Consider the following 56,489-nt stretch of genomic DNA (forward strand, 5'->3'; position numbering starts at 1 on the left):
CCTCGCCGCTCGGCCGGGGCACCCGAGTACGTCCAGTACGCGGGGGCCCCGGCAGCGCGGCGAGGCACGGCACCGGACGACGCGGGCCTGACCGGCAAGATCCGAAAGAGACGACCTAAGCCGGAGGGCGCAGCTCACCCGTCCGCGCCACGCGGGCGTACCAGCGCGCGCTCGATTTGGGTGTGCGCTTCAGGGTCTCGTAGTCGACGTGGATCGCACCGAACCGCTTGGCGTACCCGTACGACCACTCGAAGTTGTCGAGCAGCGACCAGAGGAAGTAGCCGCGCACGTCCGCCCCGTCGGCGATCGCCCGGTGCACGGCGTCGAGGTGGGCGTGGATGTAGGCGGCGCGGTGCGGATCGTGCACCGTGCCGTCCGGACCGACCTCGTCCTCGTACGCCGCGCCGTTCTCGCTGACCACGAGCGGCAGCCCGGGGTACCGGGCGGCGGTCCGGGTCAGCAGGTCGTACAGGGCGCTCGCGTCGACCGGCCAGCCCATGGCCGTCCGCTCACCCGGCGCCCGGTGGAACGCCACGCCCTCCGCGCCGGGCCACGGCGAGTGCTCGCTGTTGCCGTGCCCGTCGTCCTGCGGCACTCCCTCGCCCTCCACCGCCTGCGAGACGACCGTCGGGGTGTAGTAGTTCACGGCGAGCAGGTCCAGGGGCTGGTGGACCGTCGCGGTGTCGCCGTCCCGGACGAAGGACCAGTCGGTCAGGCGCGCGGTGTCCGCGAGCAGGTCCTCGGGGTAGGCGCCCTCCAGCATCGGGCCCAGCCAGATCCGGTTCCCGACGGCGTCGATGCGCCGGGCCGCCTCCCGGTCCTCGGCCGAGCGGGTCAGCGGGCGCACCTCGTGGAGGTTGAGGGAGACCGCGACCTGCCCGTCCCCGGGCAGCGCCGCCCGCAGGGCCTGTACGGCGAGGCCGTGCCCGAGGTTGAGGTGGTGGGCCGCGCGCAGGGCGGCGACCGGGTCGGTCCGGCCCGGGGCGTGCACGCCGGAGGCGTAGCCGAGGAACGCGCTGCACCAGGGTTCGTTGAGGGTGATCCAGTGCTTCACCCGGTCTCCGAGGGCGTCGGCCACCAGGCCCGCGTACGTGGCGAAGCGCTCGGCGGTGGAGCGCTCCGGCCAGCCCCCCGCGTCCTCCAGGTCCTGGGGGAGGTCCCAGTGGTAGAGGGTGAGGGCGGGGGTGACGTCGGCGGCGAGCAGCTCGTCGACCAGCTTGCGGTAGAAGTCGAGGCCCTTCTGCACGGCCGGTCCCCGGCCGGTCGGCTGGACGCGGGACCAGGAGACGGAGAACCGGTAGGCCCCCAGGCCGAGTTCGGACATCAGCCGAACGTCCTCGGGGAAGCGGTGGTAGTGGTCCACCGCCACGTCGCCGGTATGGCCTTCGAAGACCTTGCCCGGGGTGTGCGCGAAGGTGTCCCAGATGGACGGGGTCCGCCCGTCCTCGTGGGCGGCCCCCTCGATCTGGTACGCGGCGGTGGCCGTGCCCCACAGGAAGCCGGACGGGAAAGAGCGGACGGCGGTGAGTGGCCGGGTCTCGGACGCGGTCATAGGAGAGCGCTCCCAACGCAGGTGTGGATGAAGTGGTGCCGGATGACGAGTCAGTTCTTGACGGCGCCGGCGGTGATGCCGCCCACGATGTGCTTGCCGAGCACGGCGAAGACCAAGAGCAGCGGCAGCGTGGATATGAGCGCGCCGGTCAGCACGACGGCCTGGTCGACCGTGTGGTTGCCCGCGCCGAGGCCGGCCAGGGCGACCTGGAGGGTCGGATTCCCGTCCGGGGTCAGCGCGATGAACGGCCAGAAGAAGTCGTTCCAGGCCTGGACGAAGACGAGCATCCCGAGGACCGCCATGGCGGGCCGGGCCACCGGGAAGACCACGTGCCAGATGATGCGCAGGCTGTGCGCACCGTCCATCCTGGCCGCCTCCACCAGCTCCACCGGCAACGCCTCGATGAGGTACTGGCGCATGAAGAAGACGCCGAAGGCGGCGACCAGCGAGGGCAGGACGACCGACTGGAGCTGATCGACCCAGCCGAGATCGGTGATGATCTGATAGAGCGGGATCACGCTGAGCTGCGGCGGAATCGTCATGGTCGCCACCACCAGTGCCAGCAGGGCGCCCCGCCCCTTGAAGGGCAGCTTGGCGAAGGCGAAGCCGGCCAGGGTGGAGAACAAGACGGTGGACAGGGCCACGAGCCCGGCTACGACGGTCGTGTTGACCAGTGCTTCGCCCATGTCGACCTGGTTCCAGGCGAAGGCGAGGTTGTCGAAGAGCCGGGGGCCGGGCAGGAGCGGGGCCGGGGCCTCGACCACGCGCTCGCCCGTGTGGGAGGCGGCTACGAGGTTCCAGTACAGGGGGAAGAGGGAGACGAGGGCGGCCAGGCCGAGGAGGACGTACGTCAGCGGTCCCGCGTGGTGCTGACGGCCTGCCGACTGGCGCAGCAGCCTGGGGCGCGGCGCCGGGGTGGTGGGCGCGTCCCCGGGCGTGGTCGTGGCGGTGGGAACAGGCGTGGGTGTGGGCGTGGGCGTGTCGACCGTGCGGGCCATGAGCTCAGCTCCCCGACTTCTTGCGCTGGTGGTTCGAGCGGGTGATCAGCGTCCGGACGACGCCGATGAGCAGGAGGAGCAGCAGCATGACCCACGCGATGGCGGAGGCCTGGCCCAGCGCGCCGGTCACCCAGCCCTTCTCGTACATGAGCAGGCTCAGCGTCTGGAACTGGTTCCCGCTGCCCCCGCTGATGCCGACGCTGCCGCCGTAGAGCATCGGCTCGCCGAAGAGCTGGGTGGCACCGATGGTGGAGACGACGACCGTGAAGAGGATCGTCGGCCGGATGGAGGGGATGGTGACGCTGAGGAACTGGCGCAGGCGCGAGGCCCCGTCCAGCGCGGCGGCCTCGTAGAGGTCCTGCGGTACGGACTGCATCGCCGCGAGGTAGATGAGCGCGTTGTAGCCCGTCCACCGCCAGATCACGATCGTCGAAATCGCGATCTGCGCGGGCCACTTGGAGGACTCCCAGGCGACCGGGTCGAAGCCGGCCCAGCCCAGGGCCGTGTTGATCAGCCCGTAGTCGGTGTTGAAGAGCTGGGCGAAGACGAGCGTCGCCGCCGCGATCGAGGTGGCGTACGGGGCGAGGACCGCGACGCGGAAGAAACCCCGGCCGCGGAGCCGGTAGTTGAGCAGGTGCGCGAGGCCGAGGGCCATCAGCAGCTGGGGAACGGTGGAGATCACGCCGATGGTGAAGGTGTTGGCCAGCGCGTTCCAGAAGAACTCGCTGGTCGCCAGGGAACCGTAGTTCTCCAGCCCTTTCCACTGCGTGCTGCCGCCGAGTTCGACCCGGTGGAGCGAGAGCCAGCCGGTGTAGATCAGGGGGAAGAGCCCGAAGGCCGCGAAGGTGAGGAAGAAGGGGGCGACGAAGACGTAGGGGACCGCCTTCAGATCCAGGCGGTAGAGCGTGCTGCGCAGGCCGGCGGGCGGCGGGGAGCCGCCACTCGTCGCCCGTACGGAGGTGGCCACGGGGGCGTCCTTCCGGGTGGGTGCGTACGGGAGGTGCGTACGGGAGGGTGGGTACGGCTGGCTGGGTACGGGAGGTGTGGCCGGCGGCGGCCCGCCGCCCGCAGGCGGCGCGACGGGGCGCGCGCGGCTCCCGCTACTGATCGATCTTGTCGTCGACCAGCTTCTTGACGTTCTCCCAGGCCTCCGCCGGGTCGGTGCCGCGCTGCTCGATGTCGAGGATGCCGTTGTCGGTGAGGAACGTCTTCACCTGGCCGTCCCAGCGGCTGATGGGGGCGGGCGTGATGCCGGCCGCGGCCTCCGAGTAGATCCTGCCGACCGGGGTGTCACCGAAGTACGGCAACGTGGCGTTCTGGACGGCCGTGGAGGTGAGCGTGTCCTTGGTGGAGGGGATGTTGCCGTTCACGCCGAAGACCTTGGCGTGCTGCGCCGGTGCGGTGAGCCAGGCGGCGAGCTCGGCCGCCTCCTTGGCGTGCTTGCCCGACTTCGGCACGGCGAGGAACGAGCCGCCCCAGTTGCCGGCCACGGGCGGCGCGGCGATGTCCCACTTCCCCTGGTTCTCCGGGCCCGCCTGGTCCTTGATGATGCCCGTCATCCAGCTGGGGCAGGCGACGGTGGCGAACTTCGCATTCTTGAAAGCCGCGTTCCAGGTGCCCTTCTCGTCGAACTGGCGCAGCTTGCCCGTCAGTTCGCCATTAGCCGCCGCCACTGCGGTGTCCCACGCCTTCTTCACGCCGGGGCTGTTCTCGTAGTCCAGCTCGCCCTTGGTGCTGGCGTACTGCACGGGCTGGCTGGAGATCACCGCGTTGAACAGGCCGCTGGCGGAGTCGTGGAAGGAGGTTCCGGCCGGGGCGCTCTTCTTGTACGTCTCACCGGCCTGGATGAACTTCGCCCAGTCGCCCGCCCAGAGCTTGGCGACCTCGGTGCGATCGGTCGGGAGCTTGGCCTGGGCGAAGAGGTCCTTGTTGTAGCAGATGGCCATCGGGCCGATGTCCGTGCCGAGGCCGATCACCTTGCCATCGCCCGTGGTGGCCTGCTTGACCTTCCAGTCGAGGAACGCGCCGAGGTCCGCACCGCCCGTCTTGCCCAAGTCCGTCCACTTGTCCGCCATGGCCGGACCGGTCGCCTCCGCGATGTAGCCCACCTCCAGGGCCTGGATGTCCGCGAGACCGCTGTCGCGGGAGAGGCGCAGCTTGAGGGTGTCCCAGTACTTCTGGCCGTCGGCGACGTTCGACTCTTCGATCTTGATGTTGGGGTGGGCCTTCTCGTACTCGGCGTACAGCTTGGCCCCGGTGGCGTTGTCGTAGCCGAAGGAGCCGAAGGTTCCGATCCGCAGGGTGATCTGCTCGCCGCCGGCCGCGCCGTCGCCCTTGCCCTTGCCGTTGTCGCCGTTGCTGCCGCAGCCGGTGAGCAGGGCCGTACCGGTCGCCACGACGGCGATCGCGGCGACCGCGTTGATCGCGGTGCGGCGTCCGCGTCCGTGTCTGCTGCTGGAAGTGCGCATGCCACTCTCCTCGTCCAAGGTGGTGCTCGTTGTGCGCCAGGGGGTCCGGCGGGCTGTTCGCGGCTCGGCGAGGGCCCTGCCCGGACCTGATGTGAAGGCCGTTCTCGCATCGCAGAGTGGGAGCGCTCCCACGTCGTTGCCGGAAGGTTGCTGCTTGGCGGGTGCGGGTGTCAAGACGTGAACGCGATTTCGTGACGCGAAGGTGTTCGGCGCCGCTCGCGCCCCGCTTCCCGGCGCGGCCCGGTCGGGTTGTGAACGCGGTCGTGGCATCGAGGCGAGATCATGAGTAGTGTGGGAGCGCTCCCATCCGGTCTTCGGTACGTCGGACCGGCGTAACGTGTTCCGCGTGAGAATGGGGGCGGGATCCGCTTCTTACCTGATCAGCCGCGACCGGCCCGGCACGCACCGGCCCGGAGCGCGAGAGCGCACGAGGGGAGTTCGAGAATCGTGAGCGGACGGCAGAACGGCAGACCCACCCTGGAAGAGGTCGCGGCCCTGGCCGGTGTCGGCCGGGGCACGGTCTCCCGGGTGATCAACGGCTCGCCGCGGGTGAGCGAGCAGGCAAGGGACGCCGTCGCCCGTGCCGTCGCCGAGCTGGGGTACGTACCCAATCAGGCGGCCAGAGCGCTGGCCGGGAGCCGGACCGACGCGGTCGCCCTCGTCATCCCGGAGACCGAGGCCAGGCTGTTCTCGGAGCCGTACTTCCTCGACCTGATCCGCGGGGTCAGTGCCGAACTGTCCGAATCCGACAAGCAGTTGCTGCTCACCCTGGTGCGCACCGAGGCCGAGCGGCGGCGGTTCGAGCACTACCTGGCCGCCCAGCGGGTCGACGGCGTACTGCTGGCGTCCGTCCACGGCGACGACCCGCTGCCGGACCGGATCGCACGGATGGGGCTGCCGGTCGTCATGAACGGGCGGCGCACCGAGGCCGAACCCGTCGCCTACGTGGACTCCGACAACATCGGCGCGGGACGGGCGGCCGTCGCCCACCTGGTGGGGCGGGGCCGGAGCAGGATCGCGACCATCAGCGGGCCGCTCGACATGTACGTGGCCCGGGCGCGTCTGGGCGGCTACCGCGCGGGGCTCGCGGAGGCCGGGTTCCGGCCGGACGAGTCGCTGGTGGCGACCGCGGACTTCACCGAGGAGGGCGGCCGGCTGGCGATGCGCGAGCTCCTGGAGCGCGCCCCCGGCCTGGACGCGGTCTTCGCCGCCTCCGACGTGATGGCGGCCGGCGCGCGCGGGGTGCTGCGCGAGGCCGGACGGCGGATCCCCGAGGACGTGGCCCTCGTCGGGGTCGACGACTCCGCGGTGGCCCGCCTGATGGACCCGCCCCTGACGAGCGTGCGCCAGCCGATCGAGGAGATGGGCCGCACGATGACCCGGCTGCTGCTCCAGAAGATCGCGGAGGCGTCCGGAGCGGGATCCGCGCGGGCGGAGGAAAAGGTCGAGGAGCCGCGCAGGGTCCTCCCGACGGAACTGATCGTGCGGGATTCCTCCTGAGGCCGAAGCCGCCCGCGGCCGATTCCCCCGAGGCCGATTCCCGCTGAGCGCGCCGCGGCCGGGTCCGTACGGAAACCAGAGGTTTCCGTACGGCCCCGGCCCATGGGGCGGGGTGGCCGGCTCACCGGCGGTGCGTCACAGCGCCGGGTGGGCGTTCTTCAGGAGCTCCTGGAACTGGGCCGAGAACCACTGGCCCGACAGCGGCGCGTTCGGGAGGGACCCCGACATGCTGTTGCCGTTGCGCGCGTTGCCGGTGTACGTCGGGTCGCACATCCGGTCGAAGCCCTTGCCCTCGTCGTTCGGGATCTCCTTGCTCGCCCCGTCCGACTCGCCCGGCGGCTTGATCCACACGTAGGCGTCGATGCCCGCAGCCGGAGCGGCCTGCGGTCGTTCGCCGAGGCCGGCACCCGACTGGTTGCACCAGTTGCCGAGATGGATGCGCCGGTCGTAGCGGCCGCCGTTGACGTAGGTGTCCACGCTCGTCGACGCGCCGGGTCCGGTCGGCCGCGCCGTGCCGCCCCAGCCGTTGCGGGAGGTGTCGATCAGCATGCCGAGGTTGGCGTCGAAGCCCAGGGAGACCAGCTTGCTCCGCATGGCCTGGGCGTACGAGAGCTCGTCCGTGTACCGGTTCCAGTCGACCCACTTCGACTGGCGTACGGAGGTGCCGTTGACGGAGTCCTCGATCTTGAAGTAATCCTCCTTCAGGGCGCTGTAGTTGGCCGTGTTCACGATGAAGCCGTGCACCTTGGAGGGCGTGGAACCCTCGGCCGTCGCCGCCTGCCTGAACATGTCCGCGGAGGCGCCGAAGTTGTCGTCCCAGCCGAGCCAGCCGTGGTGGCCCGCGTCCACGTAGTTGTAGACGTTGGCGATCGAGCCCAGCTTGTTCAGCGCGTAGCCGACGCCCTTGACGTAGTTGCCGTTGGCCTTCATCACGTCGCAGTTGGCCGTGGCCGTCGGGCGTCCCGAGACGTTGGTGACCAGGTTGGGCAGCGAGTCGATCTCGACGGTGGTGACGATCCGCAGCCCCGCGTACTTGGTGTCGGCGAGGATGGCGGCGATCGGGTCGATGTACTGCGTCTTGTACCTGTCGATCTCGGTCGGGCCCAGTTCGCCGTTGGAGGCGAGCGCGGCGCAGTCCCGGCCGGGCAGGTTGTAGATCACGAGCTGGACGACGAGCTCGCCGCTGCCCTTCTGCGCCAGCGCCGCGTCCAGGTGGGCGCGCAGCCCCATCGAGCCGCCCGTACCGGCGATGGCGGCGGTGCGGTCCAGCCAGACACCGGTGGGCTGGTTCGACACCTTGGTGCCGCCGGGCTCGGCGGCGGCCTTGGCGGACCACTCGGGGTTCACGTACACCTTGGCGCCGGCGTACGGGTTGTCGGCCTTGCCGCCCGACGGCGGCGGGGTGGTGGGCGGTGTCGTCGGGGGAGTGGTCGGCGGCTGGGTCGGGTCGGTCGCGCCGTTGCAGGCGACGCCGTTGAGCTTGAACGTCGCGGGCACGGCGTTCGTGCCGCCGTGCGCACCGTTGAACCCGAAGGAGGTCGAACCGCCCGTGGCCAGATTCCCGTTGTACGAGAGGCTCTTGGCGGTCACGGCCGCCCCGGACTGGCTGATCGTGGCGTTCCAGCCCTGGGTGACCTGCTGACCGTTCGCGTAGGACCACTCCAGGGTCCAGGAGGCGACCGGGTCACCGGTGTTGGTGACGATCACGTTGGCGCCGAATCCGGTGTTCCACTGGTTCGTGATCTGGTACTCGACCTTGCAGCCCGCGGTGGCGGCGCCCGCCGAGGTGCCGAACACGGTGGCGGTCGCGCCGGCGGCGGTGACGAGGCTGAGGGCCGCCAGCAGGGCGGTGCGCCTGGTCGTACGGGAAGTGGTACGGGGAGCGGAACGGGGAGTCGTACGCAGTTCTGTGCGGCTCATCTTCGTGGATTTCCTTTCAGTTCAGGGCGCGCAGGTGGTCGCGCAACCCGGTGCCGAATGCGGTGGGGGTGCCGTCGTACGAGGTGATCAGGGCCGGACCGGAAGTGCAGTTCCAGGTGTTCCAGGTCCAGCCGAGGTACGAGAGGGAGCGGTCGTCGAACCACTTCATGACGCGGTCGATGAACGCGTGTGCGCAGGTGTTCTCGCCGATCTCGCCCGCCACGAGGGGGACCCGGGCGGCGACCGGGTCGAGAGTGGCGTCCCAACACGACTCGCTGGAACAGGTGTTGAAGTTGTAGACGTGCCAGGCCGCGGCCAGATTGCCGGTCGGGTCGGTGGGGGAGTGGGCGAGCCACTGGCTCAGGTCGTTGGAGTAGGCGATGCCGGGGACCAGTACGAGATTGCGGGCGCCGGTCGCGCGGACGGCGTCCACCAGGTCCTGCATGCCGGCGACCTCGTAGCCGATGCCCGGACAGGTCCCGCCGTCGCGCCAGCAGGTCCACGCCTGGGCGGTGGTGGAGGTGGCCCGGTCCGGATAGGGCTCGTTGAACAGGTCGAAGACGACCCGCCGGTCGCTCTTGAAGGTGTCTGCCACCGAGGTCCAGAACGCCGGGGTGTACTGGGCGTCCGGCATCGGCTTCTGGCAGGAGGCGTGGACGTCGGCACACCCGGAGGAGTTTCCGGTGTACTGGCCGTACGTCCAGTGCAGTTCGACGACCGGGGTCATGCCGTGCGCGAGGACCCGGCCGACCAGGCCCTTGACGGCGTTGACGTAATTCACGCCCCGGTACTCGGGCTTGATGTTGTCGAGGCCGAGCCAGCACTCCTCGTTGAGGGGAATGCGGACGGTGTTGGCCTTCCAGTCGGCTATGGCGCGCACCGAGGCGTCGTCGACGGGACCGTCGAAGATGCCGTGGCCCTGGACGCACATGTACTCGGCCCCGGAGCGGTTGACGCCGAGGAGGCGGCGGGTGGCACCGTTCCGGTCGGTGAGGCGGTTGCCGGTGACGCTCAGTTCGGGCGCCCCGGAGGTCGGGTCGGTGGGTGTGGGTGTCGGGCCCGTGGGCGTGGGCGTGGGTGTGGGGACGGTCGGAGTCGGAGTGGGAGTCGGAGTGGGTCCGGGTCCGGAGTCAGTGGTGCAGGCGGCTCCGTTGAGCGTGAAGGTGCTGGGCGCCGTATTGGCGCCCGACCACGAGGCGATGAAACCGGTCGTCAGGCTCGCGCCGGTGCCGAGCGCGGCGTTCCAGCTCTCGTTCACGGCGGTGACGGCCGATCCGGCCTGGGACCACTTGGCGCCCCAGCCCTGACCGACGGTCTGACCGGCCGGGAAGTCGAAGCCGAGGCTCCAGCCGTTCAGCGCGGAGCTGTTGTTGGTGACGGTGACCGAACCCTGGAATCCGCCGGCCCATTGGCCGGCGACCGAGTACGCCACCGTGCAGGAGGGGGAGGCCGCGGCTCCTGCGGCCGTACCCATGACGGCGAGCGCACAGCTCGCCATCGCGAGTGCTGCCGTTGTGAGCAGCACGGACGTACGTGGGGGGTGTCGCATGAGCGAGTCCTTGCAGCGAGGGCACGCTTCTGACGGCGCGCCGACTGACGGAGTCGCTCCCACTGGTTGGGGCCAGACCGTAGCTGCAACTGACTCCAAGCAAAAGAGGAGTTGACGAAATTGCCGTGGGAACGGCTTCGACTCTTCACGGACCTTGACGGCGTTCAGTCCCGTCTGCACAGTGGGAGCGCTCCCACTGGTTCATAGCTTGCGCCCGTCCGCCCTGTACGCCTTCATCACCGAGCCGAGAGGAGGCCCGTCCCCATGCCGGTCTAGGGCCTGTCGTCAACATCCCGTCGTCGCCCGAAGGGCGGCCACACGGCGTCTGGTGCGTGGCAGACGGGAGTTTGACGACAGGCCCTAGGGCCTCTTTCGGATCTTGCCTGGCCCCGTCAGCCCACTCGGGGCGCTTCGAGGCGGGCGACGAGTTCCTCGACGAACGTCTCCAGGTGGGGCGCGCGCGGGCCGGTCCGCGTCGCGCAGAACCAGGTCCGGGTCAGCGGCTTCGCGCCGATGCGGACCAGGGCGAGGCCGTGCGAGGTGACGTACGGGGCGGCGACCCAGTTCGGCAGTACCGTCACGCCTTGCCCGCCCGCCACCATCTCGACCACCAGGTCGGTCACCACCGGCATGGTGGTGATGCGGGCGGGCCGGGCGCCGGGCGGGATCGGCAGCGGCATCGACGGGATGCGCTTCTGATCGTAGAAGTCGTAGAGGACCAGGTCCGCGCCGTCGAAGTCGCGGGCGGTCAGGTGCGCGCGGGAGGCCCACGGGTGTCCGGCGGGCACCACCGCCATCATCTCGTCGTCGAACAGCCTGGTCAGGGACACCCGGTCCATCTGCAGGTCCGGCTTGGTCACCAGCGCCACGTCGACCAGGTCGGCCAGCAGCGCCGGGATCGGCGCGTCGTCGGCGACCGTCTCGATCCGTACGTCGATGTCCGGCTCCCGCTCGCGGAAAGCGCGCAGGACCGGCGGCAGCCAGGGGAAGGTGGTGCTGCACTGCGCGGTGAACCGGACGCGCCGATCGCGCCCGTCGCGCAGCTCGCGCAAGTCGCGGGAGGCCGATTCGAGTTCGCCGAGGACGTGGTGGGCGGCGACCAGCAGTCGGCGGCCCGCGGCGTTGGGGATCAGGCGGCGGCCCTTGCGGTCGAAGAGGGGCATGCCGAGCCGGGCCTCCAGGCGGGTCAGCCGCTGGCTGAGGGCGGGCTGGCTGACGTAGAGCCGCGCGGCGGCCGCGGTCAGGGAGCCGGCCTCCGCGGTGGCGTCGAGGAGTTCCAGGTCACGCAGATCCACATCCATAACCCTGGATTATCACACGCTCCAATTTCGGTCGTGGTGTTATGGGTTGCGGGCTCATAGCTTTCTGGTGTCGGCCGGTGGGACTCCCCGGCCGCCCTCCCCGAAAAAAGGCAAGAGCCAACATGACCGTCACCCGTACCGACACGACCACGACCGCGGCCACGACCACGGCCACGAGCACGGCCATCGTCACCGGATCCTCCAGCGGCATGGGTCTGGACATCGCCCGCGCCTTCCTGGCGGCCGGCTCGAACGTCGTCCTCAACGGACGCGACCCCGACCGCCTCGCCAAGGCCGCGGCCGGCCTCGGGCATCCCGAACGCACCGCCTGCGTCGCGGGCAGCACCGCCGCTCCGGAGACCGGCGAAGCGCTCGTCCGTACGGCGCTGGAGCGTTTCGGCCGGATCGACGTCCTGGTCAACAACGCCGGCACCTTCGAGCCGAAGCCCTTCACGGAGGTGACGGAAGAGGAGCTCGACGGCTACCTGACGGGGAACCTCAAGGGCACCTACCTCACCACGCAGGCGGTCGTGCGGGCCCTGCGCACCCAGGGCGAGGGCGGCAGCATCGTCAACATCGGCACCGTCCTGGTGGACCACGCGCTGGCAGGCTTCCCCGCGACCGCGCCCGTGGTGAGCAAGGCCGGTGTGCACGCGCTGACGACGAGCCTCGCGGCCGAGCTCGCGGTCGACGGGATCAGCGTCAACCTGGTCGCGCCGGGCATCATCCGCACCCCCCTGCACGCGGGCGCCGACGTGGACTCCTACGGCGGTCTCGCCCTGCAGGACCGGGTCGGCGAGGTCGCAGAGATCTCCGACGCCGTGCTCTACCTCGCGGGCGCCGGGTTCGTGACCGGCCACGCCCTGCGCGTGGACGGCGGCCACGTAACCGGCCGTCGCATCTGACGTTCCTGCTCCCTGCTCCCTGCTCCCTGCTCTTGCCCGTCCCCACCACGAGAAGAGGAATCCCCGTGCCGTACGTCAACGTCAAGATCACCCGCGAAGGCGCCACCGCGTCGCAGAAAGCCGAGCTTATCGCAGGCATCACCGACCTGCTGGTCAAGGTCCTGGACAAGGACCCGGCGACCACGTTCGTCCTCATCGACGAGGTCGCCCTCGAGGACTGGGGTGTGGGCGGCGTCCCGACGGACGAGTACCGCCGCCGCAACCGTCCCCGCGACTGACCCTCGGTTCAGGCCGTGCGCAGGTCCGCCGCGCACAGGTCCGGGCCGATGAAGGGCAGTAGCCGCACCGTGGTTCCGCCGGCCTCCAGCAGTCCGTCCAGGACGCCTTGGTGGACTGCGCACACGACCTCGGGCCGGGTCCGGGCCAGTTCCCGGTACGGGCACTCGTGCAGCAGTACCCGCCGGGTGTCGGGGTCGGGCCCCGGTGCGTCCCGGGGGGCGAAGCCCATCCGGGCGGCCGCGGCGAACACCTGCTCCGCCGCCGGTCCGCTCCCGGCCAGCCGGCGCCCCCAACCGAGGCCGGCTTCGCGGGAGGCGCCCGGGCCGCCCCCGACGGCCTCGACCAGGGCCTGGGCGAGCTCCCGGAAGGGGGTGTCGGACGGGTCCTCCCGGGGATCGGGCCGGGCTGCCGCGTACCGCAGTCGGGGGCGGCCCCGGCCCGGCCCGGCCGAGGCGGTGGCCGTGACCAGGCCCGCCTCGGCCAGAGCGGCCAGATGGTGGCGGACGGTGGCGACCGAGAGCCCCGTGGCGGCGGTCAGGTCGTCCACGCCCAGCAGGCCGTCCGCCTCCCGCAGCAGGGTCATCAGCCGTCGGCGGGACGGTACGGCCAAGGCCTGGTGGACGCGCTGGGCATCCACATCACGGGGCATTTCGGTCATGGCCCAAATGTAATCGATGCCCATCGGGTAAAAGGGAGGGAAGCCCCGACCGCCGTCGCCCAGGCCCTCCGCGGTCGTCCGGAATGCCGTACGGCCCGTACGTCCCCAGGCCCGGCCGGGGCCGGATTTCGCGGACTGTTATCGTCCGATCATGCCCGAGCTGATCACGCCCACCCCCCGTCTGTACGCCTCCTGGCTCGCCGCGCAGGAGGAGTGGGGGCCCGACGCCCACATGGACGGAGCGGGACTCGGTTCCGACGACGACGTGGACACGCCGGAGGGCTTCGCCGCCTGGACGGAGCGGCTGCGCCGGTACGGGGACCGCTCGGTGCCGCTCGAGCACGGGCGCGTCCACGCCACGTACTGGTGGATCGCCGAGGGGGACGAGTACCTGGGCGCCATCGACCTGAGGCACTACCTGAACGGATTCCTGCTCGATGCGGGAGGCCACATCGGCTACAGCGTGCGCCCCTCGGCCCGCCGCCTCGGCCTGGCCACCTGGGCGCTGGGCGAGGTCAAGCACGAGGCCCGGCTGCTGGGGATGGACCGGGTGCTGTTGACCTGCGACCCCGGCAACCAGGCCTCGATCCGGACGATCGAGGGCAACGGCGGCGTACTGGAAGACGTCCGCGAGACCCTGATCGGCCCGAAGCGGCGCTACTGGATCGACCTCTAGCGGGCGTCCGATCGATCATGTGATGACCGCGCGCCCACTTGTTAGGAGCGTCCGCCAGTAGGTCTTGGACATGGCGAGGCCGGCGGGATCCTCAGGCTCTGGGGGAGCCTGCAGCCCCGCGGGCGCGGGCGATGAGCCCGGCGGCGATCACCGACGCGAGCTCGTCGAGCAGGGTTTCGTCCACCGGTAGGTGGAAGGCGAACAGGGCGAGGAACAGCGGGCCGCCCAGCAGCAGATGAGCCACCGTCGGCTCCTGCGGCCCCGGCAGTTCCCCCCGCTTCTCGGCGCGCTCCAGTATCACCGTGAGGTCGCGCCGCTCCTGGACGATGAAGGTGTCCTGGAAGCGGGCGACCAGCGAGGGGTCGCGGGACATCTCGACCATGAGCGCGGGAGCCAGCATCCGGGCCGCGGGCGTCGAGAGGCGCTCAAGGATGAGGCCCGCCATCGCGCGGACATCGCCGCGCAGGGAGCCGGTGTCCGGCGGCGGCTCGATGTCCATGCCGTGCACGGCCGAGGCGAAGAGCAGCTCCGCCTTGGAGCCGAACCTGCGGTAGATGGCCGCCTTGCCCACACCTGCACGGGCGGCGAGCGCGTCCATGGTCACCCCGGCGTAGCCGGCCTCCGCGAGTAGTTCGCGCGCGGCTCGGAGCGCGGCGCTGTCGATCTGACTGTCCCTGGGGCGCCCCAGTCGCGGGTTCGGGTTCGGGTTCGGCATGACGCAAGTTTACGATACCCAAGTTCCGGAACTCGGGTATCGTAACTGTGGCCGGACGCCCTCCCGGTGCCCGCATACACCGCCACGTGGGACGAGAGAACACTTCGCCGAGTGCATTCGGAGCGGTCGAGCGCGGATCTCATCGAGGGAAGGAACGAGAGGCGACCTCATGCGCAGTCACAGGACAGATCCGAAGATGGCGAGTTGTGACAGCTGGCTGCCGCAGTACCAGTGGCGCACCCACCACGGCCGGAGCGTGCCGGCCGAACCCGGGGTGGTCGCGCGGGCGGTGCGCGAGGTGCAGCCCGCGGAGATGTACGCACTCAGGCCGCTGGTCTTCGTGCGCAGCATTCCGGCCCGCCTCACGTCCCCCGACAAGGAGCGGTACCTGCACCGCGACGCGCCCGTCGTCGACGGGCTGTACAAGGGGGTGGGCGCCTTCCGGCTCCAGGACGACCCGGGCGGGGACCTCGTCGTCGGCTTCGTGGGACAACCCTGGTCCCTGCGACAGAAGTGGCTCACGCTGACGCCCGACGCGTACCTGGAATTCGACGAGCCGGGGCACATCAAGGGACTGATGGCCTTCTCGGTCGCGCGCCAGGGCACCGGGACACACCTGCACACCGAAACCAGGGTCTACGGGACCGACCAGGCGTCCGCGCGCCGGTTCCGCCCCTACTGGCTGCTGATCGAACCCTTCAGCAGCCTGATCCGCCACGACTGGCTGGCCGCGTCGGCCCGCAGGGCGGGGAGCCGACCGTGGCAATGAGGCAGAGATCTGCTGCTGCGGTCATCGTTCGGCTTCGACATCCACCGGAAGCACTATGGCGATGGCTTCAGGCTCACCTCAGGTGCGCCGCTGGAAGTGATCGCCGGGGAGTCCGCTGGTGGGGCGTACTTCCTGTGCGCTGAGCAGAACGGCTGCCGGCCGGTGGTGTACGCGAGTTCCGAAGGGGAGGGCGGGCTGCTCGCCGATGACCTGGCGGGCATTGGAGATCATCATCGGGCTGGAGTGGCGGGACTGCCTCTCCTCCTCGGGCGGTGGCGATGTGGAGGTCATGCAGATCTCCGCTCAACACCTTGAACGGTCCCGTGACAAGCACAACCCGGACATCGACAACGAAGCTGCCCAGGTGGCCGCGGCACTGTCGCTACGCGTCGTCCCTGTCGCTGACCTCGTCATCCGGTTGCACGCAGCCGCCTCGAAGACCGAACCGGACTATGCCGTGATCGACGACGACGGGCAGGCGTTCGACCAACCGTTCGGCGAGCACGTTGAACCTCGCCACGGTGGCTGGCGCTGAACCCGACCGGCCGCTGACCCTAGTCGCATCGACACCGGCATCTCGGCCGGCATCTGACAATGCGTCGGGCAGACTCTCCTACGTGTCTGCGACCTTGTTCCCGACGATCTCTGGGAACGCATAGCTCCGCTCCTCGCAGCCCGGCCTCCCCGACGCCATCGCCCCCGGCCGACTGTCGATATCGGACCGCACCGCATTGGCCGGCATCGTCTCTACGTACTACGCAAGGGCGTGGCCTGGCGGGATGTGCCCATCCAGGTCGCCGGCTGTTCAGGGGTGACCGCCTGGCGTCGGTTCCGGGACTGGACTGAGGACGGCGTCTGGTCTGGCACCGCTTGCACGAGGTCCTTCTCGCCGAGCTGCGAGCCGTGGGTCTCCTGGAAATGGACGACTCGGCGATCGACGGCTCACACGTCCGGGCGCTCAGAGGGGGGCGCACACCAGACCTTCCCCGGTCGACCGGGGAAAGCCGGGCAGCAAGCACCACCTCATCGTCGACCGCCACGGAACCCCGCTCGCCGGCACGCTGACCGGCGGCAATCGACACGACGTCACACAGTTCCTACCGCTTCTGGACGCGATCCCACCGATCCGGGGCCTGCGCGGACGCCCACGCACACGGCCACGCCGACTGTTCGCCGACCGGGGCTACGACTTCGACAAGTACCGCCGCCTGCTGTGGAGCGCGGGATCAAGCCGGTCATCGCCCGTCGCGGCGTCGCCCACGGCTCAAGCCTGGGCAAGACCCGCTGGGTGGTCGAGCGGACCTTCGCCTGGCTCCACCAGTTCAAGCGCCTGCGTATCCGCTACGAGATACACGCTGACCTCCACCAAGGCCTGCTTCAACTCGCCTGCAGCATCATCTGCTTGAGGCGTCTCAGAGAGGACGGCTCATTTGGTGCTGGGTGTGCTTGTTGAGACGAGCACGGCGAGTTGGTGCAACCGCTGACAGTACTGGATTGCTGCGAGGTCGTCGAACTCTGGGATGACTCGGTGCAGGTCATCGATGCGGCTCTGCAGGAGGATGCTGTTCTTCGAGTCGAGAGTGCCGCCGTTGTCGAGCCAACGCAGAACGCAGCCGACGACGTCCAATTCGAGTAGCCACACGTGTGTATCCCCGAACGTGGCGCGTCGGAGGCTGTCGGGGAAGGGTTCGTGGCGGTGTTCCTCCCAGAGGCGTTCCGCGGTCTGCACCTGCTCAGTCGATTCGCTCATCTGAACCATCTTGCAACAGCCGTTGAACTGGTTTGACGTTCATCTTCAAGCGGCGGAAGCAGATGTGGACTGCAGCGATGCCTGCGAACGCCAGGAAGTGTTCGGCCTGGCGTTCGTAGCGCCGGTGTAAGCGACGGCAGCCTGCGAGCCAGGACACCGTCCGCTCCACGACCCATCGGTGCCGGCCGAGCCGGTTCGACGGCTCGATCCCCTTGCGGGCGATGCGATGGGTCGGCGGCGACGGGGTCCGCGGTGGGACCGGATCGGCGGGATACCGCGGACCAGAGGCTGGAGGTCTGGCTGTCGTGGAGGTTCGCCCCGGAGATTCCGATGGACAGGGTTCGCGCAGCGGGACCATGCCTCGGAGATGACGACTCACCTCGGCGGCCCCGAACCGGACACTGCCCTCCCCGCACGCCACCGCCGCTGGACAGCCATGGGCGGGAACGCTGCGTACGAGGGCCGGGTCTTCCGCGTGTACAACTGGCGCTTCACCCTCCCGTGAAACCCTTACCAACCTCAGTCGGCCGGTCAAGTTCGGAGCCAGATGGTGATGGCCCGCTCGACGGTGTCGCGCTTCTTGTACCGCTCTTCGTCGAAGCCCGGCGGCTGTCCGCCACGTGACCCTTTGTGGAGGCGGGCGGCTTTGCTGTCGATCTTCTCCGGGATCGTGTGCCGGATGCCCAGTCTGCCCGGTGACCTGGTGTGACGAGCGCTCAGGCAGGAACGGCCGCAACCGTTCCCACTCGGCGTCTGTCACATCTCCCCGCCCCATGTCCACATCAAGGACCTCGGTGCGGAGTAGTCACATGATCGGCCGGACAGGTTCCTGCCGCCTGCCGCCTGCCGCCTGCCGCCTGCCCCCGCCGCCGGCCCGCTACCGCGCGGCCGGACGGTGCGGGAACACCGGCACGCCGGGCGCGGGGCCCAGGGTGGTGGTGCCGGGAGCCGCCCGGTGGCCCAGGCCCGTGCGGTAGGCGTCCAGCGCCGCCTCGGTGCGGCCGGCCCGGCGCAGCAGATCACCCAGGAGCCGGCACAGGTCCGCGAGGTCGCCCGTCGCCCCGCTGCGCTCCAGCAGGGCCAGGGCCTGTACGTAGTGCTCCTCGGCGGATTCGTGCGCCCCGCGCTCCTCGGCCATGAGGCCGAGGAGCCGGTGCGCCCCGCCCGCGTGGACGGCGCCGTGGCTGTCTCCGAGGGCCAGCAGCGCCGAGAGGAGCCCGGCGGCCTCCTCGTACCGGCCGAGCCGGCGCAGTACGTCCGCCAGCTCGACCTCCACCTGGGCGGTGTACAGGGCCGCCCGCCCGGCCGAGAGCATGTCCCGGGCCGTCCGCAGTTCCCGCTCGGCGGAGGCGAGGTCCCCGTTCTGGGCCTGTACGTAGCCGCGCATCCAGTGGCAGTGCGCCAGATCGGTCCGCAGCTGTAGCTGCCCGTAGATAGCCTGGGCCTTGGCCAGGGAGGCGTCGGCGTCGGCCACGCGCCCCTCCGTCAGGAACGTCCGCGCGACCTGCCGGTGCATGCCCGCCACCAGGGCCGGGTCGGTGACCCGGGGGGCCAGCGCCAGGGCGAGTTCGGCGGCGTGCGCGGCCCGGGCGTGGGCGCCCATGTCGATGTACGGCCCGATGACCGCGGCGTAGAGCAGGAGCAGCGCCTCGGGGTCGGCCAGTCCGCTCGTGCCCAGCTCGTCGATGGTCGATTCGAGCAGGTAGCAGGCGTAGCGCAGTTCCCCGGCGAGCAGGTGCGCCACGGCGCGGCCGCGGATCGGGCGGGCGCGGCGGGGGAGCGGCTCGTCGGCCAGCAGCCGTTCGGCGGACTCGAAGTACCCGATGGCGTAAGGGAGTTCGCCCGTCTCCAGGGCGCAATCGCCGAGTCCGAGCAGCGCACCGACCCGCTCGTCGGTGAGCCCGAGGTCCTCCGCTTCCGCGAGCAGGCGCCGGTAGTGGACGGCGGCCTCGCCCGCCGCGCCGGAGGCCAGGATCTGCTGGGCGTCGGTGAGGGCGAGGCGCAGCTCGGTGGCCAGCCCGGCGGGGCGTCCGGTGGCCAGTTCCTCGTAGGAGGTGCCGAGCCGCCCGGCGAGGAAGCGGAGCGCGGCCTCCGAGGGGCGCACCTTGCCCGACTCCAGCGTCGAGATATAGGCCGGGGTGTACGAGGGTTCCGCCAACTTGCGCTGTGTCAGGCCGAGTTCGGTGCGCATGCGCTGAACCCTGCGGCCGATTTCAGCCGGTTCGTCCATGAGATCCCCCTGGTTGCTCGAACTCCCCAGTATTCAGGGGGAGCAGGGCATTGCGCACCCGTCGTGCGCCGCCTAATTTAAGCAACCGATTCAATGCGCTTACGCATCTACTTAACTCCCTTCACCGCAGGAGGACTTCATGCACCACGCCAGACACCCGGCCGCCCGGGCGGTCCTGCGGGCTGCCGTCGCGGCGGCCTGCGCGACCGCCGCGCTGCTCGCCGCCGGGCCCGTCCGCGCGGCCGACGCTCCGGTCGTGCCCCGGCTGGTGGTGGAGATCCCGGGGCCGGAGCGGGGAGGTGACGCCGGATCGGGCCACGCCCGCGTCCCCGCGCACGCCGGCCGGTCGGGCGGGACGGGCGCCCGGCTCTCCGAGGCGGAGCGGGCGGCGGACGGCGAGGTCGTCAAGCTCGTCGACAACGGCCCCACCGGGGACCGGCTGGACGTGGTCTTCATCGGCGACGGGTACACGGCGGCCGAACTGGCGAAGTTCCACACCGACGCCCAGGCGAAATGGGCCGAGGTGACGGCCGTGGAGCCGTACGCCACCTACCGGAACCTCTTCAACGTCTGGACGGTCGACGCCGTCTCCCAGGAGTCCGGCGTCTCCGGCGACCCCGACCGGACCGCCGTCCGCGACACGGCCCTCGGTGCGTACTTCTGGTGCGAGGAGATCGAGCGGCTCCTGTGCATAGACCAGCCGAAGGTCGACGCTTACGTGGCCAAGGCACCCGAAGCCGACCTGGTCGTGGTCCTGGCCAACAGCGCCAAGTACGGCGGCGCCGGCTACAACGAGCCCAGCGCCACCCTCGGCTACGAGGGCATCTCCACCGCCTCGGCGGACAACGCCAAGTCCGGCCAGGTCGCCATCCACGAGACCGGCCACTCGCTCGGCAAACTCGCCGACGAGTACTTCTACCCCGGAGTCCCGGACTACGAGAAGTACGCCGGGCCCGAGCCCGCCGACTCCAACACCTCCAAACTGTCCGCCGACCGGATGGCCCGGCAGCGGGCCAAGTGGCACCGCTGGCTGGGCGAACCCTCCCCGGACGGCGGCACCGTCGGCGCGTACGAGGGCGGCGGCTACTTCGTCACCGGGATCCACCGCCCCACCGACAACTCGCTGATGCGGGTCCTGGGTAAACCCTTCAACCTCCCCGGCGTCGAGGCGATGATCGCCGGCTTCTACCAGCACGCGAGGACCGTCACCCCGCTCACCCCGACGGACCGCACCCTGCGGACCCCGCAGACCGTGAAGGCTGCCGTGCCCCGGCTCACCGGCGGCGACGGCCGCCAGCTCCTGGTCCGCTGGTACCTCGACGGCCGCGAGGTGAAGCGGCTGGCGGGCCGGACCGACGTCACCGTCGCGGAGCTGCGGCTCCCCGACCTCCGCGCCCACACCCTGTCGGTCACCGCCGAGGACCGGACCCCCTCGGTCCGCGACCCGGAGATCGCCCGCACCCTGCGCTCCACCGTCGACTGGAACGTCCGCCGGTAGGGTCCTTCGTTTGGATCATGGCGGCGATGCTGCCAGCCGCCTCCGACAATGCGTGTGCCGGACCCACGTCCAGCTGACGCCAGGCAGCTTCCCAGGCCAGTAGCGGACCAGAGGAAGATGCCTGCGACATGGAGTCCGGCGAGGTAGACGGCCGCAGTCTTCTCGTAGCGGGTGGCGATGCCGCGCCTGCTCAGGTGGTCGCGGATTGCGCGGGAGGACCCGCCTGGCCGCCGGTCAGAACGAACGTAAGGGGACGACAGCGGCCGTCAGCAGCAAGATGGTTCCGGTCCGGAAGCAGCGGCTCGATCCGCGCCCACTGCACATCCGTCAACGACACACCCAGCCCAACGTCCCAATGATCCAAACGAAACTGCCTGGGCCGTCTCTCCCGGATCGTGCCCTGATCACGCCGGCCAGGTCGGACGGACGGGAGACCCGGCCGTTTAATTGACTGGCATACGGTGCGCGGGCCTGCCTAATGTGACGGCGCGACTGCGTCCCCCGATGCGCTCGGCTGCGGCTACTTCCTTCCGAAACCAAGTGACGCCGCGGCCACTTCTGATCTCGGGGCGGCGCGGGCGCCTGCGCCCCGCCCCGTCCCTCCGCCCTGCCGGACGTCTCGGACGGGGCTCCCCACTGCCCTTGGATCCGGGGGGATTCCCTGCCTCGCCATGCCCCGCGCACATCGAAGATCTGGTCCGAGATGCTCGTGGCCCCGAACATCTCCGCCGCGGCGGCCCGTACCGCGCCCGGTCCGTGGTCCCACCATCACCGCACCAGGGCGGACCCGCTCACCTACGAAGGCGGCCCCGGCTTCGTCCGGGAGCCGCGCGAGGAGCTCTTCCTCCTGGCCGTGGGGAACTTCGTCTCCCAGCAGGCCTTCTACGAGAGCGGCGCGGAACGCGACGAGCGGTACACCCGCCTCGTGGGTGAACTCGCCCTCCAGGACCCCGCATGGACGGCCGGCCTGCTGCGCTGGCTCCGAGGCGAAGGAAACATGCGTACGGCCTCCCTGATCGGCGCGGCCGCGTACGTCAGGGCACGGCTCGCCGCAGGGTCCTGCATGGGGCCGACCAACCGGTCCGTCATCGACTCCGTGCTCCAGCGCGCCGACGAGCCCGGTGAGTTGCTCGCCCACTGGACCTCGGCCTACGGGCGGAGCGTCCCACAGCCCGTGAAACGGGGCATCGCCGACGCCGTACGGCGGCTGTACTCCTCCCGCTCCCTGCTGAAGTACGACACCGCCTCCAAGGCCTTCCGCTTCGGCGACGTCCTCAACCTCGTCCATGCCACACCCGACCCGGCCAAGCCCTGGCAGGGCGAGCTGTTCCGGCACGCCCTGGACCGCCGGCACCACCCGGAGCACGCGGCGCCGCCGCCCGGCGACCGGCTGCTCACCGCACACCGGAGCCTGATGGAACTGCCGGCGCACGAGCGGCGGGCCGTGGTCACCGGGCCGGGCGGCGCCGAGCGGCTGGCCGCGGCGGGCATGACCTGGGAGGCCCTGGCGGGCTGGCTTCAGGGTCCGATGGACGCCGCCGTCTGGGAAGCCGTGATCCCCTCGATGGGACCGATGGCGCTGCTGCGCAACCTGCGCAACTTCGACGGGGCCGGGATCTCGGACGAGGCGGCGGCCGGAGTCGCCGCACGGATCTCGGACGCCGAGGAGGTCGCCCGGTCCCGACAGTTCCCCTTCCGCTACCTGGCCGCCCACCGCCACGCACCCTCGGCGCGCTGGTCGGCGCGGCTGGAAGTGGCGCTGAGCCACTCGCTGGCCAACGTACCGGCCCTGACCGGCCGGACCCTGATCCTGGTGGACCGGTCGGGGTCCATGTTCTACGACACCGTCTCGGAGCGGTCCACCCTGACCCGGGCGGACGCCGCGGCCGTTTTCGGCACGGCGCTGGCGATGCGCGCCGAGGACGCGGACCTGGTGGAGTTCGGATGGTCGAGCGCGCAGGTTCCGTTCCGGTCCGGGGAGCCGGTGCTCGAGGTACTCAAACGGTTCAACAACCTCGGGGGCACCGACACCGCCAAGGCGGTACGTGCCCACTACCGGGCCCACGAGAGGGTCCTGATCGTCACCGACGAGCAGACGGGCCCGCACCTGGGGCGCCGCGGTCCGGCGGAACCGGTCCCGGCGGACGTCCCGGTGTACACCTGGAACCTGGCGGGGTACCAGCCCGCCCACGGCCCCGGCGGCCCCAACCGGCACACCTTCGGCGGCCTGACGGACGCCGGGTTCCGCATGATCGGCCTCGTCGAGGCCGGCCGCGCGGCCCGATGGCCATGGACGGCACAGGACTAGGCCGTCGCCTGTGGATCTTGGTTCAGAGGAGTCCGTATCCGTCGAACCTGCGACGGCGCGGGATCCGCGCAGCGATCTTCATCTGGTCGGCAAGGTGATCCGAAGGAAACGGCCTGGCCCTATACGTTGCGCGCCCTTGCGGTGGGTGTACGGCCGTCCTGGGCCTCCTGGGCGTGTTCCGCCGCCATCTGCACCAGCGCCTGCACTGTGGCGACCTCGTAGTCGTCGTTGCTGCCCTTCTCCGACACCATGACGACCGTGGTGCCGACGCGGGCGTACGCCTGGCCCTCCCCCTTCGACAGTTCGTAGGCGGATGACTGGTCGCTGAGGGCAGGCATGGCCAACGGCTTGGATCCGGTCGCCCGCTGCGCCTGTCGGGTGGCGTCGTCGTAGACGCGTTGTGCGTCGGCGGCTGAGGCGCAGGCGACCACCACGAAGGATGCGGACTGGTCGAAGGGGTCGCGGAAGGACGCCTGTCCTCTGCTCAGGACGCCGTTGCACCCGTCTTCCTGTCCGGAGCAGGCGTCGGCACCCTCGCGGAGAGAGGTCTGGGATCGGGTGGTCCAGCCGGTCGGCATGCTGTGCAGGTCGGGCACGACGGCCTTGACCATCGCGGAGTCCTTGAGCACGGTGACCTTCCGTCCGGATCCCGGCGACAGCGCGCCGTCGTCCCCGGTGGCGAGCTGACCGAAACCGTAGATCGCCATCGCCAACACGACGACCGCCACGATGAGACCCACTAACGCGGCCGGTTCGCCCTTGCGGATCTTGGTGACTGCTTGGTTGCCGAGAACGAAGGTGCCGCGGGCCCGGCCGTTGCGGTCGATGTTGATACTGCCTATGACGGTGGGCGCTTCAAGCGGTTTGGGCGGGGCCAGCACGCTCGCCAGATACGCGGCGAACGCCGGATCCTCGGACAACACCGCCGACAGCTTCTCGTGCAGGCGTGCGCGCGCATCGGCGTCGTCCGGTGTCCGCTCGACCGCCGATACGGCCTCTGGCCCTTGGCTGACGCTGCTCAGCCTGCCGCGCACCAGGTCGACGGCCATGCCGCCGACCGCACCGGCGGCCGCGCGTGCCACCGCATCCACCGCCGCAGCCGCAAGATCCACCCCGTTCACCATACCCGCCCGCTCCGGACCTTTGGTTGGCTCAACCATCGCACTACGTACGGGAGTTGGTTCCCCGTCTGCAGTGACGGCAACCCAACTGCAATCCCCGCCCGGGGCGGCACGGACGAGGGCGGCGCGGGAGCCCACCGCTCCCGCGCCGCCCTCGGTCACCTCCGGACCGCGACCCCTAGGCCGGCTCGCCCACGGGGTCGGCGGCCGGGGCCTCGGCCCGCTCGCCGCTCTGCGGCAGCCGGCGCAGCGCGAGGGCCATCGCCGCCGCGGTGTACGCGCACAGCACCGCGACCCCGGCCCACCACGGCAGCGGGAAGTACCCGGCGGAGGGCGCGTAGTGGGCGGTGACCTGCGGATACTCCACCAGGGTCTGCTGGACGGCGAAACCGGCGGCCGGAGTCACCCGGAGCAGCCACTGGGCGAGCCCGTCGCTCAGCAGCGGGACGGTGGCCACGGCGTACGGGACCACGACGGCGAAGACGGCGACCAGGCCCGCGAGCCGGCGGCGCCGCAACACCGCGCCCAGGGCAAGGGCGAGCACGGCGGTGAGGGCGAGCGCCGCGGAGACGCCGATGACCACCCGGGCTCCGGTGAGCGCGGACAGCCCCACGACGGGAACCCCGTTCGACTCCAGGACCGCCGCGCCGACCGGCACCACGATGCCCACGGCGAGCAGCCCGGTCACGAACGTCACGGCCGCCACGACGACGGCCCTCGCCCCGAACACCGCACGGGTGGGCGGAGCGCCGTCCCCCGGCTGCCGGCGGCCGGACCCGCCACCAGCGAACCTTACGGCCACCACCAGCACGATGAGCAGGGCGAGGCTCAGACCGGTCAGCATCCCCTCGACGGGGCGGCCGCCCGTGGTGGCCGTGGGCCCGATGTCACCGCCGCCGGTGACGGTGATCGTGCCGCCTCCCTCCACGGCGCCGGACGCCTTGTGGTACTTCTCCCAGTCGGTGTTGTTCATCTCGCCGATCGTCTCGGCACGCCAACTCCCGCCCGCGGCAGCGCCCTCGAGGCAGATGTGGTCGAAGGAGCCGGCGGCCTGGGTGAAGCGCACCTGTTCCGTGGCTCCGCCCAGACCCACCGGGCGCAGCGTCAGGTTTCCGGGAGAGGTGGCGAAGAGACCGACCTGCGCCGTCTCGGACAGCCCGGGCACCTTCACCGAGGCCACCTTCACCCACCGCTCGCCGTCGGCGGACTCGTAGCCCGTGATGCTGTCGCCCGCCCGGGTCAGCCGCAGCCACAGCGGCGACGCCTCCGAGACCGCGGCGCCGTCGACGGAGCTCCCGGCGATGTCGTGGGCGTAGTCGTACTGCATCCGCACGCCGTGCTCGCCGGTGACCATCAAGGCCGCGTACGAGGACCCCTGGCGGACGCCGTCCTTGATGATGATCCCGGCCTTCGCCCACGGCACCAGGCCCGGGACGATCTGGTCGTGGTGGGGCGGCGGATAGGTGATCGTGCCCGTCATGGACGTCATCCGGACCGTGATGCTGCCCTCGCGCCCCAGGTCCCGGTGCATGAAGGCGAACTGGTCGCTGACCGCGGTGCCGTCCGGACCGGTGGGGTCGGTCGGGCAGGTGCCGGCGCAGGACGCGTGGTTGCCGAAGGCGTAGAGCAGACCGAGGGCGAGGACCATCAGGGCCGCCGCGACCAGGGAGATCAGCCGGCCCGGACGCCGGAAGCGGGTCCACTCCTGCCGGAGGAGTTCGTTGTGTGTGAGCATGCTTCGGTTCTACGCAGCCGCTCGTAACGGGGTCCGAACCGTTGCTGTCATGACGCTGTTAGGTGCCGCGGGGCATGCTGGACGCCATCGGACGGGACGGGGAGAGAAGCCATGGTCAGACTGCGGAGCAGGACCGTCGGACGGCGGTTCACGATTCTCTACGCCACGGTGTTCCTGCTGTCCGGGATCGGGCTGATCGCCCTGATCTACCTGTTCTCCCGCTCCGACTTGGCCCTGTCCGTTCCCGGGCAGCCACCACCGGGCGGACCGGCCGCGGGCGTCGCCCAGCACGTCCTCGACCTCGAACGACAGCTCGCGGACGTGCACGCCCAGCAGTCCCGGCAGCTCCTGTTCGGCTCGCTGATCGCGATCGCGGTGATGGCGGCCGTCTCGCTCCTGCTCGGCCGGATCCTCGCCGGGCATGTCCTCCGCCCGCTGCGCCTGATCACCGCGGCCACCCGGCGGATCTCCGCGGAGAACCTCGACCAGCGGCTCGCCGTGGCCGGGCCCGACGACGAGGTCAAGGAGCTCGCGGACACCGTGGACGGCCTCCTGGCGCGCCTCGAAGCCTCGTTCGCCGCGCAACGCCGGTTCGTGGCCAACGCCTCGCACGAACTGCGCACCCCGCTGGCGACGATCCGGGCTTCGCTCGACGTCGCCGTGGCCAAACCGCAGCCCGCCGCGCAGACCGTCGCGCTCGCCGACCGGCTGCGCACCGAACTCGACAGGGTGGACCGCCTGTTGGAAGGCTTCCTCGTGCTCGCCCGGGCCCAGCACGGCGTCCTTCCCGAACGGGTTCCCGTCTCGCTCGCCGAGCTGGCGGGGGAGGCGCTGGCCGCCCGGGCCGCCGCCATTGCCGAGAAGAACCTGACCGTCGAGAACGGGCCCATGCCGAAGGCGTGGACACGGGGCAGCCCGGCGCTGCTGTCCCGGCTGGTGCAGAACGTGATCGACAACGCGATCGTGCACAACCTGGAGGGCGGCTGGATCCGGATCGCGACGGGGGGCGGCGGTACGGGGGGCGGCGGTACGGAGGACGGCGGTACGGAGGACGGCGGTACGGAGGACGCCTCCACGGTGAAAGGCACCTTCATGAAGAACGGCGCCCTCACGGAGAACGGCGCCACCCGGGACGACGCGCGCGCGGACGACGCCCCGGGGAACGACGCGCCCTGGGCCCGCCTCCTCGTCGAGACCGGCGGGAGCGTCCTCGACCAGGACCAAGTGGACCGGCTGACCCAGCCGTTCGAGCGGCTCGGCGCCGACCGGACCGGATCGCAGGAGAGCTCCGGACTGGGGCTGTCGATCGTCGCCGCGATCGTCTCGGCCCACGGCGGCAGCCTCGACCTCCGCGTCCGGCCGGAGGGCGGACTGACGGTGACGGCCGCGATGCCGGCGGCGGACGGCTCGGACGGCTCGGACGCCTCGGACGGTCCGCACGGGGGGACGCCGTGAGGATCCTGGTCGTCGAGGACGCGCGCTCGCTCGCGGAGGTCGTCGCCGAAGGGCTGCGCGACCAGGGGATGGCCGTCGACCTCGCGTACGACGGGCTCGCCGCCGCCGCCAAGCTCGACGTCAACGCGTACGACGTCGTGGTCCTCGACCGGGACCTGCCCGGCATCCACGGCGACACCCTCTGCCGGATGATCACGGAGCGGGACGACCGCGCGATGGTGCTGATGCTGACCGCGGCCGGATCGCCCGGCGACCGGGTCAGCGGCCTCACCCTGGGCGCCGACGACTACCTCGCCAAACCCTTCCACTTCCCGGAACTGATCCTGCGCATCCGCTCCCTGGCCCGCCGCAGGCCCGCGGCCGGGCCCCGCACGCTGCGCGCCGCCGGAATCGAACTCGACCCGGTCCACCGCACCGCGCTGCGGGACGGCGCCCGGCTGGAGCTCTCCGTCAAGGAGTTCGCCGTCCTGGAAGCGCTGCTGCGGGCCAGCCCGGGCTTCCTGAGCGCCGAGAACCTGCTCGAACAGGTGTGGGACGAGAACGCCGACCCGTTCACCAACACGGTCGCGGTCACCATGGGCCGCCTGCGCCGCAAACTGGGCGCCCCGCAGGTCATCACGACGACCCCCGGCGTGGGCTACCGCATCGCCGCACCATGCCCGGCCGCTCGGGGGGAGTCCGGGCCGGCCGTTCCGGATGCCGCCGACGGGTCCCCGTCGACCGGTACGGATAATAGGCGGCACGTACCGAGCGGAGAGTTGAAGAAGCGATGGCGCTGAACGAAGGCCGGCGGGTGAGGCTGGCGGCGGACATCCGGCTGACCGACTGGGTCGCGATGACGCAGGACCCGTCGGACCCGTCGGGGACCGTAGCCGGTTCGCTGTCCCTGGCGGCGGGTACCGAGGGCACCGTGGTCCGGGTGGTCGAGCACGACCTGCAGACCCCGGAGTCCCGCGAGTACGAGAGGCTCAAGTCGCTCCTCGACGCCTTCGGCGCGGACATGCCGGCGGAGAGCAAGAAGCAGCTGGAAGAGAAGGTCACCGGCCTGGAGCCCGCCTGGACCGCCTACCGGGCGGAGCCGCTCCGGGTGACCGTCCGGGTGCGCTTCGACAACGGGTTCATCCTCGACGACGCGCGCGAAGACGTCTTCGACCCCGCCTGACGGGCCCCCTAGGGGGCCAGGGCCGCGTCCACCGCCGCCTCGGCGTGCAGGCGGGCGGTGGGGAAGAGCGGTACGGGACTGTCCGCGGGGCCGATGAGGAGCTCGATCTCCGTGCACCCCAGGACGACCCCCTCGGCGCCCTGTGCGACGAGGTCCTCGATGACCCGGCGGTACGCCGCACGCGACTCCTCGCTGACGACGCCGAGGCAGAGCTCCTCGTAGATCACCCGGTGTACGAGCGCCCGGCCCTCGGGATCCGGGACGAGGACGTCGAGCCCGCCGGCGGCCAGCCGGCCCCGGTAGAAGTCCTGTTCCATCGTGAACGCGGTGCCCAGCAGCCCCACCCGGCGCAGTCCGGCGCCGCGGACGGCGGCCGCCGTGGTGTCCGCGAGGTGCAGCAGCGGGACGGAGACGGCCGCCTCGACCGGGCCGGCCACCTTGTGCATGGTGTTGGTGCAGATCAGCAGGAGCTCCGCGCCCGCCGCTTCCAGCGACCGGGCGGCAGCGGCCAGTACGTCGCCGGCTTCCTCCCAGCGGCCCTGGACCTGCAACCGCTCGATCTCCGCGAAGTCCACGGAATAGAGCACGCAGCGGGCGGAGTGGAGTCCGCCGAGGCGCTCGCGGGTCCGCTCGTTGAGGATCCGGTAGTACTCCGCCGTCGACTCCCAGCTCATGCCGCCGATCAGCCCGATCGTTTTCATGCCCCCACCATAAGGGAAAGTCTGTATTGCTCATTCATTCATAAGTGGGCCTTTGGGATTCTGTGGGCGGGACCTCCAGCGCGTCGAGCACCCGGTGCAAGGGCCGGCGCAGGGCAACGGCGACAGGCCGGGAGTCCGCGCGGGCATAGGCGGCCAGCCCGTCGCGGGCCGCGGTCACGGCGCCCCGGGGATCGTCTCCCCACAAGGCCTGCTCGACGGCCCGCGCGGTGAGCGAGGCCAGTTCCGGGACCCGGAGCCGAGCCCGGGCGAGGTCGGGAGCGAGGTCCTCCCGGCCGGTGAACGCGGCCACCTCCCCGGCCAGGGTCGCCACGTGGACGGCGAGCCCGTCGGCGGTGGCGACGCGTTCCGCCCGGAGCCGTACGGTGCCGCGCTGACGGCGGCGCAAGGGGTTGAACCGCAGGGCCCGTTCCGCTTCCCGGGCGCGTGCGGCGCCCGCGTGCACCGCTTCGACGTGGGCCTGCACCCGGGTGACGTTGTCGCGCGCGGCGGCCGGGCCGCCGCCCAGCACCGCCGCGGTGCCGGTGAGGGAACGGCTCAGGCGCGCCCCGCAGTCGTCGGAGACGGCCGCCAGGACGCGCTGGGGGTCGGGCGGCCACAGGAGCGGAGCGAGGAGGATGGTGACCGCGGCGCCCGCCGCGGTCTCCCACACCCGGTCCAGTGCGTAGGAATCGGGGGAGGCGTTGGCGAAGACCAGCAGCGAGGAGGCCGCGACCTGGATGTTCAGCCCGCCTCCGGCCCGCAGGACCATGCCGACGCCCAGACCCAGGGCCACCACCAGGGCCAGGGTGAAGGTGGAGGGGCGCCACGCGTTCAGGACGGCGATCCCGATCAGCACGCCCGCCACGACCCCCAGGGTCCGCCGCAGCGAGGTGCCCAGGGCCGTCATCGGATCACCGCGCAAGGCCACCAGGGGGACGATGGCCGCGAACACCGGCGGCTGGTCGGCGCCCAGCCACAGCGCGGCCTGCCAGGCCACGGCCACCGTGACCACGATGCGGGCGGCGGCCGGGCCCTCGGTGCGCAGGAGCTCCCGGGCCCGCCCGGCGCGCGGTGCCGGGCAGCCGGCGAGATCGGTCATCCGTTCCCTTCGGTGCGGCCCCCCGGCCCCCGGCACGACTCAGCCGCGGTGGATCCGGTCGATGCCGTACCACTGCGACACGCAGGCGGAGACCCAGTCCCGCTCGTAGGTCCGGGTGAAGAAGGGCTCGGCGAGGTTGCCGATCCACAGGGGCTGGTAGCCCACGTCCGTGGCACCCCGCTCGGCCTCGGCCCGGATGCGCGCGTCCTGCGCGTCCCAGGCCACGGAGCGGGTGACCGTGGCGGTCGTGAGCCGCTGGAGCTCCGGGACCAGTACGGCCAAGGAGGCCAGGGCCAGGCAGCCCGCCGCAACGGCGCCGGCCAGGAGCGCCGTGCCGGCATTCCGGTGCTCCCGGAGCCGACGCCCGCCCCACGCGCCCAGCAGGGCGCCGTAGCCGCAGAGCCCCAGCACCATCGGCACCAGGTAGCTCGTCCAGGTCCGGGCGTACGTCCACCCGGTCGGCCCGTAGCCGCTGCGCAGGCCCACCACCACCGCGAACGAGCCCAGGACCACCACGGGCACCGGGAGCAGCAGGAGGGCGATCAGGGTTCCGCGCGGCACGGTCCGCCGCGGCTCCCGCTTCCCGGGTACGGGCTCGCACCGGCGGCGCCTGCCGAGGACCATCGCCAGCCCCAGCAGTACGCCGACGGCCGCGGCTCCGAGGTAGGCCGGCCGGCCGGTGACGGAGTCCCACATGCGCAGCCAGTCCCCGGCGGTGGCGCGGAGCTCGCCCGCGGACAGCAGGGACTCCTTGGCCGGCTGCTGCGCCCGGCGCCACCGGGCGCCGGGGGAGGTGTAGAGCACGATCAGGCCGGAGAGCAGGCCCGAGCACCAGACGAGGCACCAGGTGAACGGACGCCAGTTCCGCGCCAGTCCGAGCCGGGGCACGCAGAGGAGCCCGACCATCGCCGCGAGGAGGCCGCTGACGAGCGCGAACGGCTCGCTCAGGGTGCCGATGGCGAAGGCGATGAGGAACGCGGCGACCAGGCCCGCCACCCGGACGGCGGTACGGGGGTGGGAGGCGGTCCGCAGGGCCAGCAGGAGCGCCCACACGCCGATGACGCTCGGCACGGTGTGCGAGATCGTGGCGGGGGCCCACAGCAGGGCCTGATAGCTGCGGGGGCCCGCGAAGTAGACCAGTGCCTGGAGCACCAGGGCGCACGCGGTCAGGACCAGCACCCGGGGCGTGCCGCCGAGGAAGCGGACGAACTCGCGGCCCAGCAGCACCAGTCCCACGGTGAACGCGACGGCTATGACCGCGGGCAGGATCTTGGTCCCGGTCAGTCCGTCGCCGTAGACGATCCCGCTCAGGAAGGCGTTGGTGATCCTGCCGTTCTGCGTCATGTAGAAGTCGGAGGTGATGCCGAAGACTCCCAGGTCGCGGGACTTCCACGCGGCACACCAGTCGTCGGACGTGGGGCGCACGTAGAGACCGAGGAAGCATCCGACGGCGACCAGCGCCCCGGCCGCCGCGACGAGCACCGCCGCGGTCGCCGGGAGGACTCCGCGCAGGAGCGGACGGAGCCGGCCGCCGGTGTCCCTCTCCTTCTCGCTCTCGCCCTGGCCCTCAACTGTGCTCATGTACCTGTCCTTCGCAGCGGAATCCGGCCGGGAGAGGCGGCCGACGTACCCGCCGCCCGCGGTGACGGTGGGGCCCGCGGAAACCCATGATGTGCACGGCCCGCGGCCCCCGGCATCCTGGGTGCGCCAGGACGGGTACGGAGCCACGAGGCCCCTCCGCACTCCCGGGTCACCCGCGCGGCGGGCCTTCCGTGGCAGCCTACGCGGGGCTCTCCCAGGATGGGGAAGCAGGGTCCGCACGTACGCGGGCCCCGCGGAGGGAGCGGCGATGCGCGGTGTCCGGCCCGGCCGTTGGGCGGTCGTCACGGCGGCCTTGGCGAGCGTCGCCGTACCCGTGTGCACCTCGGGCCATCCCACCGCCCGACACCCGGCGCACCACGCGGGGCACCCCACCCGGGACGACGCCGGGGACCCCACCCCGTACGACGCCGGGCACCCCGGGGACCGGGAAGCCGAGCCGCAGGACGGCGGACCGGCGCCGTTCGCCCTGCCCGCGAGCCACCGGGGCCGGGGTCGGGGCGACGCCGAGCCGGGACACGCACACGTGACGGCGCTCGCGGCCCCCACCGCCGGCCTCCTGTCCAACACGACCGCCGCCGAAGGCGTTCCGCCGTCCCTCGCCGCGGACGCGCGCTACGTCCGCGGGAGCCACGTCCTGCGGCTGGCCTCCGGCCGGTGGATGTACCTTCCCGACGCCATGACGGCCTCGGCCGTGGTCGCCCCCGGCCATCCGCCCGCCCAGCGGCAGATCGAACGCAGCCGCGCCTGGCTGGCCTCCGGCCGGGTCCCCGGCACCTCGGGCGAGCAGCGCGCGGCGGCCGAGCGGGCCCTGCTGGCCATGCGGGCCCTGCTCCAGCCCAACGGCGCCGTGGCGGCGGGCTGGAGCCACGGCTGGAAGTACTCCTGGCCGCGCGACTCCAGCTTCGCCTCCGCAGCCTTCGCGCACACCGGCCACGACGCCGAGGCCTACCGGATCCTGCGCTACAGCGCGGCGACCCAGCGCGCGGACGGCACCTGGGAGGCGCGTACGAAGCTCGACGGCTCCGGGCCGCCCGACGGCAGGAGCCCGCAGCTCGACGCCAACGGCTGGGTCCCCTGGGCCACCTGGCAGTGGTACCGGACGGCCCCCGGGGCCACCCGCCGGGCCCGGCTGGCCACCCTCTACCCGATGATCCGCAAGGCGGCCGACCACGCGGCGCGCTCCCTGCGGGCGGACGGACTGCCCCCGGCGTCCCCCGACTACTGGGAGCTGGCGACGGCCACCGCGAACATCGGCACGGCCGCACCGCTGCTCGCCGGGCTCAACGCCTCCGCCGACCTGGCCCGGGAGGCGAACCGGCCGCAGGACGCGGCCCGCTGGGCCAACGCCGCGCGGAGGCTGTCCGCCGGGATCTCCGCGAGCTTCCTCCCGCTGGGGTACCAGCGCACCGTGGACGGACACCACGGGCACGACAGCGCGGTGGCCTTCATGGCGCCCCCCTTCAACGCGGCCCCCGCCGGTCTGGCCGGGGCGCTGGACACCACGTACCGGGAACTGCTCCTGCCCAACGGCGGGCTGACCCCCGGGAACGATCCCGGGGCGCGGTGGGGCGCGTACGCCTGGACGCCCAGTACGACCTTCTTCGCGCTCGCATGGGCCGGCACGGGGCAGCCCGAGAAGGCCGGACGGGTCCTGGACTGGGTCCTCTCCAAGCGGAACGCGCTCGGTGAACTGCCGGAGAAGGTGGACGGGGCGGGTCGGCCCTACTCGGTCGCCCCCCTCGCGTGGACGGGATCCCTCACCGTCCTGGCCCTCGTGGCACTCGACGGCACGGTGCTCCCGACCCCGCCCCTGCGCCCGTAGCGGGCGGGAGGGACAGCGCGGGCAGGGCGGGCGCCGGGCCGGCGTAGGCACCGCGCGGGGGTTCAGACGGGCCGCGTTCCCTCTCCCGGCGGCGGTGCGGCGCGGACGCGCTCCAGCGCGGCCAGGAGGTGGCGGTGGGCGAGCCGTTCGGCCGCCAGCGCCCGGCCGAGGGGGAGGTGGTACGGGTCGCGGAGCGCGCGCGCCCGGACAGCGGCGGCGCGGCGCAGCTCTCTCGTACGGTCCACCTCGTTCCGGGCGCGCACGGACGCGGCGTCGAGGAGGCGGTGGTCGAGGACCTCGGCGAAGGCCCGGTCCACCAGGGCGTCGAGCCGGTCGAGGTTCTCGGCGCAGCGCTCGGGGGCCGCCCCGGCGCACCCTTCGTCCAGGGCCCGGGAGAGCGATCGCAGGGTCGCCCCGAGCTCCGGGTACCCCCAGGCCGGTGCGGTGTCGTCGCTGCACCCGGTGGCGAGGAACACCAGCACGGCGACGGAGGTCAGGGCGCGCACCGGGCCCGGCCCCTTGCGCGCGCGCACGCCGGGACCAGCGGCGGCGGGAGCCCTCCGCACGGGGGAGCACGAGGTCATGGAGCACGAGGTCATGGAGCCCCGATCGCAGGTCGAGTGGAGGTCGCGGGGAGGTCGAGTGGAGAGGGGGACGGAGTCGGGACCCGGCCTCGGCCGGAACCCGGCGTGATCCGCCGCCATCGTCGCCCGCACTGCTCAGCGCTGCCACCCGGAGCTCGCACGCCCGTCCGGTGCGGCCGCCGGCGGCTGGACCGCCCGGTACCAGGGGGAGGACGGCGGCCGGCTCCCGAAGCGCCCGGATCCGGCCGGGGGAGCGGTCGTCACGTGCAGACCGCCGTCCAGGCCGAGAACGGCGCCGACGGCCGTGCCGTCCTGCGCGGTCAGGGCCGCCGGTGCGCCCGTGTAGTGCATTTGGGACTCGTGCCAGGACGGTCCGCCGTCCGTGTCACCGTCCGTGTCACCGGTGGTGTCGCCGTCCGTGTCCGGGATGCCCGCGCCGATGCCTACGCCGACCGTGCCCGTGCCCGCGCGGCCCGCGAGCAGGCCCCCCGCGACGCCGACGGAGCCGTAGCCGCCCGCGCCGCCCGCCTCGGCGACCGGGGAGAACTCCGGTACGGGCCCGCCCGCGGTGGCCAGGCTCGTGGCGGCGGTGCCCGTGCCGGGGCGGCGGAAGTACAGGGAGACGCCGTCGCCCTTCGCGCTCGCCGAGAGCGGCCCGGTGGTCGCCGGCAGCCCGGTCGGGACGGGGTCGCCGAGTGGGGCGTCCGGGGTCTGCTGGATCCAGGCCAGCACGCTCTGGGCGGTGGCCGCGTACACGTGGCGCCGGCCGGCCGCGTCCGTCGCGGTGACCGGGTCGCCCTGGAGGCCGGAGCCGCCCAGGGATTCCCACGCGCCGAAGGCGCCGTCGGGGGCCGGCTGCGCACGGGCGCGCAGGGTGCGCCGGGAATCGCGTACGTAGACGGTCATCCGGCCGGTACGGTCCAGGGCCACGGCCGGTGCGCTGATCGCCGAGGTGCCGGACACGTCGTGGGTGTCCGGGGTGCCCAGGGACACCCAGGGGCCGAAGGCGCCGTCGGGCGCGGTCTGGACGGAGTACACGAGCTCGCGTCCGTACTCCTGGGGCGTGGCGCCCAGCGTGGTCCGGGTGCCGAAGACCCCGACCCTGCCGTCGGGGAGCCGGACCGCCGTCGCTCCCGTGTCCATTCCGGTCCCCGCGAGGAACTGGGGCCCCTGCCAAGGGGCCTTGGGTCTGCTGCGCGACCAGTAGGCCATCCGGCCGTCCAGCACGGTGAAGGCCCACAGCCGGCCGGATGCGCCCTCGGTCATCCAGGAGGTGACATCGCCCCGGCCGTAGCGGATGGTCCGGTTCCACCCGGCGCCGGCGGGACGGGTCGCCGTCTTGCGGTCGCCGCATCCGGCGGGGCTGCCGCACCAGTTCTCGTGGTCGGTCCAGGCGTAGGTCTTGAGGTAGCCGAGCTTCTCCTCGGCGGCCTGCGGGTCGAGCGCCGGGGGCAGGGAGCTGTTGGGATAGCTCACGTAGTTCTGGACCGAGAAGTGGGGCCGGTCCGTGGACTTCGCGTAACGCTCGGCCGCGGCCTGCACGAACCGGGCGCCGTATATGTGGTCCTGGTGGTCGAGGAAGGCGCCGCCGTCGTGGGACCGGCCGGGCGTCGGGTCCTGCGTCCGTATCGTGGTCGGCCGGTACAGGGCGAAGACCCCTGCTATGGCCTCCACCACCTGGTCCTTGTCGTACGAGAACCCGGGCTTGACCGGCGTCCCGGAGCTCAGCTGGGAACCCAGGGCGGGGACCCGGCCGTCCCACAGTCCGCGCAGACTGTCCGGATTGTCCCCGGAGATGCTGCGGGCCTCCCGCAGCTGCATCCACACCAGGCTGACCTCGGGCCGTGCGACGAGGACGTCCACCTCGGCGCTCCCGCCGCCGACGGTGGGTATGGAGCGGCGCTGCCAGGCGCTGGCCCGGTCGCCGGTGGCCATCTGCGCGTAGGCGGCCCGTATGCCGTTCTGCCGGGCCTCCGCGTAGGAGGCGTGGTCGGCGGGACCCTCGGGGTCCTGCAGGTGCTGGCCGTGGGCCTCGTTGCGGCCGTCGGACTCGCCGGAGGTGAGATAGACGGTGGCGACCTTGATGCCCGTCGATATGGAGCGGCTCAGGTCGGGGTTCATGAAGAAGAGGTCGTCGTCGGGATGTGCGACGACCTGGAGGACCGTGCCCTCGGTCACACTCGGCCGGAGTGCCGCCCCGGGGGCCGCCGACTCCGGCGTGGACCCGTACCCGTAGGCCCAGGTCGTCACCCCGGCGGCGCCGACGGTGAGCGCGGCGAGCAGGACCGCGAGGCGGGTGCGGCTGGCCAGGGACATCTGCAACGCCTCGGGGATCGGTCGGTCGGGTGCCGAATGGGGCTGTGGGGGCGGGTCGGTGCCCCGATGGCCCCACCGCTTTCCGGAGACGACCGGGCTCGATTATGCCTCGCGCGCGTGTGGCTGACACACCGTCAGGTCGACTATCTGATGATATGAGGGATCTTGCACCTATAGCCGGAGTGAAGCCCTTTTGTCCGGATAGATCAGGAGTGTCGTTCTGTCACGCGCCCGGGCGGTTCGGGCCGTCCCGTCGAGGCCGCACTCCCGGCATATCGGGCTGCCCACCAGGCCCAAGCCCTGGTGGGCGGGGTAGGAGCCTCGGCGCTCGCATCTGACGCAGGGTCGGCGGCCGGGCCGCGAGCGTCCGGGGCGGCCGCGCCCGGGAGGTCTCTGGCGTGTGAGCGGATCCACACGGCGGACGTCACGTCCGAAGCCCGCCGGGAGGCGCCCGCGGCGCCGGCAGCGGCCGCGACTCCATCGGGCGGAGCGGGCCCCCGCCATGATCAACATACAGCGCGCAGGGGGGGCTTGCGGCAAGACCCGGGGCACGCCGAAGAATCGCCGACCGGAGCCGGGATCCACGGCCCCTCCTCTACCGAAATGAGAGATGCCGCATGCGTGTGGTGTTGTCGACGTACGGCTCGCGCGGGGCCGTAGAGCCGATGGCGGGGCTGGCGGTGCGGTTGCGGGACCTCGGCGCCGAGGTGCGGATGTGCGCACCGCCCGACGAGGAGTTCGCGGCGCGGCTGGCCGGGCTCGGCGTGGAGCTGGTGCCGGCCGGCAGCCCGGTCCGCCCGCTGGTGACCTCGGTGACACCGGGGTCACCGGAGGGACTGGTGCAGCGGGCGGCGGACCTGATGGCCGTGCAGTTCGACATCGTCGCGGCGGCGGCCGAGGGAGGAGACGCGCTGGTGGCGACCGGCCCCTTGCCGGTCACCGCCGGCGCGCGGTCGGTGGCCGAGAAGCTGGGCCTGCGCTACGTCACGCGAGCCATCAGCCGGTCAGCCTCCCGTCGCCCCACCGGCCGCCGCCCGCGCGGCGGGGCCGGCCACTGCCTCCGGAAGCCACCGACAACCAGGCGCTGTGGGACCTGGACGCCCGCATTGCGCACACCATGTTCGGCGAGACGCTCAACACCCTGCGGGCGGCCGCCGGCCTGCCGCCGGTCGACTCCGTCCGCGACTACGCCTTCACCGCCCGCCCGTGGCTGGCCACCGACCCGCTCCTCTCCCCGTGGGAGCCCACGGGTCTCGACGTGGTGCAGACCGGAGCGTGGTCCGCACCGGACGAACGCCCGCTCCCCGCCGAGCTGGTGGAGTTCCTGGACGACGGCCCACCGCCGGTCTACGTGGGCTTCGGCAGCACGCCCGGACGAGCCCCCGAAGAGGCGCCGCCCGAGCGGCCGTCGGGGCGATCCGGGCACGGGGCCGCCGTGCGGTCGTCTCCCGCGGCTGGGCTCAACTGGCCCTGGCCGACGGCCTGGACGACGGCCTGGCTGACGGCCTGGCTGACGGCCTGGACGACTGCCTCCTGGTCGACGAGGTCAACCATCAGGAGCTCTTCCGCCGGGTGGCCGCCGTCGTGCACCACGGCAGCGCGGGCACCACGCTGACCGCCGCCCTGGCCGGTGTGCCCCAGGTGGTGGTGGCCCAGGGGGCGGACCAGCCCTACTGGGCAGGCCGGGTCACCAGCCTGGGCATCGGCGCGGCCCCCGACGGCCCGGCCCCGGCCGCCGAGTCCCTGTCGGCCGCGCTGCGCACGGCGCTGGTCCCCGAGACCCGCGCCCGGGCGGCCGCCGTGGCCGCCGCGGTCCGCACCGACGGGACGACGGTGGCCGCGCGGCTGCTGCTCGAAGGGGCCGGCCGGAGCGCTTGACCTCAACTCCGGTCGAGGTCCTACCGTCGGCTCCGTTGATCACCACCTGACGGCAGAAGACGAGGGGCGGACCCCGTGGACCTCGATACCGGAGCCACCACCGAGCGGGCACTCGTACTGGGCCCGGGAGGCCCGGTCGGCACGGCCTGGATGGCGGGCCTGGCCGCCGGACTGCGCCGCACCGGAATCGATCTGGGCGGAGCCGACCTCATCGTCGGCACGTCGGCCGGAGCGATCGTCGGCGCACTGCTGGCCACCGGCCAGGACCCCGAACGGCTCGCCGCCCTCGGAGCACGGACGGGTCCGGCCGCCCCCGGAGCGGCGGCGGCCGCGGCCCGGCTGGGCTCCGTGCTCGTGGTGCTGGGGGAACCCGGGCTGGAACCGGGGGAGGCCCGGCGCCGAGTGGGCCGGATGGCCCTGGACCACGCCGGCTCGGAATCCGGCCCCGCCGCCGAGCGGGCGCTGCTCGCGGGACGGGCCGCGCTGATCGGGGCCGGCCCCTGGCCGGACCGGCGGTTGCTGATCACCGCGGTCGAGGCGGCCACCGGCGAGCCCGTGGCGTGGGACCGTACGAGCGGTGTGCCGCTGGTGCGGGCGGTGGCCGCGAGCAGCGCCTTCCCCGGAGCCGTGCCGCCGGTCGCCATCGACGGGCGGCGGTACATGGACGGCGCCCTGCGTGCGGGGGCGAACGCGGACCTCGCGGCCGGGGCCCGCACGCTGGTCGTCGTGGAGCCCATGGCGCACCTCTTCCCCCGCGAGCGGCTCGAACGGCAACCGGCGTCCGTCGGGGCGCGGACCGTCGTGACCCTCGGGCCCGGTCCGGAGGCCGTACGGGCCTTCGGGCCGGACCTGCAGGACCTGGCGAACTGGGAGCCCGCGTACCGGGCGGGCCTCGCCCAGGCGGGCGCCGCCGCCGAACGGCTCCGCTCCGCGTGGAACACGGGATCCGCCGCCGTCTGACCCGCCGCCGTCCGACCCGCCGCCGACTGCGCGCCCGCCCGACCGCCCGCCGACGCGTCGTCACGCACCCGGCGTACCGGGCGGGCCCGCGTCATCCGGTCGGCCCAGCCGGACGGCGGGCCGAACCCGCAGGCCGGGGGCGTGCGTTCCGCATCCCGTCCGTCCCGCCGTCTATCCCGACCCTCCCCGCGGATGGGAACCTGAGGCTGCCGCTCAGCCGAGCGCGGGCACCCACACCCTCCCCCCGACGCCCCCGTGCGCGCCCCTGCCGCCGACCCGCCATCAAGGGAGTCCATCGCATGCAGACCCGTTCAGCCGACGATGCGCGCAAGCGAGTGGTGTGGGGGATAGCCCTCGTCCTGATCGCCGTCACGGCGCTCCTCGGAGCCGGGCCCGGGGCCGCCGAGGCTGCCGCCGCGCCCGCCCCGCCCGTACCCGTCCTGTCCTGGGGCCCCTGCGCCGACGGCCAGGGAGACGGCTTCGAGTGCGCGACCGCCCAGGTGCCGCTGGACTACCGCCGGCCCACCGGAACCACGATCCCGCTGGCCGTCACCCGGAAGCTCGCGGCCGACCCGGCCCGCCGCACCGGCGTCCTGGTGCTGCACCCCGGCGGGCCCGGCAACTCCGGCGTGAACTTCGCCCGCAACAGCTACGCCGCACTCCCCGCCGCCCTCCGCGACGGCTTCGACGTCGTCGGGTACGACATGCGGGGCGTGGGACGCAGCGGGCAGGTGGAGTGCTGGAACGACACCGAGTACGCGGCCGCCGTCGACGCCGCGCGCGGCGTACCCGGACCGGGAGCCCTGCAGACCGCCGTCCGGCAGGGCCAGGAGTTCGCCGCCGCCTGCCGGGAACGCGCCGGCGGCCTCGTACCGTTCATCGGCACCGGGTCGAACGCCAAGGACCTCGACCTGCTGCGCCAGGCCCTCGGCGAGGAGACGCTCACCTTCTACGGCCGCTCCTTCGGCAGCTATGTCGGCACCGTCTACGCCGCCCAGTTTCCCCGGCGCGTGCGCGCCATGGTCCTGGACGGGGCCTACGATCCGCGCAGCTACGCCGACCTGCCGTACGCCTACGACGCCGCGCAGTTCACCGCCCTGGACGCGGCGGTCGGCCGGTTCCTCGACTGGTGCGCGCAGAACGCCACCGCCTGCGGATTCGGCGCGGGCAAGCCCCGGGAGGCCTTCGAACAGCTGAAGCGGGACCTCGACGCAGACCCGGTCGTCACCGCGAGCGGACGCCCGGCCACCGGCTACACCCTCGCCTACCGGCTGATGTTCAACATCAACTCGGGCAAGGAGATCTGGCCCTACCTGGGAGAGGCCCTGGCCGCGGCCCAGGCCCGCGAGACCTCCTTCCTGCTGTCACCCCCCTCACCCGGGTCCTTCGACTTCCTCAACGTCAACCTGGCCGTCGAATGCGCCGACCGCGTCTACCCCGCCAGCCGGCTCCTCCTGGGCGCCCTGGTCGGCGCACAGGCCGCCTCGGCGCCCCTGCTCGGACCGCCCATCGGCCTGGGACCGCCCACCTACGACCACAACCACGCGCCGACCTGCGCACAGTGGCAGGCGGAACGCCCGAGCCGCTACGAGGGCTCCTACCGGGCGGCCGGGTCCGCCCCGATCCTGGTCCTCGGCACGACCGGGGACCCGGACACCCCGTACCGGGACGCCGTGGCCCTGGCCGGGACGCTGGACGCCGGCCGGCTGCTGACCTTCGACGCCGAGGGGCACACCGCCTACAACCGGAGCGCGTGCGTCAGCGCGCTCGTCAACGCCTACCTGGCCACCCTGGCCCTGCCCGCGCGGGGCACCGTCTGCGCCGACGAGACTCCCCCGGAGGCGCTCGGCCGGCGCACCACCGGGCCCGTGGAAGCCGACGAGACGAACGATGTGATCCCCACCCTGCGCTGACCGGGGGCCGCCTCCGTTCCCCGGCGCAGCAGCGCCGGGACGGGCCAGGCGGGCGAGGTAGCGGGCCAGTCCGGTCGCGTCCTCGCCCGCCCAGCCCACGTACCCGTCGGGCCGGACCAGGAAGAGCCCCTTGCCGTACGGCTCGTACGGTCCGATCCGGTGGACGTGCAGGAACTCCCTGTCCACGGGCGGCAGTTCGGCATCCGTGCCGACGGCGAGCAGGGTGAACCGCGCTCCCCGGAACAGGTCGAAGAGCCTGCGCCCGCCCGGCAGCGGGCCTTCGGGCGCCCGGTCCCCGGCTTCCAGGGCGCCCGCCGCGCCCTCGGAGAGCGGGCCGCCCCGGTAGCCCAGGCCGAGTTGGCGGGTGCTCCCGCCGCGTTCCTCCTGGCCGCGGTGGATCCGGGTGGACAGGCCCAGAACGTGCGCGGCGAGGGGCCGGCGCTCCTGCTCGTAGGTGTCCAGGAGTTCGGGGTCCGCGCCGTGGCGCAGTACCTGCCCGAGCTTCCAGCCGAGGTTGTAGGCGTCCTGCACGCTGGTGTTGAGGCCCTGGCCGCCGGCGGGGGAGTGCACGTGGGCCGCGTCGCCCGCGAGCAGCACCCGGCCGGCGCGGAACCGGTCGGCCATCGCGGCGCGCGGTCTGAAGTCGGAGGCCCACCGGACCTCGGTGACGTCGTCGGCGCTCAGGTGGGTCAGGGCGGCGACCGCGCCGGGGATGTCGGCGGTGTCGGGTTAGGAGCGCCGTGCCGATCGCCCCGCCCACCTGCTGGGCCGTGTTGACCGTGGCCGAGGTGATCCCGGAGTCCCTCCGCGCCACGCCCTGGGTGGCCGTCGACATCACGGGCATGAAGACCAGGCCCATGCCGAACCCGAGGACCAGCAGGGCGGGGAGCACGTGGGTCGCGTACGAGGAGTCGACCGTCAGCCGCGTGAGGAGGAGCAGGGCCACGGTGGCCAGGAGCAGCCCGGGGACGATCAGCGAGCGGGGGGCGAGCCGGTCGAGGAAGCGGGCGGAGACCTGCGTGGCACCGGTGATGATCGCCAGGGTCATGGGGAGGAAGGCCAAGCCCGGTCCGGACGGGGGAGTAGCCGAGGACGAGCTGGAAGTAGTAGGTCATGAACAGGAACAGGGCGAACAGGGCGATGGTGGCCGGCGCCATGGTGACGAGGCAGCCGGCCCGCGTCCGGTCCCGGATGATGTGCGGCGGGAGCATGGGGTCGCTCGCCCGCGCCTGCCACCAGGCGAAGGCGGCCAGCAGGGCCGTCCCCCCGACGAGGAGGCCGATGACCAGGCCGTCGGACCAGCCGCGCGGTTCGGCCTCGCTCAACCCGTAGACGACGGCCACGAGTCCGCCGCACCCGAGGAAGGCTCCCGGGACGTCGAGCTTCGCTCCCGTACGCCCCCGGTCGGGCAGGACGGCGAAGGCGCCGATGACCGCGATCGCGGCGATGGCCACGTTGACGTAGAGGCACCAGCGCCAGTTCAGGTACTCGGTGAGCAGGCCTCCGGCGATCAGGCCGACGGCGCCGCCACCGCTCGCGATCGCCGCGAACACGCCGAAGGCCTTGGCGCGTTCCCCGGGGGGTCTCGAAGGTGGTGGCCGGCAGCGACAGGGCGCACGGCGCGAGGAGCGCCGCGAAGACGCCTTGCAGCGCCCGGGCCGCGAAGAGCATCCCCGGTCCGCTCGCAGCGCCGCCCAGGGGGGAGGCGAGGGCGAAGCCGGCCAGGCCGATGACGAACGCCCGCCTGTGGCCGATGAGGTCCGCGATGCGCCCGCCCAGCAGGAGCAGCCGGCCGAACGCCAGCGAGTACGCGGTGATCACCCACTGCCGGTTGCCGTCCGACATCCCCAGCTCGCGCTGGGCGGAGGGGAGCGCGATGTTCACGATCGTGGCGTCGAGGACGACCGTCAGCTGCGCCGGCCCGATCACGGCGAGCGCCCACCAGCGCCGGGGATCGGGAGGGCCGGCCGGTACGCCGCGACGGGCCGGGGCGCGGCGTCGGACATCGGGCCGGATGAGGTTCCGCTGGCGGACGTCGCGGAGTCAGCCACACACGGATCGTGACGTTCAGCCCGCCTGGAGATCCGGCGGCGGCATCCCGCATTCCCAGCCGGAACGGCCGGACCGGTGAGCGGGCCGCACGGTCCGGCCGGGCCCGGTGGAGCGGCAGGGCCGACCCGTTCGCGCGCCCGGCTCGACGCCCCTGGCCGTACTCACGGCGCCGGGGACGGCTGCCGCCGCCCGCTGCCGGCGGACATGGCGGCGGCGCAGGGCCGCGTACAGGGCGGCCGTGGCCACGCTGGCGGCGCACCAGGCGCCGAGGATCACGAGGATCGTGCGGAGGACGGCCACGGGGACTCCTCGGGTGTGAACGGCACCGCCTCGGCGAGCCGGGCGAGGTGGTGCTCGCCGTGACCGTCCAGTACCCGGAGGAGGCGGACTTCACGCCCTCCGCCGCCTCCGGCGCGGGCGCCGCTACGGCGCGATCGGCAGCTGCCGCTTGTGCTCGGTCAGGCGGTAGCGGCGGACGATCGTGTCGAAGGCGCGCTCCCCGACCGGCTTGCCCTCCAGGAAGTCGTCGATCTCGTCGTACGTGACCCCCAGCGCGTCCTCGTCGGCCTTGCCCGGGTCGAGGGTCTCCAGGTCCGCCGTGGGCGTCTTCCAGACCAGCTCGGCCGGTGCGCCCAGAGCGTCGGCGCAGGCCCGCACCCGGCGCTTGGTCAGCCCGGTCAGCGGCACCACGTCGGCCGCGCCGTCGCCGAACTTGGTGAAGAAGCCGGAGACCGCCTCGGCGGCGTGGTCGGTGCCGACGACCAGGCCGTCGTGCGCGCCGGCCACCGCGTACTGGGCGATCATGCGCTGGCGGGCCTTGATGTTGCCCTGTACGAAGTCCTGGTGGTGGTCGTCCCGGAAGACGGTCCCGCCGGCCAGGGAGGCGGCCAGCGCCGCGTCGCTCGCGGGCTTCACGTCCACGGTCAGCACCCGGTCGGCGTTGATGAAACCGAGGGCGAGCTGGGCGTCCTTCTCGTCCGCCTGGACGCCGTAGGGCAGCCGCATCGCGAAGAACGCCGCCTCGTGCCCGGCCGCGCGGACCCGCTCCACGGCGAGCTGGCAGAGCCGGCCGGCCGTCGTGGAGTCCACTCCGCCGCTGATCCCGAGCACCAGCGAACGCAGGCCGGTGGACGTGAGCCGCTCGGCCAGGAACGCCACCCGGCGCTCGATCTCCCGCTGGGCGTCGAAGCTCTCGGCCACCAGGAGTTCCCGGGCGATCTCCTGCTGCAGGGCGGTGGACGCCGGCTGGCTCACGGCTGCTCCTCATGATGGTTCGTCGGTTCGGAAACGATGCGCTGTCCCGCCGACCCTAACCGAGGGCGCGGGTGAGCCGCGTCTCACCCGCGTGGCGGCGCTTGTCTATGCAACGAGTTGCATAGAAGGATCGGGGCATGGCACTTGAGCACGCGATCCTCGTCTCCCTGCTGGAGCAGCCGGGATCCGGATACGAGCTGGCACGCCGGTTCGACCGGTCCATCGGCTACTTCTGGACCGCGACCCACCAGCAGATCTACCGCGTGCTGAAGGCGATGGAGGGCGACGGCCGGCTCGACGTCCTCGAAGTGCCCCAGCGGACCCGGCCGGACAAGAAGGAGTACTCCGTCACCGCGGCCGGCCGCGCCGCCCTCTCGGCCTGGCTCCACGAGCCGATCCAGGCCGACACCGTCCGCCACGAGCTCGCCGTGAAGATCCGCGGCGCGGCCTTCGACGATCCGGCCGCCCTGATCCGCGAAGTCGAGCGCCACCACCGGACGCACGCCGACCGGCTCACGCACTACCTGGCGGGCGAGCTCCGCGATTTCACCGGACCGCGCGCTCCGGGTCCCTCCGACGCCGGGCGGGAACTCCAGCACGTCGTGCTCCGCGGCGGCATCGCCTACGAGCGCATGCAGCTCGCCTGGCTGGAGGACGTACTGGCCACGCTCCACCGCCTGGCAGCCCCCTGACCCCGGGCCGCCGCACCCTCCCTTCTCCTTCTTCCCCTCCACCCCTCATTCGACGCATCCTCCGACCGGAAGGCGAACGCCCATGAGCGACCCGTTGCTGTTCAACCCGCGCACCTACGACCCCGCGCACTTCGACCCCGAGACCCGCCGGCTGCTGCGCGCGACCGTCGACTGGTTCGAGGAGCGCGGCAAGCGCCGGCTGATCGAGGACTACCGGACCCGCGCCTGGCTGGGGGACTTCATCTCCTTCTCCGCGAAGGAGGGACTCTTCGCGACCTTCCTGACCCCGGAGCCGGCCGCCGGCCAGGACGGGCCCGACAAGCGCTGGGACACCGCGCGCATCGCCGCCCTCAACGAGATCCTCGGGTTCTACGGCCTCGACTACTGGTACGCGTGGCAGGTCACCATCCTCGGTCTCGGCCCCGTCTGGCAGAGCGGCAACGCCGCCGCCCGCGACCGCGCCGCGCAACTCCTCGATGCGGGCGAGGTGTTCGCGTTCGGCCTGTCCGAGAAGACCCACGGCGCGGACATCTACAGCACCGACATGCTGCTGGAGCCCACTGCCGACGGCGGTTTCCGGGCCACCGGCTCGAAGTACTACATCGGCAACGGCAACGCCGCCGGACTCGTCTCCGTCTTCGGCCGCCGCACCGACGTCGAGGGCCCGGACGGCTACGTCTTCTTCGCGGCGGACAGCCGCCACCCCGCGTACGACGTGGTGAAGAACGTCGTCGACTCCTCCAAGTACGTCAGCGAGTTCCGCCTCACGGACTATCCGGTCGGCCCCGAAGACGTCCTGCACACGGGCCGCGCCGCCTTCGACGCCGCCCTCAACACGGTCAACGTCGGCAAGTTCAACCTCTGCACCGCCTCGATCGGCATCTGCGAGCACGCGATGTACGAGGCCGTCACCCACGCGCAGGGCCGCATCCTCTACGGCCGTCCCGTCACCGCCTTCCCGCACGTGCGCCGCGAGCTGGCCGACGCGTACGTCCGCCTCGTCGGGATGAAGCTGTTCAGCGACCGCGCCGTCGACTACTTCCGCTCCGCCGGCCCCGACGACCGCCGCTACCTCCTTTTCAACCCCATGACCAAGATGAAGGTGACCACGGAGGGCGAGAAGGTCATCGACCTGATGTGGGACGTCATCGCGGCCAAGGGCTTCGAGAAGGACACCTACTTCGCCCAGGCGGCCGTCGAGATCCGCGGCCTGCCCAAGCTGGAGGGCACGGTCCACGTCAACCTGGCGCTCATCCTCAAGTTCATGCACAACCACCTGCTGGAGCCGGCGGACTACGCTCCCGTCCCGACCCGCCTCGACGCGGCCGACGACGCCTTCCTCTTCCGCCAGGGCCCGGCCCGCGGCCTCGGATCCGTACGGTTCCACGACTGGCGCCCGGCCTACGACGCGTACGCGGCCGTGCCCAACGTCGGCCGGTTCCGCGAACAGGCCGACGCCCTCTGCGCGTTCGTCGAGACCGCCGCCCCCGACGAGGGCCAGAGCCGCGACCTCGACCTCCTCCTGGCGGTCGGCCAGCTCTTCGCCCTGGTCGTGCACGGCCAGCTGGTCCTGGAGCAGGCCCGCCTGACCGGCCTGGACGAGGACGTGCTCGACGAGCTGTTCGGCGTCCTCGTGCGGGACTTCTCCGCGCACGCCGTCGAACTGCACGGCAAGGACTCCGCCACCGCGGACCAGCAGGCATGGGCGCTGGGTGCGGTCCGACGCCCGGCCGTGGACGCGGACCGCTCGGCGCGCGTGTGGGCACGGGTGGAGGGCCTCGCGGGGGCGTACGAGATGAAGCCCTGACGCCGGCCTCCCGGGCCGGCCCGGGACCGGTCCGGTCCCAGGCCGGCCCGGTCCCAGGCCGGTCCGGGACTTTGTACCCGTGTCTCTCCTCGGGTACCGCTCGGTCCTTTCGGCCGGTGTGCACGCGGCCCTTCGAGGTGTTGGCTGGAAGGAGTCGGAACAGCCGGAGCACACACCCCGAGAGGCTGGAACCCCACCATGTCGACGTCCACGGAGCAGAGGACGGAGGTGATCGCAGAGAACCGCACCCGCAAGGGTCTGCTGCCGCTGTGCCTGAGCGAAGCAGCGGAGCGGTTCTCCTTAGCGGTCCTTCTACGGAATGCGCGCGGTACTGGCGCTCTTCCTGATCGACACGGCCCACGGCCTCGGCATGTCCAAGACCACGGCGGTAGCCCTCGTCGGCGCCTATCTGTCCGCCTGCTACTTCACCGCCCTGCCGGGCGGCTGGATCGCCGACCGGCTGCTCGGCGCCCGTAGGACCGCCCTGGCCGGCGGCATCGCCATCCTGGCCGGACACCTCGCGCTCGCCTTCGAGGCCGGAGCGGCCGGCGTCTACGCCGGCCTCGTCCTCATCGCGGTCGGCACCGGCCTGCAGAAGCCCAATATGACCGCCCTGGTCGGGAAGCTGTACGCGCAGGGCACCGACCACGAGCGGGACGCGGCCTACAGCAAGTTCTACGCCAGCGTCAACGTCGGCGGCCTGGCCTCGACCCTCCTGGTGGGCTGGCTCGGACTGCACTTCGGCTGGAACGTCGCCTTCGGCACGGCGGCCGTGGCCATGGCCCTCAGCCTGTGCGTCTTCCAGGCCTCGGGCAGTCTCCGCGAGGCCGCCGACGCACCCGGCCGCCCGCTCACCCGCACCGAGGCCCGCACGGTGGCCGTCCGGGCACTGGGGTGCGTGGCCGGCGTCCTCGCGGCCGGCGCCGCGGCCCGGGCGACCGGCACGCTGACCCTGCCCCACGCACTCACCGCGTTCGCGGTCCTGGCCGTGGTCGTGCCGGTCGGCTACCTCGTCACCCTGCTGCGCCGCCCCGACCTCGACGCGCGCGGACGGGCGGGCATCCGCGCCTACGCACGGCTGTTCGCGGCGGCCGTCGCCTTCTTCTGCATCTTCGACCTGGCCGCGTCCAACGTGCAGCTGTTCGCCGCGGACCACGTGGACATGGAGGGCATCCCGGTCACCTGGCAGGCGGCCCTGAACCCCGTCATGACCATCGCCTTCGCCGGGGTCCTCGCGTTCGTGTGGCGCAGAGTGCGCGTTTCCTCCCCGGCGAAGTTCTCCACGGGACTCGTCCTCGGCGGACTGTCCTTCCTCCTGCTCGCCCTCGCCGCGGGCCGGGCCACCGGCAGCGCCCACATCTCGCTGCTGTGGCTGGTCGGCCTCTACGTCCTGCTGAGCATGGGCGAACTGTTCCTCGCCCCCACCGGACTCTCCATCAGCCACAAGCTGGCCCCGGCCGGCACCGGATCCCAGCTCGTGGGCCTCTTCTTCCTGGCCGCCGCGGCGGGCGACGCCATCGGCAGCCAGGTGGCCACCCACCTCACCGGCGCCGCCCTCTACCTCGCCCTCGGCGGCCTGGCCCTGGCAGCCGGGATCGCGATGGCCGCCGCCACACCGAAGCTGCGCCTCCTGACCGGCGAATGAACCGGCCGACCGCCTACGTGGCGCTCCCCTGCCGTCCGATGGCTTCGAAGGAGGCGACGAGGTCGGTGGGGGAGGGGAGCGCGGCGATCTCGGACCGGAAGGCGGCGGCCCCCTTGCGGAGGGCTTCGTCGGTGAGCAGGCGGCCGAGCAGATCGGCGTCCACCTCGTCACCCGTCGAACGGAGGGCGAAGCCCACCCCCGTCGCGGCGTCGGTGTTGATGAAGTGGTCGGCGCCCTGCGGAAGGATCAGCTGAGGGACGCCCAGGGCGGCGGCGGTGAGCATGGTGCCGGCGCCGCCGTGGTGCACGATCGCGTCCGCGGTGTCCAGGAGCTGGGCCAGGGGCACCCAGGGCAGCACCCGGACGTTGCCGGGAAGCGTCCCGAGCGGGCTCAGGTCGGTGTCGCCGACCGCGAGCAGGAACTCGGCGTCGACCGAGGCGGCCTCGGAGATCACCCGGGTGACCGGGTCCACGCCCGCGAACGTGGTCACCACGGTCCCGAGGGTGACGGCTATCCGGGGACGGGAGCCACGGGCCACGAGATCGCGCGGGACCGAGCCGCCACCGTTGTGCGGCACGTAACGGACGCGCAAGCCGGTGCCGTCCCCGCCGAGGGAGGGCGGTACGACGTCGAGGACGGTGTGGGTGGCGGGGCCTTCGACCCCGCGGGCCCGGTACTCGTCCGCCAGCAGCCCGGCGAGCCGCCCGACCATGCCGAGGCCGGACATCACGCCGAAGTTGTGGACCACGGCCGGTATGCCGAGGGCCGCGGAGACCAGGGGAGCGGCGGCCTGGAAGGGGGCGTGGACGATGAGGTCCGGCCGCCAGGCGCCGGCGACGGCGAGGAGGTCGTCGATGGTGACCCGGCCGTGTTCGGCGAAGCCGGCCGCGGCGAGCCGCTCGGTGTCCTGCGGGCTGTTGGCGTCCGTGACGAACTGCAGGTCCTCACCGTCCGAGGCGCGCCGGAAGGCCTCCATCAGCGTCGATCCGTCGCCGATCTCGACGGTGGGCAGGCCGGCTTGCCGGAGCTGGTCGTACGGGGCCGAAACGGCGAACAGCACCTGGTGCCCGGCGGCCTGCAGCGCCTGGGCGTTCGGCACCATCGGGAACAGATGGCCCACCGAAGCGGGGCCGGTGAAGAGGATGCGCACGCTGATACTCCTTGGGTGGGGCCCCGAATCGCTGCTCGGACAGGGCTCCTCGACGGCTCTGGCACATGTTCGAACGAATCCACTCTCGCCTCGGTTTCCATGGAGATGATCGAATTTCGGCCGTTTCCAACGGGCATCCGACCGTGCGGAGGCGGGCGTTGAGCATGCGCCCAGCCGTCCGCACCGCGGCCCCGCCGTCAGACCTGGGGCGGGCCCTGTACGAGGAGGCGGGCCGCCGCGTAGTCGGCGCGGTCGGCCTCGTCCGACGCGTCCAGGTAGCCGTAGGCGTCGTCGCCGACGGGGATCCGCAGGGGCGTGGGGCCCCCGGCGGAGACGATGTCCAGGACCCGCGCGGCGAAGTCCTCCGGACGTCCGGTCTCGGGGCTGTCCGCGAGGCCCCGGGCCCCTTCGAGCATTTCGCGGTTGGTGGCGTCGTAGGCAGGGACCCGATGGGCGGCTTCGGCCATGGAGGTGCCGTAGCGCGTCGCGAACATGCCCGGTTCGAGGACGGTGACGCGGATGTTGTGGGGAGCCGCCTCCATGGCGAGGGTCCGGCTCATGCCCTCGAGGGCGTGCTTCCCGGCGGTGTAGGCCGCCAGACCGGGGAAGGCCATCCGGCCGACCACGGAGGAGACGTTGAGGATGTGGCCGTGCCCCTGGGCCCGCATCAGCGGCAGGACGAGCCGCGCGAGCCGCCAGGGGCCGACGACCAGGGTCTCCAACTGGTCGCGCAGTTCGGCGTCCGAGACCTCCTCGACCGCGCCGAACAGTCCGACGGCGGCGTTGTTGACGAGGATGTCGATGCCGCCCAGGCGCTCGGCCGCGGTGCGGACGGCCTCCTCGCAGGAAGCGTCGTCCCGCAGTTCGAGCGGGATCGGGACGATGCGGCCGGGCCAGGCGGCGGCCAGATCCTCCAGGTCGGCGGTCTTGCGGGCGGTGACGGCCAGTTCGTCTCCCGCCCGGGCCGCCGCGGTGGCCAGTGCGTGCCCGAGTCCCGAGGAGCATCCCGTGACCAGCCATCGTCGTCCCATGGTTCCCCCGTGATGGCCGAGTTGCTCCGGATGTGGCGGCAGTTCATGTTCGTGGGGGCTCGGGCCCGGGGTCATCCCCGCTGCGGGGGCGCGCGGAGGCGCGCAGGCGCACGTCCCGGCGCGCGCACGCGCCGGGCGGGGACCGCGGCCCGGCGGGTACGCCGGACCCGGTCGCCTACGCGAGCGGCCCTCCGGCTGCCGGCGCTCCCCCCTGCCCGGCGGCGCGACGGAGCCGGGAGCGGGCCGGGTCCTGGGGTGAGTACGAGGCCGTGCCGGTCTGTTCCCGCGGGTTCGGGCGGACGAAGAGGGTGACGGTGACCTTCTCGGTGAACCTGCTGCGCCGCATCATCGCGGCGGAGGCCGCGTTGCCGCTCTCCACGTCGGTGATGATCCGGGACGCTCCCGCCGCGAAGAGCGCGGCGCAGCAGTGCTCGACCAGGGAACTCGCGCCCCCGGCCCCGGGCGCGTTCCTCCAGCGCGATCCACTCCAGGTACCCCCGGTTTTCGCGCTCGTCGTAGGACAGCGACCCGAGGACGAAACCGAGCAGCCCCTCCTCGTCGCGGGCGATCCAGCAGGCGTCCGGCTGGGCGTCCCAGTGCGCGGCCACGGACGACAGCGACCAGGGGTCGCGGTCAGGCGGTGGTGGCGGAGGCCGTGGTGTTCCCTGCCGCAGCAAGGGCCGCCACCGCCGCGACGGCCGCGTCCGTGTCGGCGACGGCGAGGAGGGCGTTGATGTAGGCGCCTGCCAGCGCCCCGGCCGCGGCGGAGGCCCCGACCTGGGCGTTCGGATCGGTGACGTTGCCCGCCACCCACACCCCCGGCACGTCGGTGGCGCCGGCCGCGCCGGCGGCGAAGCGGCGACCGTCGCCGGGCAGGTCCTCCATCGGCAGGCCCAGGCCGGCCAGGCCCTCGGTACGGGCCACGAGCGTGGTCGCCACCGCGAGGACGCGGCGGTCGACGACCCGGCCGCCGGCCAGGCGCACACCGCGGATGCCGCCGTCGCGGTCCCCCACGACCTCTTCGACCGGGGTGTCGACGACCCGGATGCCGCGTGCGGCGAAGCGCGTACGGGTCTCTTCGTCCAGCTCGGTGCCGTGCGTGAAGTAGACGAGGTCGTCGGTGAGCTGACGGAACAGCAGGGCGTGGTGGATCGACCCGGGGCCGGTGGCGAGGACGCCGATCGGCTCGTCGCGGACTTCCCAGCCGTGACAGTACGGGCAGTGCACCACGCTGCGACCCCAGTGCTCCGCCAGTCCCGGCAGCTCGGGCAGCACATCGCGCAGACCGGTGGCCACCAGCAGGCGGCGCGCCGTCAGGACGCGGCCGTCGGTCAGGGTGACGGTGAAGCGCAGGTCGCCGTCGGCGGACGGCCCGGCCGGCTCGGCGGCGGAGACCTCGCCGGTGACGATGAGGCCGCCGTAGCGGCGTACCTCCTCGCGGCCGCGCCCGTACAGTTCCGCCGGCGGGGTGCCGTCCAGGCCGAGCAGGCCGTGCACGCCCTCGGCGGGCGCGTTGCGGGGGGTGCCGCTGTCGATCACGACGACCGAACGGCGGGAGCGGGCGAGCATCAGCGCGCCGTTCAGACCGGCGGCGCCGCCGCCGATCACCACGGCGTCGACGGTCCCGTCCGGCAGTGCGTCGGACGCGTATGCGGTAGTCGTCGCGGACATGTCGTCGGATTCCTTCCTGGGTGCGGTGTTCCTTCGGACCGGCCCGGTGGTCCGGGGCCGTTGCACACGACGCTAACCGCGACTTGCAGCACGGGCATACTATGTTGCCCATGACGCAAGAAGACGGCGATCTGGACGGCCTGGTACGCAAGCGCATCCGCGCGCTGCGGGTGGCGCAGGGCTGGTCCCTGGAGGAACTGGCCGTGCGGGCCCGGCTCAGCCAGTCCACGCTCAGCCGCATCGAGAACGGCCAGCGCCGCCTGGCGCTGGACAGCCTCGTCACGCTCGCCCGCGCGCTGGACACCACCTTGGACCAGCTCGTGGAGACCGCGACCGACGATGTCGTCACCAGTCCGATCATCGACGCCGCTCGTGGGCAGATGCGCTGGCCGATGAAGGGCGAACCGGGCATGACGGTCATTCGCCAGCGCATGACCGAGCCGCCGCCGGACAACCCCTCCCGCATGCGCGCGCACCCCGGGCGCGAATGGCTCGTGGTCCTGTCCGGCACCGCGATCCTGATGCTGGGGCATCGCCGCTTCCGCATCGAGACCAACCAGTCCGCGGAGTTCCCCACGATGATGCCGCACGCGATCGGCGCCGAGGGGGGGCCGTGCGAGATCCTGGGGATCTTCGACCGGGACGCCCGTCGCGGCCACCAGCGGGACAACGGCGTCAGCGACGGAGGGGGCGAAGACGGGGGCGGAGGCGCTGCTCAGGGGCCGGGTCGTTGACGCGGGCGGCGGCCCCTCCTGACGCGTACGGGGTCTCCCGCGCGGGCCGTCTTGCGCGTCCTGGGCGTCGCAGGGCCATCTTCTTGCCTAACCGGCAAGAATTAATGCGGGCAGCGCATGGGCGCCCTACCGTGGAGCCATGACCCACGCACAGCACGCACCCCAGCACGGCCACGCCCAGCACGGCGGCCACGGCCACCAAGGCCATGACCACGGCCACCACGGCCATGACCACGGCCACGCCCAGCACGAGGCCGACGGCCAGGCGGAGATCCTCGACCTCGACGCGGAAGTCCTCGCCGAGCACATCACCGACATCACCACGTGGCTGCCCCTGCGCGAGCCCCCTCGCCACATCGTGGATCTGGGCTGCGGCACGGGAGCCGGCACCTTCGCCCTGCTCGATCAGTTCCCCGACGCGCACGTCACCGCCGTCGACTCCTCGGCGGGGCACCTCCAGCGCCTGAGGGAGAAGGCCTGCGCCCGGGGCGTCGAGGACCGCGTCCGCACCGTGCAGGCCGACCTCGACGAAACCGAGTGGCCCGACCTCGGTACGCCGGACCTGGTGTGGGCCTCGGCCTCGATGCACCACATGGCCGACCCGGACCAGGCCCTGCGCGCGGTCCGCGAGCTGCTCGCCCCCGGCGGACTGTTCGCCGTCGTGGAACTGGCGGGCTTCCCCCGCTTCCTGCCCGAGGACGCCCCGGAAGGCCGGCCCGGACTGGAGGAGCGCTGCCACACCGCGAGCGAGAGCTACCACGCCGAGCACGTGCCCCACCGCGGCGCCGACTGGGGACCGAAGCTCACCGCGGCCGGGTTCGCCCTCGACGGCGACCGCGTGATCAACGTGAACATCGCGGGCTCGCGCAGCGAGGCGGTCGGCGCGTACGCCCTGGGCAGCCTGCAACGCCTTCGCCGCAGCATCGTGGACACGCTCGCGCCGGAGGACCTCGCCGCACTCGACCGGCTGCTCGACACCGACGGCCCGCAGAGCATCCTGCACCGCGACGACCTCGCCGTGCGTACCGAGCGCACCGTCTGGGCCGCACGCCGCACGAGCTGATCCGTGCCGGCCGCGGCCGCGGACGGCGTGCACCCGGCAGCACCCCGCCGGCCGGCTCCAACAGGGCGCCCTCCCGCGGGGGTGTCGTTCGCGGACCGGCCGGGGCCGCCCGCCTAGCCTGCTCGCGTGGCACGAACCCGGCTCTACCGCGACGGCGTCCTGGCCCTGGAGGACTTCCCCGCCCAGGACCTCTCCGCGTACGCGGGGCAGCCGGACTGCACCGTCTGGCTGGACCTCTGCGATCCCACCGCCGCTGACTTCGACCTGATCACCGAGCAGTTCGGGCTGCACGAACTGGCCGTCGAGGACGCCCGGCACGCGCACCAGCGGGCCAAGCTCGACCGCTACCGCACGCACCTCTTCCTCAGCGCCTACGCCGTCTACACCGACACCCCCGACGGCCCCCTGCGGACCCGCGAGATCGCCGCCTTCGTCACCGCGAACGCCCTGATCACCGTCCGTGCGAGCGGCCACTTCGACATGGACCGCGTCGTCGCCTACTGGGACGACTCGGCCGACCTCGCCAAGGAAGGCGTCGGCTTCCTGCTCCACTGACTGCTCGACTACCTCGTGGACGACCACTTCAAAGCCGTCCAGCAGCTCGACGAGCAGATCGAGGCCCTGGAGCAACTGCTCTTCGAGGACGGTCGCGACGAGGTCCGGACCGTCCAGCGGCGCTCGTACGCCCTGCGCCGGGACCTGGTGCTCCTGCGCCGGGTGGTGCTGCCCATGCGCGAGGTGGTCAACACCCTGCTCCGCCGCGACCTGCACACCGTCAGCCCCGCGATGCTGCCGTACTACCAGGACGTCTACGACCACGTCCTGCGCGCCACGGAGTGGACCGAGTCCCTCCGCGACCTGGTGAACTCGGTCATGGACACCAATCTCACGGTCCAGGGCAACCGCCTCAACCTGATCATGAAGAAGGTCACCAGCTGGGCCTCGATCATCGCCGTCCCGACCGCGATCACCGGCTTCTACGGCCAGAACGTCCCCTTCCCGGGGGACGGCACCCGCACCGGCTTCCTGGTCTCCTCCGCGCTCATGCTCACCCTCTCCGTGGCCCTCTACTTCGGCTTCAAGAGGCGCGACTGGATCTGAGCGGTGCGCGATGATCAGGGGATGAGCGAGATCATCTTGATGTCGGACCCGAAGGTCGCGGCGATACCCGTCGAGGAGTGCGGCGAACGCCTCGTGGACGTCCGCCGCGGCGGCCACCTGCTGGTCGACGCACGCAAACAGGACCCGGCGGACGCCTTCGCGTACCTGCGGGAAGGCGTGCTGGCACGCCTGCTCGACGCCCAGCAGACCCTGCCCAGGGGCCTGCGGCTGCTGTTCGTCGAGGGGTACCGGCCGCCGTCGCTCCAGCGCGCGTACTTCGAGGAGTACGCCGGCCTGCTGCACGCGGACAACCCCGGGTGGAGCGAGGACCGGATCCATACGGCCGCGAGCCGCTACGTCTCCCCGCCCGCGATCGCTCCGCACAGTGCGGGTGCGGCCGTGGACCTCACGCTGGCCGATGCCGACGGGCGCGAGGTGGACATGGGCACGCGGATGAACGCGGACCCGGAGGAGAGCGGCGGCGCCTGCTACACGCACGCCGCCGGCATCGGCGAGGAGGCCCGTGCCAACCGGGAGCTGCTGGGCGCCGCCCTCACCACCGCCGGACTGGTGAACTACCCGACGGAATGGTGGCACTGGTCCTTCGGCGACCGCTACTGGGCTCTGCTCACCGGGGAGGCCGCAGCGCTCTACGGCGCGAAGGAGATCACTTCTGCGGCCGGCGCAGCAGCGGGGGAGCCGGGTGGAGCAGCGGGCTGGCGGCAGCCGGGCTCAGGCCGTCCATGACCAGGGTCACGTAGCGGCGCCAGCCCTCCTCGGCGGGGTCCATGGTCCACAGCACGCTGACGAGCATGCTCATGATCCTCTTCAGGTCGTCGGGCACGAGGTCCCCCCGGATCACCCC

Annotated in this window: 47 protein-coding genes and 7 pseudogenes (1 of these 54 running past the window's edge); 24 read left to right on the forward strand and 30 right to left on the reverse strand. The window is 72.4% G+C overall.

The window, feature by feature from the left end:
* Positions 1-115 precede the first annotated feature (115 nt).
* The 4 genes from AC061S_RS14695 to AC061S_RS14710 all read right to left on the reverse strand — a co-directional run bounded on the left by AC061S_RS14695 (position 116) and on the right by AC061S_RS14710 (position 5,018).
* The gene (locus AC061S_RS14695) at positions 116-1,552 is read right to left on the reverse strand and encodes a GH1 family beta-glucosidase (RefSeq protein ID WP_478686375.1); all 1,437 of its coding nucleotides are present in this window, start codon (positions 1,550-1,552) and stop codon (positions 116-118) included.
* A gap of 50 nt (positions 1,553-1,602) precedes the next feature.
* On the reverse strand, positions 1,603-2,550 hold the full coding sequence (locus tag AC061S_RS14700) for a carbohydrate ABC transporter permease (protein ID WP_478686376.1): 948 nt from the start codon (positions 2,548-2,550) through the stop codon (positions 1,603-1,605).
* 4 nt (positions 2,551-2,554) lie between these two features.
* The gene (locus AC061S_RS14705) at positions 2,555-3,517 is read right to left on the reverse strand and encodes a carbohydrate ABC transporter permease (RefSeq protein WP_478686377.1); all 963 of its coding nucleotides are present in this window, start codon (positions 3,515-3,517) and stop codon (positions 2,555-2,557) included.
* Positions 3,518-3,650: 133 nt separating this feature from the next.
* Positions 3,651-5,018 (reverse strand): ABC transporter substrate-binding protein, encoded by a 1,368-nt coding sequence (locus AC061S_RS14710; protein ID WP_478686378.1) that lies wholly within the window; start codon positions 5,016-5,018, stop codon positions 3,651-3,653.
* 447 nt (positions 5,019-5,465) lie between these two features.
* On the opposite strand from AC061S_RS14710, the gene AC061S_RS14715 reads away from it, so the two are divergent.
* On the forward strand, positions 5,466-6,518 hold the full coding sequence (locus AC061S_RS14715) for a LacI family DNA-binding transcriptional regulator (protein WP_478686379.1): 1,053 nt from the start codon (positions 5,466-5,468) through the stop codon (positions 6,516-6,518).
* 135 nt (positions 6,519-6,653) lie between these two features.
* Here the strand turns inward: AC061S_RS14715 and AC061S_RS14720 are convergent, their stop codons facing one another.
* The 3 genes from AC061S_RS14720 to AC061S_RS14730 form a co-directional block, all read right to left on the reverse strand.
* Complete coding sequence (locus AC061S_RS14720) at positions 6,654-8,438, reverse strand: glycoside hydrolase family 6 protein (RefSeq protein WP_478686380.1); 1,785 nt, start codon at positions 8,436-8,438, stop codon at positions 6,654-6,656.
* A 16-nt stretch (positions 8,439-8,454) separates the two neighbouring features.
* On the reverse strand, positions 8,455-9,987 hold the full coding sequence (locus AC061S_RS14725) for a cellulase family glycosylhydrolase (protein WP_478686381.1): 1,533 nt from the start codon (positions 9,985-9,987) through the stop codon (positions 8,455-8,457).
* Positions 9,988-10,379: 392 nt separating this feature from the next.
* Complete coding sequence (locus AC061S_RS14730; protein ID WP_478686382.1) at positions 10,380-11,288, reverse strand: LysR family transcriptional regulator; 909 nt, start codon at positions 11,286-11,288, stop codon at positions 10,380-10,382.
* Positions 11,289-11,410: 122 nt separating this feature from the next.
* On the opposite strand from AC061S_RS14730, the gene AC061S_RS14735 reads away from it, so the two are divergent.
* Positions 11,411-12,193, forward strand: coding sequence for an SDR family NAD(P)-dependent oxidoreductase (locus tag AC061S_RS14735; protein ID WP_478686383.1), 783 nt, complete (start codon positions 11,411-11,413; stop codon positions 12,191-12,193).
* Positions 12,194-12,258: 65 nt separating this feature from the next.
* Complete coding sequence (locus tag AC061S_RS14740) at positions 12,259-12,471, forward strand: tautomerase family protein (protein WP_385378144.1); 213 nt, start codon at positions 12,259-12,261, stop codon at positions 12,469-12,471.
* Positions 12,472-12,479: 8 nt separating this feature from the next.
* On the opposite strand, the gene AC061S_RS14745 is transcribed toward AC061S_RS14740, so the two are convergent.
* Positions 12,480-13,130 carry a helix-turn-helix transcriptional regulator gene (locus tag AC061S_RS14745; protein WP_478686384.1) on the reverse strand — a complete coding sequence of 217 codons (651 nt, stop codon included), beginning with the start codon at positions 13,128-13,130 and terminating at the stop codon, positions 12,480-12,482.
* Positions 13,131-13,281: 151 nt separating this feature from the next.
* On the opposite strand from AC061S_RS14745, the gene AC061S_RS14750 reads away from it, so the two are divergent.
* Positions 13,282-13,806, forward strand: a complete 525-nt coding sequence (locus AC061S_RS14750) for a GNAT family N-acetyltransferase (RefSeq protein ID WP_478686385.1) — start codon at positions 13,282-13,284, stop codon at positions 13,804-13,806.
* A gap of 91 nt (positions 13,807-13,897) precedes the next feature.
* On the opposite strand, the gene AC061S_RS14755 is transcribed toward AC061S_RS14750, so the two are convergent.
* Entirely contained in the window at positions 13,898-14,521 is a 624-nt protein-coding gene (locus tag AC061S_RS14755; protein WP_478686386.1) for a TetR/AcrR family transcriptional regulator, read from the reverse strand.
* Positions 14,522-14,690: 169 nt separating this feature from the next.
* Between AC061S_RS14755 and AC061S_RS14760 the strand changes: the two genes are divergently transcribed.
* The gene (locus AC061S_RS14760) at positions 14,691-15,290 is read left to right on the forward strand and encodes a hypothetical protein (RefSeq protein ID WP_478686387.1); all 600 of its coding nucleotides are present in this window, start codon (positions 14,691-14,693) and stop codon (positions 15,288-15,290) included.
* A 78-nt stretch (positions 15,291-15,368) separates the two neighbouring features.
* Here the strand turns inward: AC061S_RS14760 and AC061S_RS14765 are convergent, their stop codons facing one another.
* Entirely contained in the window at positions 15,369-15,581 is a 213-nt protein-coding gene (locus AC061S_RS14765) for a hypothetical protein (RefSeq protein WP_478686388.1), read from the reverse strand.
* On the opposite strand from AC061S_RS14765, the gene AC061S_RS14770 reads away from it, so the two are divergent.
* Entirely contained in the window at positions 15,580-15,825 is a 246-nt protein-coding gene (locus tag AC061S_RS14770) for a hypothetical protein (RefSeq protein WP_478686389.1), read from the forward strand. The genes AC061S_RS14765 and AC061S_RS14770 overlap by 2 nt on opposite strands.
* Before the next feature lie 96 nt (positions 15,826-15,921).
* A pseudogene (locus tag AC061S_RS14775) lies at positions 15,922-16,743 on the forward strand (IS5 family transposase); the annotation flags it as partial.
* Here the strand turns inward: AC061S_RS14775 and AC061S_RS14780 are convergent.
* Both AC061S_RS14780 and AC061S_RS14785 read right to left on the reverse strand, forming a co-directional pair.
* A complete protein-coding gene (locus AC061S_RS14780) occupies positions 16,717-17,040 on the reverse strand; it encodes a hypothetical protein (protein ID WP_478686390.1) in 324 nt (107 codons plus the stop codon). The pseudogene AC061S_RS14775 and the gene AC061S_RS14780 sit on opposite strands and share 27 nt — an antisense overlap.
* Positions 17,024-17,462: pseudogene (locus AC061S_RS14785) on the reverse strand (transposase); the annotation flags it as partial. The pseudogene AC061S_RS14785 and the gene AC061S_RS14780, both read right to left, overlap by 17 nt.
* On the opposite strand from AC061S_RS14785, the gene AC061S_RS14790 reads away from it, so the two are divergent.
* Positions 17,408-17,545, forward strand: coding sequence for a hypothetical protein (locus AC061S_RS14790; protein WP_478686391.1), 138 nt, complete (start codon positions 17,408-17,410; stop codon positions 17,543-17,545). The pseudogene AC061S_RS14785 and the gene AC061S_RS14790 sit on opposite strands and share 55 nt — an antisense overlap.
* A 372-nt stretch (positions 17,546-17,917) precedes the next feature.
* Here AC061S_RS14790 and AC061S_RS14795 read toward each other — a convergent pair whose 3' ends face one another.
* Positions 17,918-19,270, reverse strand: a complete 1,353-nt coding sequence (locus AC061S_RS14795) for a tetratricopeptide repeat protein (protein ID WP_478686392.1) — start codon at positions 19,268-19,270, stop codon at positions 17,918-17,920.
* Positions 19,271-19,409: 139 nt separating this feature from the next.
* Between AC061S_RS14795 and AC061S_RS14800 the strand changes: the two genes are divergently transcribed.
* On the forward strand, positions 19,410-20,768 hold the full coding sequence (locus AC061S_RS14800) for a M64 family metallopeptidase (RefSeq protein WP_478686393.1): 1,359 nt from the start codon (positions 19,410-19,412) through the stop codon (positions 20,766-20,768).
* Between the two features lie 703 nt (positions 20,769-21,471).
* Entirely contained in the window at positions 21,472-23,076 is a 1,605-nt protein-coding gene (locus tag AC061S_RS14805; RefSeq protein WP_478686394.1) for a TROVE domain-containing protein, read from the forward strand.
* A gap of 119 nt (positions 23,077-23,195) precedes the next feature.
* Here AC061S_RS14805 and AC061S_RS14810 read toward each other — a convergent pair whose 3' ends face one another.
* Complete coding sequence (locus AC061S_RS14810; RefSeq protein WP_478686395.1) at positions 23,196-24,188, reverse strand: hypothetical protein; 993 nt, start codon at positions 24,186-24,188, stop codon at positions 23,196-23,198.
* 187 nt (positions 24,189-24,375) lie between these two features.
* Positions 24,376-25,932, reverse strand: coding sequence for a DUF1349 domain-containing protein (locus tag AC061S_RS14815; protein WP_478686396.1), 1,557 nt, complete (start codon positions 25,930-25,932; stop codon positions 24,376-24,378).
* A gap of 111 nt (positions 25,933-26,043) precedes the next feature.
* Between AC061S_RS14815 and AC061S_RS14820 the strand changes: the two genes are divergently transcribed.
* From AC061S_RS14820 to AC061S_RS14830, 3 genes are read left to right on the forward strand one after another with little or no spacing between them, the layout of a single operon-like run.
* A complete protein-coding gene (locus AC061S_RS14820) occupies positions 26,044-27,387 on the forward strand; it encodes a sensor histidine kinase (RefSeq protein ID WP_478686397.1) in 1,344 nt (447 codons plus the stop codon).
* Positions 27,384-28,166, forward strand: a complete 783-nt coding sequence (locus AC061S_RS14825; protein WP_478686398.1) for a response regulator transcription factor — start codon at positions 27,384-27,386, stop codon at positions 28,164-28,166. Before AC061S_RS14820 ends, AC061S_RS14825 begins: the two co-directional genes overlap by 4 nt.
* Entirely contained in the window at positions 28,157-28,549 is a 393-nt protein-coding gene (locus AC061S_RS14830; RefSeq protein ID WP_478686399.1) for a hypothetical protein, read from the forward strand. Before AC061S_RS14825 ends, AC061S_RS14830 begins: the two co-directional genes overlap by 10 nt.
* Before the next feature lie 8 nt (positions 28,550-28,557).
* Here the strand turns inward: AC061S_RS14830 and AC061S_RS14835 are convergent, their stop codons facing one another.
* The 3 genes from AC061S_RS14835 to AC061S_RS14845 are packed head-to-tail and all read right to left on the reverse strand — an operon-like array spanning position 28,558 to position 31,930.
* Positions 28,558-29,250 (reverse strand): aspartate/glutamate racemase family protein, encoded by a 693-nt coding sequence (locus tag AC061S_RS14835; protein WP_478686400.1) that lies wholly within the window; start codon positions 29,248-29,250, stop codon positions 28,558-28,560.
* 34 nt (positions 29,251-29,284) lie between these two features.
* Positions 29,285-30,349, reverse strand: coding sequence for an FUSC family protein (locus AC061S_RS14840; protein ID WP_478686401.1), 1,065 nt, complete (start codon positions 30,347-30,349; stop codon positions 29,285-29,287).
* Between the two features lie 39 nt (positions 30,350-30,388).
* A complete protein-coding gene (locus AC061S_RS14845) occupies positions 30,389-31,930 on the reverse strand; it encodes a DUF6056 family protein (RefSeq protein ID WP_478686402.1) in 1,542 nt (513 codons plus the stop codon).
* Positions 31,931-32,198: 268 nt separating this feature from the next.
* Here AC061S_RS14845 and AC061S_RS14850 point away from each other — a divergent pair, with 268 nt between their 5' ends.
* On the forward strand, positions 32,199-33,773 hold the full coding sequence (locus AC061S_RS14850) for a glycoside hydrolase family 15 protein (protein WP_478686403.1): 1,575 nt from the start codon (positions 32,199-32,201) through the stop codon (positions 33,771-33,773).
* A 62-nt stretch (positions 33,774-33,835) separates the two neighbouring features.
* Here the strand turns inward: AC061S_RS14850 and AC061S_RS14855 are convergent, their stop codons facing one another.
* Positions 33,836-34,306 (reverse strand): hypothetical protein, encoded by a 471-nt coding sequence (locus tag AC061S_RS14855; RefSeq protein WP_478686404.1) that lies wholly within the window; start codon positions 34,304-34,306, stop codon positions 33,836-33,838.
* A gap of 186 nt (positions 34,307-34,492) precedes the next feature.
* Positions 34,493-36,673 carry a PIG-L family deacetylase gene (locus AC061S_RS14860; protein ID WP_478686405.1) on the reverse strand — a complete coding sequence of 727 codons (2,181 nt, stop codon included), beginning with the start codon at positions 36,671-36,673 and terminating at the stop codon, positions 34,493-34,495.
* A 617-nt stretch (positions 36,674-37,290) separates the two neighbouring features.
* Between AC061S_RS14860 and AC061S_RS14865 the strand changes: the two are divergent.
* The 3 genes and pseudogenes from AC061S_RS14865 (at position 37,291) to AC061S_RS14875 (ending at position 41,424) form a co-directional block, all read left to right on the forward strand.
* Positions 37,291-38,551 (forward strand): annotated as a pseudogene (locus tag AC061S_RS14865) (glycosyltransferase).
* Between the two features lie 75 nt (positions 38,552-38,626).
* Positions 38,627-39,511 carry a patatin-like phospholipase family protein gene (locus AC061S_RS14870; RefSeq protein ID WP_478686406.1) on the forward strand — a complete coding sequence of 295 codons (885 nt, stop codon included), beginning with the start codon at positions 38,627-38,629 and terminating at the stop codon, positions 39,509-39,511.
* 299 nt (positions 39,512-39,810) lie between these two features.
* On the forward strand, positions 39,811-41,424 hold the full coding sequence (locus tag AC061S_RS14875; protein WP_478686407.1) for an alpha/beta hydrolase: 1,614 nt from the start codon (positions 39,811-39,813) through the stop codon (positions 41,422-41,424).
* Between the two features lie 39 nt (positions 41,425-41,463).
* Here AC061S_RS14875 and AC061S_RS14880 read toward each other — a convergent pair.
* The 4 genes and pseudogenes from AC061S_RS14880 to nadE form a co-directional block, all read right to left on the reverse strand.
* Positions 41,464-42,126 (reverse strand): annotated as a pseudogene (locus tag AC061S_RS14880) (FAD-dependent monooxygenase); the annotation flags it as partial.
* A 28-nt stretch (positions 42,127-42,154) separates the two neighbouring features.
* Positions 42,155-43,440 (reverse strand): annotated as a pseudogene (locus AC061S_RS14885) (MFS transporter); the annotation flags it as partial.
* 51 nt (positions 43,441-43,491) lie between these two features.
* The gene (locus AC061S_RS14890) at positions 43,492-43,776 is read right to left on the reverse strand and encodes a hypothetical protein (RefSeq protein WP_478686408.1); all 285 of its coding nucleotides are present in this window, start codon (positions 43,774-43,776) and stop codon (positions 43,492-43,494) included.
* 123 nt (positions 43,777-43,899) lie between these two features.
* Positions 43,900-44,730: an ammonia-dependent NAD(+) synthetase gene (nadE, locus tag AC061S_RS14895; RefSeq protein WP_478686409.1), complete on the reverse strand. Its 831-nt coding sequence runs from the start codon at positions 44,728-44,730 to the stop codon at positions 43,900-43,902.
* Positions 44,731-44,867: 137 nt separating this feature from the next.
* Between nadE and AC061S_RS14900 the strand changes: the two genes are divergently transcribed.
* The 3 genes from AC061S_RS14900 (at position 44,868) to AC061S_RS14910 (ending at position 48,874) form a co-directional block, all read left to right on the forward strand.
* Entirely contained in the window at positions 44,868-45,422 is a 555-nt protein-coding gene (locus tag AC061S_RS14900; RefSeq protein ID WP_478686410.1) for a PadR family transcriptional regulator, read from the forward strand.
* An 82-nt stretch (positions 45,423-45,504) separates the two neighbouring features.
* Positions 45,505-47,229: an acyl-CoA dehydrogenase family protein gene (locus AC061S_RS14905; RefSeq protein WP_478686411.1), complete on the forward strand. Its 1,725-nt coding sequence runs from the start codon at positions 45,505-45,507 to the stop codon at positions 47,227-47,229.
* Between the two features lie 319 nt (positions 47,230-47,548).
* Complete coding sequence (locus AC061S_RS14910; RefSeq protein WP_478686412.1) at positions 47,549-48,874, forward strand: peptide MFS transporter; 1,326 nt, start codon at positions 47,549-47,551, stop codon at positions 48,872-48,874.
* Between the two features lie 13 nt (positions 48,875-48,887).
* Here the strand turns inward: AC061S_RS14910 and AC061S_RS14915 are convergent, their stop codons facing one another.
* The 5 genes and pseudogenes from AC061S_RS14915 to AC061S_RS14935 all read right to left on the reverse strand — a co-directional run bounded on the left by AC061S_RS14915 (position 48,888) and on the right by AC061S_RS14935 (position 52,726).
* Positions 48,888-50,024 carry a glycosyltransferase gene (locus AC061S_RS14915; RefSeq protein ID WP_478686413.1) on the reverse strand — a complete coding sequence of 379 codons (1,137 nt, stop codon included), beginning with the start codon at positions 50,022-50,024 and terminating at the stop codon, positions 48,888-48,890.
* 197 nt (positions 50,025-50,221) lie between these two features.
* Entirely contained in the window at positions 50,222-51,055 is an 834-nt protein-coding gene (locus tag AC061S_RS14920) for an SDR family oxidoreductase (protein WP_478686414.1), read from the reverse strand.
* A 175-nt stretch (positions 51,056-51,230) separates the two neighbouring features.
* Complete coding sequence (locus tag AC061S_RS14925; protein ID WP_478686521.1) at positions 51,231-51,434, reverse strand: hypothetical protein; 204 nt, start codon at positions 51,432-51,434, stop codon at positions 51,231-51,233.
* Between the two features lie 127 nt (positions 51,435-51,561).
* Positions 51,562-51,663, reverse strand: a pseudogene (locus AC061S_RS14930) (hypothetical protein); the annotation flags it as partial.
* A 25-nt stretch (positions 51,664-51,688) separates the two neighbouring features.
* Positions 51,689-52,726 carry an NAD(P)/FAD-dependent oxidoreductase gene (locus AC061S_RS14935; protein WP_478686415.1) on the reverse strand — a complete coding sequence of 346 codons (1,038 nt, stop codon included), beginning with the start codon at positions 52,724-52,726 and terminating at the stop codon, positions 51,689-51,691.
* A gap of 110 nt (positions 52,727-52,836) precedes the next feature.
* Here AC061S_RS14935 and AC061S_RS14940 point away from each other — a divergent pair, with 110 nt between their 5' ends.
* The 4 genes and pseudogenes from AC061S_RS14940 (at position 52,837) to AC061S_RS14955 (ending at position 56,371) form a co-directional block, all read left to right on the forward strand.
* Entirely contained in the window at positions 52,837-53,460 is a 624-nt protein-coding gene (locus tag AC061S_RS14940) for a helix-turn-helix domain-containing protein (protein ID WP_478686416.1), read from the forward strand.
* Between the two features lie 139 nt (positions 53,461-53,599).
* The gene (locus AC061S_RS14945) at positions 53,600-54,523 is read left to right on the forward strand and encodes a class I SAM-dependent methyltransferase (protein ID WP_478686417.1); all 924 of its coding nucleotides are present in this window, start codon (positions 53,600-53,602) and stop codon (positions 54,521-54,523) included.
* Positions 54,524-54,649: 126 nt separating this feature from the next.
* Positions 54,650-55,624 (forward strand): annotated as a pseudogene (locus AC061S_RS14950) (magnesium transporter CorA family protein).
* Positions 55,625-55,645: 21 nt separating this feature from the next.
* Positions 55,646-56,371 carry a M15 family metallopeptidase gene (locus tag AC061S_RS14955; RefSeq protein WP_478686418.1) on the forward strand — a complete coding sequence of 242 codons (726 nt, stop codon included), beginning with the start codon at positions 55,646-55,648 and terminating at the stop codon, positions 56,369-56,371.
* Here the strand turns inward: AC061S_RS14955 and AC061S_RS14960 are convergent.
* A protein-coding gene (locus tag AC061S_RS14960) for a TetR/AcrR family transcriptional regulator (protein WP_478686419.1) crosses the window boundary here: on the reverse strand, positions 56,292-56,489 show its 3' portion. The gene runs 420 nt beyond the window's last position; the window shows 198 of its 618 coding nt (coding positions 421-618); the start codon falls outside the window, past its right edge — the gene reads right to left on this strand; it ends in the stop codon at positions 56,292-56,294. The genes AC061S_RS14955 and AC061S_RS14960 overlap by 80 nt on opposite strands.

This window comes from Streptomyces sp. CA189, from assembly GCF_056428985.1.

Excerpts from the sequence above, each read along its gene's own strand:
- AC061S_RS14875 (WP_478686407.1), top strand. The coding sequence starts at position 39,811 with ATGCAGACCCGTTCAGCCGACGATGCGCGCAAGCGAGTGGTGTGGGGG.
- AC061S_RS14730 (WP_478686382.1), bottom strand. The coding sequence starts at position 11,288 with ATGGATGTGGATCTGCGTGACCTGGAACTCCTCGACGCCACCGCGGAG.
- AC061S_RS14755 (WP_478686386.1), bottom strand. The coding sequence starts at position 14,521 with ATGCCGAACCCGAACCCGAACCCGCGACTGGGGCGCCCCAGGGACAGT.
- AC061S_RS14765 (WP_478686388.1), bottom strand. The coding sequence starts at position 15,581 with ATGACCTCCACATCGCCACCGCCCGAGGAGGAGAGGCAGTCCCGCCAC.
- AC061S_RS14830 (WP_478686399.1), top strand. The coding sequence starts at position 28,157 with ATGGCGCTGAACGAAGGCCGGCGGGTGAGGCTGGCGGCGGACATCCGG.
- AC061S_RS14900 (WP_478686410.1), top strand. The coding sequence starts at position 44,868 with ATGGCACTTGAGCACGCGATCCTCGTCTCCCTGCTGGAGCAGCCGGGA.
- AC061S_RS14955 (WP_478686418.1), top strand. The coding sequence starts at position 55,646 with ATGAGCGAGATCATCTTGATGTCGGACCCGAAGGTCGCGGCGATACCC.
- AC061S_RS14805 (WP_478686394.1), top strand. The coding sequence starts at position 21,472 with ATGCTCGTGGCCCCGAACATCTCCGCCGCGGCGGCCCGTACCGCGCCC.
- AC061S_RS14920 (WP_478686414.1), bottom strand. The coding sequence starts at position 51,055 with ATGGGACGACGATGGCTGGTCACGGGATGCTCCTCGGGACTCGGGCAC.
- AC061S_RS14750 (WP_478686385.1), top strand. The coding sequence starts at position 13,282 with ATGCCCGAGCTGATCACGCCCACCCCCCGTCTGTACGCCTCCTGGCTC.
- AC061S_RS14840 (WP_478686401.1), bottom strand. The coding sequence starts at position 30,349 with ATGACCGATCTCGCCGGCTGCCCGGCACCGCGCGCCGGGCGGGCCCGG.
- AC061S_RS14945 (WP_478686417.1), top strand. The coding sequence starts at position 53,600 with ATGACCCACGCACAGCACGCACCCCAGCACGGCCACGCCCAGCACGGC.
- AC061S_RS14940 (WP_478686416.1), top strand. The coding sequence starts at position 52,837 with ATGACGCAAGAAGACGGCGATCTGGACGGCCTGGTACGCAAGCGCATC.
- AC061S_RS14860 (WP_478686405.1), bottom strand. The coding sequence starts at position 36,673 with ATGTCCCTGGCCAGCCGCACCCGCCTCGCGGTCCTGCTCGCCGCGCTC.
- AC061S_RS14695 (WP_478686375.1), bottom strand. The coding sequence starts at position 1,552 with ATGACCGCGTCCGAGACCCGGCCACTCACCGCCGTCCGCTCTTTCCCG.
- AC061S_RS14780 (WP_478686390.1), bottom strand. The coding sequence starts at position 17,040 with ATGAGCGAATCGACTGAGCAGGTGCAGACCGCGGAACGCCTCTGGGAG.
- AC061S_RS14800 (WP_478686393.1), top strand. The coding sequence starts at position 19,410 with ATGCACCACGCCAGACACCCGGCCGCCCGGGCGGTCCTGCGGGCTGCC.
- AC061S_RS14850 (WP_478686403.1), top strand. The coding sequence starts at position 32,199 with ATGCGCGGTGTCCGGCCCGGCCGTTGGGCGGTCGTCACGGCGGCCTTG.
- AC061S_RS14910 (WP_478686412.1), top strand. The coding sequence starts at position 47,549 with ATGCGCGCGGTACTGGCGCTCTTCCTGATCGACACGGCCCACGGCCTC.
- AC061S_RS14835 (WP_478686400.1), bottom strand. The coding sequence starts at position 29,250 with ATGAAAACGATCGGGCTGATCGGCGGCATGAGCTGGGAGTCGACGGCG.
- AC061S_RS14820 (WP_478686397.1), top strand. The coding sequence starts at position 26,044 with ATGGTCAGACTGCGGAGCAGGACCGTCGGACGGCGGTTCACGATTCTC.
- AC061S_RS14795 (WP_478686392.1), bottom strand. The coding sequence starts at position 19,270 with ATGGACGAACCGGCTGAAATCGGCCGCAGGGTTCAGCGCATGCGCACC.
- AC061S_RS14790 (WP_478686391.1), top strand. The coding sequence starts at position 17,408 with ATGACGACTCACCTCGGCGGCCCCGAACCGGACACTGCCCTCCCCGCA.
- AC061S_RS14700 (WP_478686376.1), bottom strand. The coding sequence starts at position 2,550 with ATGGCCCGCACGGTCGACACGCCCACGCCCACACCCACGCCTGTTCCC.
- AC061S_RS14720 (WP_478686380.1), bottom strand. The coding sequence starts at position 8,438 with ATGAGCCGCACAGAACTGCGTACGACTCCCCGTTCCGCTCCCCGTACC.
- AC061S_RS14845 (WP_478686402.1), bottom strand. The coding sequence starts at position 31,930 with ATGAGCACAGTTGAGGGCCAGGGCGAGAGCGAGAAGGAGAGGGACACC.
- AC061S_RS14815 (WP_478686396.1), bottom strand. The coding sequence starts at position 25,932 with ATGCTCACACACAACGAACTCCTCCGGCAGGAGTGGACCCGCTTCCGG.
- AC061S_RS14725 (WP_478686381.1), bottom strand. The coding sequence starts at position 9,987 with ATGCGACACCCCCCACGTACGTCCGTGCTGCTCACAACGGCAGCACTC.
- AC061S_RS14905 (WP_478686411.1), top strand. The coding sequence starts at position 45,505 with ATGAGCGACCCGTTGCTGTTCAACCCGCGCACCTACGACCCCGCGCAC.
- AC061S_RS14710 (WP_478686378.1), bottom strand. The coding sequence starts at position 5,018 with ATGCGCACTTCCAGCAGCAGACACGGACGCGGACGCCGCACCGCGATC.
- AC061S_RS14735 (WP_478686383.1), top strand. The coding sequence starts at position 11,411 with ATGACCGTCACCCGTACCGACACGACCACGACCGCGGCCACGACCACG.
- AC061S_RS14935 (WP_478686415.1), bottom strand. The coding sequence starts at position 52,726 with ATGTCCGCGACGACTACCGCATACGCGTCCGACGCACTGCCGGACGGG.
- AC061S_RS14760 (WP_478686387.1), top strand. The coding sequence starts at position 14,691 with ATGCGCAGTCACAGGACAGATCCGAAGATGGCGAGTTGTGACAGCTGG.
- AC061S_RS14745 (WP_478686384.1), bottom strand. The coding sequence starts at position 13,130 with ATGACCGAAATGCCCCGTGATGTGGATGCCCAGCGCGTCCACCAGGCC.
- AC061S_RS14770 (WP_478686389.1), top strand. The coding sequence starts at position 15,580 with ATGCAGATCTCCGCTCAACACCTTGAACGGTCCCGTGACAAGCACAAC.